Origin of the sequence: Chromobacterium haemolyticum DSM 19808, assembly GCF_000711885.1 — a bacterium.
Taxonomy (GTDB): domain Bacteria; phylum Pseudomonadota; class Gammaproteobacteria; order Burkholderiales; family Chromobacteriaceae; genus Chromobacterium; species Chromobacterium haemolyticum.
The window spans coordinates 1-54,005 of record NZ_JONK01000033.1 but is presented as its reverse complement, the minus strand read 5'-3'; the positions used below and the strand labels follow the sequence as shown (position 1 = coordinate 54,005).

Annotated in this window: 61 protein-coding genes (1 of these 61 running past the window's edge); 39 read left to right on the top strand and 22 right to left on the bottom strand. The window is 62.2% G+C overall.

What is annotated here, in order from left to right; translation table 11 throughout:
- Window positions 1-641, bottom strand: the start of a protein-coding gene (locus BR71_RS17035; RefSeq protein WP_043640258.1) for a DEAD/DEAH box helicase. Its footprint begins 787 nt before the window's first position; the window shows 641 of its 1,428 coding nt (coding positions 1-641); its start codon is at window positions 639-641; its stop codon lies beyond the left edge, outside the window.
- A 380-nt stretch (window positions 642-1,021) separates the two neighbouring features.
- Here BR71_RS17035 and BR71_RS23065 point away from each other — a divergent pair, with 380 nt between their 5' ends.
- Window positions 1,022-1,708: an MliC family protein gene (locus BR71_RS23065; RefSeq protein WP_052370738.1), complete on the top strand. Its 687-nt coding sequence runs from the start codon at window positions 1,022-1,024 to the stop codon at window positions 1,706-1,708.
- A 322-nt stretch (window positions 1,709-2,030) separates the two neighbouring features.
- Window positions 2,031-2,567 (top strand): YaeQ family protein, encoded by a 537-nt coding sequence (locus BR71_RS17020; protein ID WP_019103624.1) that lies wholly within the window; start codon window positions 2,031-2,033, stop codon window positions 2,565-2,567.
- A 5-nt stretch (window positions 2,568-2,572) separates the two neighbouring features.
- Here BR71_RS17020 and BR71_RS24290 read toward each other — a convergent pair whose 3' ends face one another.
- The 4 genes from BR71_RS24290 to BR71_RS17005 form a co-directional block, all read right to left on the bottom strand.
- A complete protein-coding gene (locus BR71_RS24290) occupies window positions 2,573-2,728 on the bottom strand; it encodes a hypothetical protein (protein ID WP_156039017.1) in 156 nt (51 codons plus the stop codon).
- A complete protein-coding gene (locus BR71_RS17015; RefSeq protein WP_043640253.1) occupies window positions 2,725-2,928 on the bottom strand; it encodes a hypothetical protein in 204 nt (67 codons plus the stop codon). The genes BR71_RS24290 and BR71_RS17015 overlap by 4 nt, the downstream gene beginning before the upstream one ends.
- A 93-nt stretch (window positions 2,929-3,021) precedes the next feature.
- Window positions 3,022-3,633 (bottom strand): FMN-binding negative transcriptional regulator, encoded by a 612-nt coding sequence (locus tag BR71_RS17010; protein WP_162179229.1) that lies wholly within the window; start codon window positions 3,631-3,633, stop codon window positions 3,022-3,024.
- Window positions 3,630-3,929 (bottom strand): antibiotic biosynthesis monooxygenase family protein, encoded by a 300-nt coding sequence (locus BR71_RS17005; RefSeq protein ID WP_043640248.1) that lies wholly within the window; start codon window positions 3,927-3,929, stop codon window positions 3,630-3,632. Before BR71_RS17005 ends, BR71_RS17010 begins: the two co-directional genes overlap by 4 nt.
- A gap of 114 nt (window positions 3,930-4,043) precedes the next feature.
- On the opposite strand from BR71_RS17005, the gene BR71_RS17000 reads away from it, so the two are divergent.
- Window positions 4,044-4,574, top strand: a complete 531-nt coding sequence (locus BR71_RS17000) for a GNAT family N-acetyltransferase (protein WP_052370734.1) — start codon at window positions 4,044-4,046, stop codon at window positions 4,572-4,574.
- Between the two features lie 51 nt (window positions 4,575-4,625).
- A complete protein-coding gene (locus BR71_RS16995) occupies window positions 4,626-5,123 on the top strand; it encodes a M48 metallopeptidase family protein (RefSeq protein ID WP_043640245.1) in 498 nt (165 codons plus the stop codon).
- Window positions 5,124-5,332: 209 nt separating this feature from the next.
- Here BR71_RS16995 and BR71_RS16990 read toward each other — a convergent pair whose 3' ends face one another.
- Window positions 5,333-6,331, bottom strand: a complete 999-nt coding sequence (locus tag BR71_RS16990) for a sulfate ABC transporter substrate-binding protein (RefSeq protein WP_043640243.1) — start codon at window positions 6,329-6,331, stop codon at window positions 5,333-5,335.
- Between the two features lie 211 nt (window positions 6,332-6,542).
- Between BR71_RS16990 and BR71_RS16985 the strand changes: the two genes are divergently transcribed.
- The 6 genes from BR71_RS16985 to BR71_RS16960 all read left to right on the top strand — a co-directional run bounded on the left by BR71_RS16985 (window position 6,543) and on the right by BR71_RS16960 (window position 11,547).
- Window positions 6,543-7,115, top strand: a complete 573-nt coding sequence (locus BR71_RS16985) for an RBBP9/YdeN family alpha/beta hydrolase (protein WP_043640241.1) — start codon at window positions 6,543-6,545, stop codon at window positions 7,113-7,115.
- Window positions 7,116-7,289: 174 nt separating this feature from the next.
- Entirely contained in the window at window positions 7,290-8,240 is a 951-nt protein-coding gene (locus BR71_RS16980; protein WP_043640238.1) for a substrate-binding domain-containing protein, read from the top strand.
- 114 nt (window positions 8,241-8,354) lie between these two features.
- Window positions 8,355-8,897 carry a DUF2059 domain-containing protein gene (locus BR71_RS16975; RefSeq protein ID WP_019103452.1) on the top strand — a complete coding sequence of 181 codons (543 nt, stop codon included), beginning with the start codon at window positions 8,355-8,357 and terminating at the stop codon, window positions 8,895-8,897.
- Window positions 8,898-9,043: 146 nt separating this feature from the next.
- On the top strand, window positions 9,044-9,847 hold the full coding sequence (locus tag BR71_RS16970) for a substrate-binding periplasmic protein (RefSeq protein WP_043640304.1): 804 nt from the start codon (window positions 9,044-9,046) through the stop codon (window positions 9,845-9,847).
- 75 nt (window positions 9,848-9,922) lie between these two features.
- Complete coding sequence (locus tag BR71_RS16965; RefSeq protein WP_043640236.1) at window positions 9,923-10,789, top strand: NYN domain-containing protein; 867 nt, start codon at window positions 9,923-9,925, stop codon at window positions 10,787-10,789.
- Between the two features lie 239 nt (window positions 10,790-11,028).
- The gene (locus BR71_RS16960) at window positions 11,029-11,547 is read left to right on the top strand and encodes a GNAT family N-acetyltransferase (protein WP_019102489.1); all 519 of its coding nucleotides are present in this window, start codon (window positions 11,029-11,031) and stop codon (window positions 11,545-11,547) included.
- A 105-nt stretch (window positions 11,548-11,652) separates the two neighbouring features.
- Here BR71_RS16960 and pyrI read toward each other — a convergent pair whose 3' ends face one another.
- The 4 genes from pyrI to BR71_RS16940 all read right to left on the bottom strand — a co-directional run bounded on the left by pyrI (window position 11,653) and on the right by BR71_RS16940 (window position 16,079).
- Entirely contained in the window at window positions 11,653-12,111 is a 459-nt protein-coding gene (pyrI, locus tag BR71_RS16955; protein ID WP_043589228.1) for an aspartate carbamoyltransferase regulatory subunit, read from the bottom strand.
- Window positions 12,112-12,131: 20 nt separating this feature from the next.
- Window positions 12,132-13,052: an aspartate carbamoyltransferase gene (gene pyrB / locus BR71_RS16950; RefSeq protein ID WP_043640231.1), complete on the bottom strand. Its 921-nt coding sequence runs from the start codon at window positions 13,050-13,052 to the stop codon at window positions 12,132-12,134.
- Between the two features lie 308 nt (window positions 13,053-13,360).
- Entirely contained in the window at window positions 13,361-13,975 is a 615-nt protein-coding gene (locus tag BR71_RS16945; RefSeq protein ID WP_043640228.1) for a LysE family transporter, read from the bottom strand.
- A 28-nt stretch (window positions 13,976-14,003) separates the two neighbouring features.
- Complete coding sequence (locus tag BR71_RS16940; RefSeq protein ID WP_043640221.1) at window positions 14,004-16,079, bottom strand: methyl-accepting chemotaxis protein; 2,076 nt, start codon at window positions 16,077-16,079, stop codon at window positions 14,004-14,006.
- Between the two features lie 493 nt (window positions 16,080-16,572).
- On the opposite strand from BR71_RS16940, the gene BR71_RS16935 reads away from it, so the two are divergent.
- Window positions 16,573-17,787, top strand: coding sequence for an HD-GYP domain-containing protein (locus BR71_RS16935; RefSeq protein WP_043640300.1), 1,215 nt, complete (start codon window positions 16,573-16,575; stop codon window positions 17,785-17,787).
- Window positions 17,788-17,813: 26 nt separating this feature from the next.
- Here BR71_RS16935 and BR71_RS16930 read toward each other — a convergent pair whose 3' ends face one another.
- Entirely contained in the window at window positions 17,814-18,539 is a 726-nt protein-coding gene (locus BR71_RS16930) for a 16S rRNA (uracil(1498)-N(3))-methyltransferase (protein ID WP_043640297.1), read from the bottom strand.
- 91 nt (window positions 18,540-18,630) lie between these two features.
- On the opposite strand from BR71_RS16930, the gene BR71_RS16925 reads away from it, so the two are divergent.
- Complete coding sequence (locus tag BR71_RS16925) at window positions 18,631-19,422, top strand: inositol monophosphatase family protein (RefSeq protein ID WP_043640219.1); 792 nt, start codon at window positions 18,631-18,633, stop codon at window positions 19,420-19,422.
- 155 nt (window positions 19,423-19,577) lie between these two features.
- On the opposite strand, the gene BR71_RS16920 is transcribed toward BR71_RS16925, so the two are convergent.
- From BR71_RS16920 to BR71_RS16900, 5 genes are all read right to left on the bottom strand, one after another.
- On the bottom strand, window positions 19,578-19,925 hold the full coding sequence (locus BR71_RS16920) for a DMT family protein (RefSeq protein ID WP_019101577.1): 348 nt from the start codon (window positions 19,923-19,925) through the stop codon (window positions 19,578-19,580).
- Between the two features lie 9 nt (window positions 19,926-19,934).
- Window positions 19,935-20,126 (bottom strand): Lar family restriction alleviation protein, encoded by a 192-nt coding sequence (locus tag BR71_RS16915; RefSeq protein ID WP_043640216.1) that lies wholly within the window; start codon window positions 20,124-20,126, stop codon window positions 19,935-19,937.
- 75 nt (window positions 20,127-20,201) lie between these two features.
- The gene (locus BR71_RS16910; protein ID WP_081862716.1) at window positions 20,202-21,536 is read right to left on the bottom strand and encodes an SGNH/GDSL hydrolase family protein; all 1,335 of its coding nucleotides are present in this window, start codon (window positions 21,534-21,536) and stop codon (window positions 20,202-20,204) included.
- Window positions 21,537-21,797: 261 nt separating this feature from the next.
- Window positions 21,798-22,811, bottom strand: a complete 1,014-nt coding sequence (locus BR71_RS16905; protein ID WP_043640291.1) for a class I SAM-dependent rRNA methyltransferase — start codon at window positions 22,809-22,811, stop codon at window positions 21,798-21,800.
- A 327-nt stretch (window positions 22,812-23,138) separates the two neighbouring features.
- Complete coding sequence (locus BR71_RS16900; RefSeq protein WP_167604378.1) at window positions 23,139-24,503, bottom strand: SGNH/GDSL hydrolase family protein; 1,365 nt, start codon at window positions 24,501-24,503, stop codon at window positions 23,139-23,141.
- A 283-nt stretch (window positions 24,504-24,786) separates the two neighbouring features.
- On the opposite strand from BR71_RS16900, the gene BR71_RS16895 reads away from it, so the two are divergent.
- Window positions 24,787-25,662 carry an HD-GYP domain-containing protein gene (locus tag BR71_RS16895; RefSeq protein WP_043640210.1) on the top strand — a complete coding sequence of 292 codons (876 nt, stop codon included), beginning with the start codon at window positions 24,787-24,789 and terminating at the stop codon, window positions 25,660-25,662.
- A 207-nt stretch (window positions 25,663-25,869) separates the two neighbouring features.
- Window positions 25,870-26,805 carry an alpha/beta hydrolase gene (locus BR71_RS16890; protein ID WP_043640207.1) on the top strand — a complete coding sequence of 312 codons (936 nt, stop codon included), beginning with the start codon at window positions 25,870-25,872 and terminating at the stop codon, window positions 26,803-26,805.
- A 179-nt stretch (window positions 26,806-26,984) separates the two neighbouring features.
- Here BR71_RS16890 and BR71_RS16885 read toward each other — a convergent pair whose 3' ends face one another.
- Window positions 26,985-27,569 carry an SIS domain-containing protein gene (locus tag BR71_RS16885; protein ID WP_043640204.1) on the bottom strand — a complete coding sequence of 195 codons (585 nt, stop codon included), beginning with the start codon at window positions 27,567-27,569 and terminating at the stop codon, window positions 26,985-26,987.
- Between the two features lie 183 nt (window positions 27,570-27,752).
- Entirely contained in the window at window positions 27,753-28,472 is a 720-nt protein-coding gene (locus tag BR71_RS16880) for a S24 family peptidase (protein WP_043589245.1), read from the bottom strand.
- Between the two features lie 329 nt (window positions 28,473-28,801).
- Between BR71_RS16880 and BR71_RS16875 the strand changes: the two genes are divergently transcribed.
- From BR71_RS16875 to BR71_RS16760, 23 genes are all read left to right on the top strand, one after another.
- On the top strand, window positions 28,802-29,215 hold the full coding sequence (locus BR71_RS16875) for a Mor transcription activator family protein (protein ID WP_019102031.1): 414 nt from the start codon (window positions 28,802-28,804) through the stop codon (window positions 29,213-29,215).
- Window positions 29,216-29,355: 140 nt separating this feature from the next.
- Window positions 29,356-29,778, top strand: a complete 423-nt coding sequence (locus tag BR71_RS16870) for a M15 family metallopeptidase (protein WP_019102032.1) — start codon at window positions 29,356-29,358, stop codon at window positions 29,776-29,778.
- Complete coding sequence (locus BR71_RS16865) at window positions 29,775-29,999, top strand: hypothetical protein (RefSeq protein WP_227105798.1); 225 nt, start codon at window positions 29,775-29,777, stop codon at window positions 29,997-29,999. Before BR71_RS16870 ends, BR71_RS16865 begins: the two co-directional genes overlap by 4 nt.
- The gene (locus BR71_RS16860) at window positions 29,999-30,571 is read left to right on the top strand and encodes a hypothetical protein (RefSeq protein ID WP_052370731.1); all 573 of its coding nucleotides are present in this window, start codon (window positions 29,999-30,001) and stop codon (window positions 30,569-30,571) included. The genes BR71_RS16865 and BR71_RS16860 overlap by 1 nt, the downstream gene beginning before the upstream one ends.
- A gap of 2 nt (window positions 30,572-30,573) precedes the next feature.
- Window positions 30,574-30,771, top strand: a complete 198-nt coding sequence (locus BR71_RS16855) for a TraR/DksA family transcriptional regulator (RefSeq protein ID WP_019102035.1) — start codon at window positions 30,574-30,576, stop codon at window positions 30,769-30,771.
- A 14-nt stretch (window positions 30,772-30,785) separates the two neighbouring features.
- Window positions 30,786-31,001, top strand: a complete 216-nt coding sequence (locus BR71_RS16850; RefSeq protein WP_043640201.1) for a hypothetical protein — start codon at window positions 30,786-30,788, stop codon at window positions 30,999-31,001.
- A gap of 157 nt (window positions 31,002-31,158) precedes the next feature.
- On the top strand, window positions 31,159-32,439 hold the full coding sequence (locus BR71_RS24850; protein WP_052370729.1) for a tail fiber protein: 1,281 nt from the start codon (window positions 31,159-31,161) through the stop codon (window positions 32,437-32,439).
- A gap of 116 nt (window positions 32,440-32,555) precedes the next feature.
- Window positions 32,556-33,254, top strand: coding sequence for a DUF1834 family protein (locus BR71_RS16840; protein WP_043640198.1), 699 nt, complete (start codon window positions 32,556-32,558; stop codon window positions 33,252-33,254).
- Between the two features lie 75 nt (window positions 33,255-33,329).
- Window positions 33,330-34,751, top strand: coding sequence for a phage tail sheath C-terminal domain-containing protein (locus BR71_RS16835; protein WP_043640195.1), 1,422 nt, complete (start codon window positions 33,330-33,332; stop codon window positions 34,749-34,751).
- Between the two features lie 186 nt (window positions 34,752-34,937).
- Entirely contained in the window at window positions 34,938-35,312 is a 375-nt protein-coding gene (locus BR71_RS16830; RefSeq protein WP_043640192.1) for a hypothetical protein, read from the top strand.
- Window positions 35,313-35,440: 128 nt separating this feature from the next.
- A complete protein-coding gene (locus BR71_RS23735) occupies window positions 35,441-37,189 on the top strand; it encodes a Tle-like phospholipase domain-containing protein (RefSeq protein WP_081862715.1) in 1,749 nt (582 codons plus the stop codon).
- Window positions 37,189-38,496: a DNA circularization protein gene (locus BR71_RS16825; protein ID WP_043640188.1), complete on the top strand. Its 1,308-nt coding sequence runs from the start codon at window positions 37,189-37,191 to the stop codon at window positions 38,494-38,496. Before BR71_RS23735 ends, BR71_RS16825 begins: the two co-directional genes overlap by 1 nt.
- Window positions 38,480-39,538 carry a phage baseplate assembly protein gene (locus tag BR71_RS16820; RefSeq protein WP_043640186.1) on the top strand — a complete coding sequence of 353 codons (1,059 nt, stop codon included), beginning with the start codon at window positions 38,480-38,482 and terminating at the stop codon, window positions 39,536-39,538. Before BR71_RS16825 ends, BR71_RS16820 begins: the two co-directional genes overlap by 17 nt.
- A 19-nt stretch (window positions 39,539-39,557) precedes the next feature.
- Window positions 39,558-40,181, top strand: a complete 624-nt coding sequence (locus BR71_RS16815) for a phage baseplate assembly protein V (protein WP_043640174.1) — start codon at window positions 39,558-39,560, stop codon at window positions 40,179-40,181.
- 177 nt (window positions 40,182-40,358) lie between these two features.
- Complete coding sequence (locus BR71_RS16810; RefSeq protein WP_043640171.1) at window positions 40,359-40,709, top strand: phage GP46 family protein; 351 nt, start codon at window positions 40,359-40,361, stop codon at window positions 40,707-40,709.
- Window positions 40,709-41,773 carry a baseplate J/gp47 family protein gene (locus BR71_RS16805; protein ID WP_043640167.1) on the top strand — a complete coding sequence of 355 codons (1,065 nt, stop codon included), beginning with the start codon at window positions 40,709-40,711 and terminating at the stop codon, window positions 41,771-41,773. Before BR71_RS16810 ends, BR71_RS16805 begins: the two co-directional genes overlap by 1 nt.
- Entirely contained in the window at window positions 41,770-42,348 is a 579-nt protein-coding gene (locus BR71_RS16800) for a YmfQ family protein (protein WP_043640164.1), read from the top strand. The genes BR71_RS16805 and BR71_RS16800 overlap by 4 nt, the downstream gene beginning before the upstream one ends.
- 106 nt (window positions 42,349-42,454) lie before the next feature.
- Window positions 42,455-44,203, top strand: coding sequence for a tail fiber protein (locus tag BR71_RS24845; protein WP_081862714.1), 1,749 nt, complete (start codon window positions 42,455-42,457; stop codon window positions 44,201-44,203).
- A gap of 10 nt (window positions 44,204-44,213) precedes the next feature.
- Window positions 44,214-44,795, top strand: coding sequence for a tail fiber assembly protein (locus tag BR71_RS23050; protein ID WP_052370728.1), 582 nt, complete (start codon window positions 44,214-44,216; stop codon window positions 44,793-44,795).
- Between the two features lie 705 nt (window positions 44,796-45,500).
- Window positions 45,501-45,827, top strand: a complete 327-nt coding sequence (locus tag BR71_RS16775; RefSeq protein ID WP_043640161.1) for a hypothetical protein — start codon at window positions 45,501-45,503, stop codon at window positions 45,825-45,827.
- 162 nt (window positions 45,828-45,989) lie between these two features.
- The gene (locus BR71_RS16770; RefSeq protein WP_043640152.1) at window positions 45,990-46,991 is read left to right on the top strand and encodes a hypothetical protein; all 1,002 of its coding nucleotides are present in this window, start codon (window positions 45,990-45,992) and stop codon (window positions 46,989-46,991) included.
- 231 nt (window positions 46,992-47,222) lie between these two features.
- The gene (locus BR71_RS23045) at window positions 47,223-48,221 is read left to right on the top strand and encodes a tail fiber protein (protein WP_081862712.1); all 999 of its coding nucleotides are present in this window, start codon (window positions 47,223-47,225) and stop codon (window positions 48,219-48,221) included.
- Window positions 48,222-48,231: 10 nt separating this feature from the next.
- Window positions 48,232-48,816 (top strand): tail fiber assembly protein, encoded by a 585-nt coding sequence (locus BR71_RS16760; protein ID WP_052370725.1) that lies wholly within the window; start codon window positions 48,232-48,234, stop codon window positions 48,814-48,816.
- 49 nt (window positions 48,817-48,865) lie between these two features.
- Here BR71_RS16760 and BR71_RS16750 read toward each other — a convergent pair whose 3' ends face one another.
- The 3 genes from BR71_RS16750 to BR71_RS16740 form a co-directional block, all read right to left on the bottom strand.
- Entirely contained in the window at window positions 48,866-49,513 is a 648-nt protein-coding gene (locus BR71_RS16750) for an alanyl-tRNA editing protein (protein WP_043640150.1), read from the bottom strand.
- Window positions 49,510-49,962 (bottom strand): GNAT family N-acetyltransferase, encoded by a 453-nt coding sequence (locus BR71_RS16745; protein WP_043640147.1) that lies wholly within the window; start codon window positions 49,960-49,962, stop codon window positions 49,510-49,512. Before BR71_RS16745 ends, BR71_RS16750 begins: the two co-directional genes overlap by 4 nt.
- A gap of 244 nt (window positions 49,963-50,206) precedes the next feature.
- Window positions 50,207-51,691, bottom strand: coding sequence for a C69 family dipeptidase (locus tag BR71_RS16740; protein ID WP_043640144.1), 1,485 nt, complete (start codon window positions 51,689-51,691; stop codon window positions 50,207-50,209).
- A 294-nt stretch (window positions 51,692-51,985) separates the two neighbouring features.
- Here BR71_RS16740 and BR71_RS24495 point away from each other — a divergent pair, with 294 nt between their 5' ends.
- Both BR71_RS24495 and BR71_RS16730 read left to right on the top strand, forming a co-directional pair.
- Window positions 51,986-52,285 carry a superinfection immunity protein gene (locus tag BR71_RS24495; RefSeq protein ID WP_157222248.1) on the top strand — a complete coding sequence of 100 codons (300 nt, stop codon included), beginning with the start codon at window positions 51,986-51,988 and terminating at the stop codon, window positions 52,283-52,285.
- 137 nt (window positions 52,286-52,422) lie between these two features.
- On the top strand, window positions 52,423-53,616 hold the full coding sequence (locus BR71_RS16730; RefSeq protein WP_043640141.1) for an amino acid aminotransferase: 1,194 nt from the start codon (window positions 52,423-52,425) through the stop codon (window positions 53,614-53,616).
- 155 nt (window positions 53,617-53,771) lie between these two features.
- Here BR71_RS16730 and BR71_RS16725 read toward each other — a convergent pair.
- Window positions 53,772-54,005: transposase (locus BR71_RS16725; RefSeq protein WP_043640126.1), on the bottom strand; the 234-nt coding region annotated here is incomplete at its 5' end.

The window sequence follows — 54,005 nt, the reverse complement described above, 5'->3', positions numbered from 1 at the left end:
CGGCGCGCCACTTCCACCAGCTTGGGGTTGTCCAGCAGGCGGTCGGCCAGGCTCTTGATCTCGTCGGAGAAGGTGGCGGAGAACAGCAGGTTCTGACGCTTGGCCGGCAGCAGGGCCAGCACTTTGCGGATGTCGTGAATGAAGCCCATGTCCAGCATGCGGTCCGCTTCGTCCAGCACCAGAATCTCAACGCCGGACAGGTCGATATTGCGTTGACCGGCATGGTCCAGCAGACGGCCCGGCGTGGCCACCAGGATGTCCAGCGGCTTGCGCAGCGCGCGGGTTTGCGGATTGATGTTGACGCCGCCGAACATCACCATGGAGGTTAGCGGCAGGTGCTTGCCGTAGGTCTGCACCGATTCTTCCACCTGGGCGGCCAGTTCGCGAGTGGGGGTCAGCACCAGCGCGCGCGGGCGGCCCGGCTGGGTGGCCGGCTTGCCCATCAGGATGTGCAGCAGCGGGAGGGTGAAGCCGGCGGTCTTGCCGGTGCCGGTTTGGGCCGCGGCCAACAGGTCGCCGCCTTGCAGCACTTGCGGGATGGCCTGGGCTTGAATCGGGGTGGGGGTGGTATAGCCGGTTTCGCTGACGGCGCGCAACAGGGGTTCGGCCAGACCGAGGTCGGCAAAGGTGAGTGTGGACATGTTTGCTCCTGCGACGGCCTATCGCAGTATGTGCGAACCAATCCAGGCTGACGGGAAAAAGTTAGGGATGCGATGGGCGCTTCGGGATGAAGCGCGCGCGGCGCGCAAAGATTGGAATTGCACGCGGGAGGCCGGAGTTTACCTTCAAATCGGCGGTTTGGGAACTTGTCGCCGCATTGTCATATCCATTTCAGCGGAATCCAAACCCGCGCAAAGCCGTTTTGACGGCTGATATTATTAATAAATGCGAATGGGTGAACTGGTATCATGTTGTCACGTCGCCGGTGCAGCGGAGCGCTGCGGCCGAGGCGGCAAGATGCCCTGTTTTGATGTGTCCGCCCGGGATGGGCGGCGAATAACGCAGTTCAGAGGAAATCGGTATGCCTGGATCCGCCCGTAGGCTGGTCGGCTTGATCATTTTGTGTCCGGCGTTGGCGCTGGCCGCCGGCAAAGGCGGCTCGGAGGGTGGTCATGGCCGTGCGGCGGCGAGCGGCAAGGCCGCCGAGGAAGCGGTGGAAGCCAACGCGCAGGTGGCAACCGATTTCAACTGCGACAAGCCGGGCAATCCGGTGGAGGCCATGGTGTGCCAGGACGAGAGCCTGACCCGGCAGGACAATCGGCTGGAGAAAGTCTACGCCCAGGCGCTGGAGCAGGCCCAGCAGGGGCGTCCGGGTGCCGAGGCCAAACTGATCGCCGAGCAGCGCCGCTGGGTAAAAAGCCTGAAGGACTGCGTCAAGACCGAGGACATGCATATGTGCCTGGGCGATGTCTACATCATGCGCATCACCCAGTTGCAGGCGGCTTGGGGATTGGCGCCGTCGCTGACGCCCTTGCGCTATGTCTGCAAGGGCAACGCCACCCGCACCGTGTTGGCTACCTTTTACCGTACTCACCCCCCCACGGTGAAGCTGGAGTACAACGGTTCCACCGCCATCTTGCACCAGGGCCTGAGCGGCAACGGCGCGCGCTACACGGCGCCGGGACTGGAGCTGTGGATCAGGGGCCGCGAGGCCAGCATTACCTGGCGCGGCGAACCTTTGGATTGTTCCAGCCAGCCTTCGCCCTAAGAACCTGTTCACGATCTGTTGCGCTGCGGCGATACGGCGTTAAAAACAAGCTCAAAATGCTCATGTGCCCCTCGACCATTCCGCTTTTTCGCTCGTTTTCGCCTTGTCTTGCTCTTGCTCGCGAGATCGTGAACAGGCTCTAATCAGCCGTTCAAAGCGCGCCGCGGCGAAAACGTCCTCCGCGTGTTGCGCGCCGTGCGAGCAAAGCCGCTTTTTCTGCCGTTTCCGCTGGTCTTTCCTTTGCCCGCGCAACTTTGAGCGGGCGCAACCGGCGCCGGCCCCGTACAATAGCGTCTTTATTCTGCAAAGCCGCGCACCGTCCATGGCCCTGTCCGCCACCATTTATAAAGCCAATCTTGCCGTGTCCGACATGGATCGCGGCTATTACGCCAGTCATCAGCTCACGCTGGCCCAGCACCCGTCCGAAACCGTCGAGCGCATGATGCTGCGCCTGGTCGCCTTTGCGCTCAACGCCAGTGAAACCCTGCAATTCAGCCGTGGCCTGAGCGCAGACGACGAGCCGGAGTTGTGGCAGAAAAGTTATGCCGACGATATCGAACTGTGGGTAGAACTGGGCGAGCCGGATGAAAAACGGCTGAAGAAAGCGTGCAGCCGCGCCGAGCAAGTGGTGCTGTACAGCTATGGCGGCCGCGCCAGCGAGGTGTGGTGGCCGCAGATCGAGAACAAGCTGTCCCGGCTGGACAAGCTCAGCGTGTTCCGCGTTGAGCCGGCCACGTTGGCGGAATTGGTCGCCATCTGCCAGCGCAGCATGCAGTTGAGCGCCACCATCCAGGATGGCCAGCTGTGGCTGGCCGACGAATCAAGCAATGTGCTGGTGGAGCCGCTGCGGCTCAAATAAGGCGCTCAGCCGCGCAGCCAGGCGCGCAGACGCGCCAGCCAGCCTGAGTGTACCGTGCGCGGCAGCCGCGCTTTGCGTTTGAGCCAGGGCATGCGTTGATGACGGGCCGCGTAGGCATTCAATAGCCGGCGGTGGCGCAGCGCCAGATCGCCGCGTTTCATCGCCGCGCGCTCACCAGCCGCCACCAGGCGAGCAAGGACGCGCGCCAGCCGAGTTTCGGCTCGGCCCGGCCGCGTGTTGCCGGAAAACGGGTTTCGAGTATGTAGCGGCGCAGCGCCAGCGGCGTCGGGTCCTCGTCCGGCAGGTAGTCCGGAATGCCGCGCGTCGGCAAGGCGCGACGGACAGGTTTGTTTGATGTCATGGCCAAAGGTTTCCAGGTGGAACACTTGGCTGAATGCTAGGCTCCGACGCGTAAAAAGAGGCTAAAGAAGCTGCGGTCTCCGATAAAAAGCGGCTAGTCGCGCCGCGCGTCGCGCACCGCGCGCGCCAAGGCGTCGTTTTCCCCTCCCATGCGCTCCAGCGCCGCGATCACGCCGTTCCGGTCCGCCGCGCTGCGGTTCTGGCTCAGCTTTTCCTTGATATCCCAACGCTTCACTCGTAGCCGGAAGCCGACGACTGCGCGCTGCATGGCCTGGATGGCCGGGTTTTCGCTGGGTAGCCGCCAGCCGGATTCGCCTTCGAAAAAGCGTACCTGCCGCTCCAGCTGGCTCAACAAGGCCGCGCCTTCCATTTCCTCCGCCACGCCGTGCGCATGCGCTGCCCGGTAGTTCCAGGTAGGCACCTGGGCGCCGCCGGCAGCGTACCAGGCCGGCGACACATAACCATGTTCCCCGTGAAACAATGCCACGCTGCTGCTGCCGCGCAGCAACGCTTGAGTGTGCGGGTTGGCGCGCGCCAGATGGCCGAGCAGGCAGTCTGGCTGTTCAGGATCGGCCAGCAAGATCAGATGGCTGATCCAGGGCTCGCCGTTGGTCTGAGGCGTGATCAGGGTGGCGAAGGGGTGGGCGGCCAGCAGTTCCGCCAGCGCGGCCGGGCGGCCCGAGAAAGCGTCTGGCGTATACATCATGGCGTCGGCTCCCATTCATAGCTGCGTTCGATGTGCGCCACTTCCACCTGATACTGGCGATACCAACGTTCGCGCCCCAGCTGCTGCGCCAGCATATGGTCGGCGTGGGCTTTCCACGCGCGGATGCTCTCGGCGTCAGGCCAGTAGGATAGAGCGATCTCTTGGCCGTCCTCAGAGGCGGAAACAAAGGCAAGACAGCCGAAGCGTTCCAGCGCCAGCTGGCGCATTTGCCGCGCCACGGCGAAGTACTCGTCATCCAGTTGCCGCGTGGCCGCGCGGAAAATCACGACATGCATGCAAGACCTTCCTGGAGTAAGGTGGGGGAATCGGCATTGTCTTGATTGCCGGCGGCCTTGGCCAGAACCAGTTTGGCCGCTGGCGTGGAACCACCGCGACTAGGAGGAGCGAAGATGACCAATAACCTATTGCTGCGCGCGGCGGATGCTGGGGATGTGGAGCGGATCACCGCGCTGCACGTCGCCAGCTGGCGGCGGCATTACCGCGGCATCCTGCCGGATGAGTATCTGGACCTGCGCGCTTGGGACGAGCGCCTGCTTGTGTGGCAGCGGCGTTTCGCCGCCGCGCGTCCGCCCTGGGTACAGCTGGCGCTGTGGCAGGGAGAGCCGGTGGGCTTCGTTTGCCTATTGCCGGACGAGGCGCCGGAGCGGGGCGTTTATCTGGACAATCTGCATGTGCAGGCCGGGCAGCAGGGGCGCGGCATCGGGCGCGCCTTGATGGCGGCGGCGGCGGCGGAAGCCTTGCGCGTTGCGCCGGGCCGGCCCTTGTTCCTGTGGGCTTACCAAGCAAATCGGGACGGCCGCGCCTTTTACCAGGCACTGGGCGGCGTGGAGTCCGCACCCTGCGAGGTGGACACCGCCGGGGGCCGGCGCGTGCTGGCGCTCAGCTATCAGTGGGATGATCCGTCCTGTTTGTTGCTGTAACGGTTTGCGTCGCGACAACACCGGGCCGCGCAGTCGTTTTACAATGTGGCGATGTCTACTCTCAACTATTTGCAACACTATCCCTCCGCTTTGCTAGGCCAGGTTCAGGCGCTGCTGGACGCCGGGCAGCTTGGCGTCTGGTTGGCGCGCAAGTACCCGGACAGCCACGATGTGCAGACGGACAAGGCGTTGTACCAGTATGTGTCCGAGATCAAGCAGCGTTATCTGAAAAACGCCGCCTTGCCGGCCAAGGTGAGCTACGACAGTCAGCAGCACCCGGTCAAGGGCACGCTGGGCACCAATACCTTCGTGTCGCGGGTGCAGGGCGGCAAGCTGAAGACCAAGAACGAGATCCGCATCGCCGCGCTGTTTCGCGACGCGCCCTTGCCGTTCCTGCGCATGATTGTGGTGCACGAGCTGGCCCATCTGAAGGAGAAGGATCACAACAAGGCTTTCTATCAGCTGTGTTGTCATATGGAGCCGGACTACCACCAGTTGGAGTTCGACATGCGGGTGTGGTTGACCTGGCGCGAAAGTCAGCAGGCCTGAGTTCTTGTCGCGGGATGAACAACAGCCCGGCTAGCCGGGCTGTTCGCATGTCAGAACCTGTTTACGATCTACTGCGCGTTGTGGGGCGTTACACGGTGAGTACGGCTTCGAAATGCCCATGTACCGAATGCACATTTCGCTTCATCAGCCGTTTTCGCCTTGTCTCGCTCTGACGCGCGAGGCCTTGAGCAGGTTCTACGGGGCGGTGTTTATTTCTTGGCTACTAGTTGATCGAACACGCCGCCGTCGGCGAAGTGCTTGCGCTGGGTGCTGCGCCAGTCGCCGAAAGTCTCTTGCAGCGTGAACAGCTTGACCTTGGGGAATTGGCCGGCGTATTGCGCCGCAATCTTGGCGTCACGCGGGCGGTAGTAGTTCTGCGCCGCGATGGTCTGGCCCTGAGGGGTATACAGGAACTTCAGATAAGCCTCGGCCAGCTTGCGGTTGCCCTTCTTGTCGGCCACCTTATCCACCACCGCCACCGGCGGTTCCGCCAGGATGGACAATGAGGGGGTGACAATGTCGAACTTATCCGGTCCCAGCTCTTTCACCGCCAGCACCGCCTCGTTCTCCCAAGCCAGCAGCACATCGCCCTGTCCGCGTTGTGCGAAGGTCAGCGTCGCGCCGCGCGCTCCAGTGTCCAGCACCGGCACGTGCTTGTATAGTTCGCCGACGTAGGCGCGGGCCTTGGCCTCGTTGCCGCCGGGCTGTTTCAGCGCGTAGCCCCAGGCCGCCAGATAGTTCCAGCGCGCGCCGCCGGAGGTTTTGGGGTTGGGAGTGATGACCTGGACGCCGGGCTTGATCAGGTCGCCCCAATCGCGGATGCCCTTGGGGTTGCCCTTGCGCACCAGGAACACGATGGTGGAGGTATAGGGCGAGCTATTGTCCGGCAAGCGGCTTTGCCAGTTCTTGGGCAGCAGGCCCTGATCCGCCAGCACATCGATGTCGTAGGCCAGCGCCAGCGTGGCCACATCGGCCTCCAGGCCATGCTGGATGGCCAGCGATTGTTTGCCCGAGCCGCCGTGCGATTGCTTGATGACGACGTCGCCGCCCTGTTTTTTCCATTGCTCGGCAAAGGCCTTGTTGACGTCTTGGTATAGCTCGCGGGTGGGGTCGTACGAGACGTTGAGCAGCTCCGAGGCCAGCAGCGGCGCGGCGCCGCTGAACAAGGCGAGGGACAGCAGGGCATGGCGGAAGGTGAGTCGTGGCATGGCGATTTCCTGAGAGTGCAAGCGATGATTGCATCTAATCAGAAATGTTTTAGAGCCAGAAGTGATTGTTTTTTATCTTTAAATTCCAAATAAATCTATGCGATGACAGTACTGCTTTAGAGGTATGGGGAATAAGTTTTTCGTTCAATATCATTTCCAAGAATATAAAAGTCATTCTACAGTGCGAGATCAACCTTTGAGGAGCTGAGCGATGGAACCTTCGCTGGCGGATTTCGACTTGATCATTCAGCCTGGCTGGCACAACTCCGGCCCGCGGCATTGGCAAAGCCACTGGCAGCGGCGTTTGAAAGCCGAGCGGGTGGAGGTAAGCGATTGGGACGCGCCGCGGCTGGACGACTGGCTGCAGGGCCTGGATCAGGCGCTTGAGAGGACGCGAAAGCCAGCCATCGTCGTTGCCCACAGCCTGGGCTGCGTAGCGGTGGCGCATTACGCGCAGCGCCATCCGCGGCGAATCGCTGGCGCTTTATTGGTGGCGCCGGCGGATGTGGAGCGGCCCTTTGTGCCGCGCGAGCTCATGGGGTTCGCGCCGACGCCGCGGCAGCCCTTGCCGTTTCCGGCCAGGATGGTGGCGAGCAGCAACGATCCGTTCTGCAAGACCCCGCGCGCGGCTCGGCTGGCGGGCTACTGGCGCACGCCCATCGCTTGGCTGCGGCAGGCCGGCCACATCAATGTGGAGTCCGGCCACTGCCAATGGGAAGACGGCTGGCTGCAACTGGAGCTGCTGGCGCAAAGGGTGCGGGCCAGCTTGAGCCAGGCGGCCTGAGTCTCCATCTGCCGCGCGTTGCGCCACGCGGCGCGGCGGGTCTTGAGCAGGCCCGCAGGCCGCTGGTGTCGCCGGGGGCATTGTGGCTCCCAAGCCATTGTTCGGCGTAGTTTCGCTTCAAGCCAGGTGGTCTAAACTGGGATGGCATGTATTTCAACCCTCTCTTGAGTGGCCATGATGCCGAGCCGATTCTTCGCCTGTTGTTGGCTGTCGCTGGCTGGAGCCGTTTACGCCGCCCCCTTGAGCCGCATCGGCGTGTCCGTGGGAGCGCTGGACAACCCCTTCTATCAGCTCGTGGCGCGCGGCGCGCTGAACGAGGCGCGCGCGGCCAATCCCAATGCGCAAGTCACCACCCTGTCCGCCAATTTCAGCCTGGAGCGGCAGGAGGAACAGGTGCGGCAACTGCTGCGTCAGCAGGTGGAGCTGATTCTGCTGGTGGCCGCGGACAGCAAGGCGGTGGCGCCGCTGGTGCGTATCGCGCACCAGGCCGGGGTGCGAGTGGTGGCGGTGGACGTGGATGCGCCCGGCGTCGACGGCACGGTCAAATCGGACAATGTTCAGGCTGGCGCGCTGGCCTGCCGTTATCTGGCGGAGCAGATGCACGGCCATGGGACGATGGTGATTCAGAACGGTCCGCCGGTGTCGTCTGTCTGGGACCGGGTGGCCGGTTGCCGCCGTAGCTTGGCCGCATTTCCCAAAATCCGCTTGCTCAGCCATCAAGAGAGCGGCATGGCGTCCAGCTGGGGCGGCAAGCGGCTGATGGAGCGGCATCTGCGGCGCTACCCTATGATCAACGGCGTGTTCTCCTGCAACGACCGCCAGGCGCTGGGGGCGGAGCAGGCCGCGCGGGAAGCCGGCCGCAAGGAGGTGATGGTGGCTGGGGTGGACGGCTCGCCGGATATCGAAAAGGCGTTGCGAGCGCAGAATCAGATTGTGGCCTCCGTCAGCCAAGCTCCGTACGCCATCGGCGCGGAGGCGGTGAAGCTGGGCCGCCAATTGCTGGATAAGCCCAACGCCAAGCCAAGCTTGGTGTTAGTGCCGGTGCAGCTGATCACTCGCGCCAATATCGGCGCTTACCAGGGCTGGCAGAGCCAGTTGCCGCCGGCCCCCGCCGCGGCACGCTAGGCGCAGGCCCCCCGTCTTTTTTGACCTGCGGCGGCGGCGGTGTCACACTGCCGGTGTTTTCGCGTCGGCCTGGCCGACGCCAGCTGTTTCCAACTCAAAGCCAAAGGATTCCACATGTTCGCATCACGCCCGCTCAAAGCCGGCCTGGCCGCCCTGGCGCTGACTTTGCCGCTGCTGGCGCACGCCGACGCCGCCCAGGACGCCGCCGTCAAAGAGTTGTCCGCCACGCTGAACCTGAACAATATGCTGCCGGAACTGGCGCAGCGCACCACCGCCAGCGCGATGCCGCTGCTGCAGGAATACTTCGTCAAGAACAAGATCAAGCTGAGCGAAGCTCAGCAGAAGAAGGCGCAGGAAGGCTTCAAGACCTACGGCGAGAACGTGCACAAGCTGGCCAGCGATTACTTTGGCTCCAGCACTGCCAAGCAGCAGTTCGAGCAGACTGTAGCCAAGGCTTACAGCGCCCAGTTCAGCGCCGACGAACTCAAGCAGATCAATGCTTTCTACAAGACCGCAGCGGGTCAGAAACTGCTGAAACAGCAGCCGCAGATCATCAACACCATCGCCGGCGACACCTTGAAGGCCGCCGAGCCGGTGCTGTTGCCCAAGATGCGCGCCGCCGCGGAAAGCTTCGGCAAGAGCATCGCCAAAAAGTAAGCGCATCCGCGCTTCGCCGTCAAAGCCGCCCGCTGGGCGGCTTTTTGTTTGCCGCGCGCGTTTACGGGTTCGTTTAGCGGCCAGCCCATCTCCTTGGCGCGCGTAGCGGCTATAACGTGTTTATCGACACGGATTATGTCATTCAAATGATCAGATCGGGCTTGTTGTGGCTGCTGTTGGCCGGGCTGGCGCAGGGCATTGCGGCAGCGCCGCCGCGCCAGGTGGTGGTTTTGGTCGACAACGGTTATCCGCCGTATTCCTATGAGAAGGACGGACGGGCAGAGGGCGTTTACAACGAAGTGTTGCGCGAGGCGTCGCAGCGCTTGTCCGGCTATCGCATCGAGCTGCGGCCTGTGCCGTGGAAGCGCGGCCTCTCCGAACTGGAGGCCGGCCGCGCGCCGGCGTTGTCTCCGCCGTACTACCGTCCGGAGCGCGACTACATGGGCTATTCGGCGCCGTTCTGGCAGGAGCAACTGGCGGTGTATTGCCGGGCGGACATCATGCGGGCGCCGCGGCCGCATTGGCCGGCGGATTTCCTGGGCCTGCGCTTTGGCAACAACGCGGGTTTCCGCCCCGGCGGCAAGGCATTCTGGCTGGCGGTGCAGCGCGGCGAGATTCATTTGGACGAGGCGCCGGACACTCAGGGCAATCTGCTGAAGCTGGTCAATGGCCGCATTGATTGCTATTTGAACGACAAGCTGTCCATTCTCTACGTGCTGGATCGGCTTCAGCGGCGAGGCGTGATCAGCGCGGAGCAACGCGGCGGATTGGCGGCGGCGGCCAGTCTGAACGGCGAGCAGGCCTATGTCGGTTTCGCCAAGCGCGGTCAACAGCATTTTCCCTATCTGGACGATTTCATCCGGCAACTGAACGCCGTCTTGGAGCAGATGAAACGCGAGGGGCGGATTGCCGCCATCGTGGAGCAGACATTGCGCGCCCCGCCGCCGTAGCGGCGCCCGGCCGCCGGTTTTGACAGCCGCGGCGGCCGGTTTTAGCATGACTCAATCGTTTTACGGAAACCAAGCATGGAAAATCGCAAACTGGCAGTATTGATCGATGCGGACAACGCGCAGTCGGCGCTGATCGCCGAGTTGCTGGCCGAGGTGGCCAAGTACGGCACCGCCGTGGTCAAGCGCGCTTACGGCGACTGGACCACCAGCCAATTGAAGGGCTGGAAGGAAGTGCTGCACCAGTACGCGATTTCGCCGATTCAGCAGTTCGCCTACACCAAGGGCAAGAATTCCACCGACTCCGCGCTGATCATCGACGCGATGGACCTGCTCTACACCGGTAATTTCGACGGTTTCTGCCTGGTGTCCTCGGACAGCGACTTTACCCGCCTGGCGACCCGGCTGCGTGAATCCGGGTTGATGGTGATCGGCCTGGGCGAGCAATCCAAGACGCCGCGGCCCTTCATCGCCGCTTGCGACAAATTCGTGTTCACCGAGATTTTGCGGCCGGAACCGGCGGTGGCCAAGATCGCGGCTGACAAGCCCAAGACGCGCAGCGCGCGCAGCCGAGCCAAGCCGCAGCCGGAGAAGGAGCGCCACCCGCTGCAGGACATGTTCACCAATGCGATCGAGGCCGTGTCCCGCGACAGCGGCTGGGCGGAGCTGTCGGTGGTGGGCACCTATCTGGCCAAGAACGATCCCTCGTTCGACCCGAGGGTCTACGGCCATTCCCGGTTGTCGCAGATGGTGAAGAAGCTGGACTTCCTGACGGTGCAGGAAAGCCGAAACGGCTCCAAACTGCATTGCGAAATCCGGCTCAAGCACGACGGCGAATCCCCCTTGGCGGCGCCCACGGCAACGCCGCCCGCGGCGGATCCGCCGCCGGAGACGCCGGCGCGCAAGAAGCGCAGCCCGCGCAAAAAGCCGACGGCTGCCGGCTGAACCGACGGCTGGTACACTGTTTGCATTTAAGAGCCTGTTCAAAATCTAGCGAGCAAGAGCGAGACAAGGCGAAAACCGCTGAGCAAGCGGAATGGTCAAGTGGTACATGAGCATTTCGAAGCGGTACTCATCGTGTCACGCCTCATGAAGCGCAGCAGATGATGAACAGACTCTAAGGATACGCGCCGGCGTCCTCGCCCGCGATCCACACAACAAGCCACATCAGCAAGGGACAGAACATGATTATCCGCGACGCCACGCTGGAAGACCTGGCGGCGATACTCGACATCTACAACGAGGTTATCGCCACCACCACCGCCATCTACAACGACGATCCCCTGTCCGCCGGCGAGTTTGCCGTCTGGTTCCAGGACCGCGCCGCGGCCGGCTATCCGGTGCTGCTGGCGGAGGAGGACGGCAAGATCCTGGGTTTCTCCAGCTTTGGCGATTTCCGCGTCAAGCCGGGCTACCGCTTCACCGTGGAGCACAGCGTGCACCTGTCCGCCGACGCGCGCGGCAAGGGTATTGGCACCGCCTTGGTGCAAGCCTTGTTTCCGCGCGCCAAGGCGCTGGGCAAGCACACCATGATAGGCGCGGTGGACGCCGCCAACGCGGGTTCTATCCGCTTCCATGAGAAATTGGGTTTCCAGCAGGTGGGCATGTTGCCGCAGGTGGGATTCAAGTTTGGCCGCTGGCTGGACCTGGTGTTTCTGCAGCGCTTTATCGACGGCGCCAGCGAGGGGCCGTCTGCGTCGTGAGCCTGAAATGAGAAGCGCCGCAGATGACTGCGGCGCTTGCTCGTGCTTTTTACCACTGTCGAACGCAGTGTTTTCTTGATATTTCTCTATTCACCCTTGTACGACTTAGCGCACCTCTGCAACGATATCCCTACTGAACACCTTTTCGCAATACTTGCATTTCATTTTTGTGTCGCGCGCCTGGGGTTTAACGTAGAAAAAGCTGGTCACCGGCTCGTTGTGCGAGATGCAGTTGGAGTTGGGGCAGGAGAAGATGCCTTCGATGGTGTCCGGCAGCGCCAGCTTGTGTTTTTTGACCACCTCGAAGTTGTCGATCACGTTAACGGTGGCCTGCGGCGCGAACAGCGCCAGTTCGTTGGCCTGTTCCTCCGACAGCGCGATGTTCTCCACCTTGATGATGTCCTTGGCGCCCATGTGACGGCTGGAAAGGTTCAGCCCCACGGTGACGCGCTCTCCGGTTTCGCTGAGTTTGAACAGACGCAGGATGACCAGCCCCTGGCCGGCCGGGATGTGGTCGATGACGGTGCCTTGCTTCAGCGCTTCTACGGTGCGGGTATATTGCATGATGGTTTCCTTTTCCTGAATCAGACGGTCTCGTTCAACACCAGCGACAGCAGCGCCTGGCGCGCATAGACCCCGTTCTTGGCTTGTTCGAAGTAATAAGCGTGCGGCGTGGCGTCCACGCTGGTTTCGATCTCGTCGACGCGCGGCAGCGGGTGCAGAATCTTCATATTGCTGCGGGCGTTGTGCAGCATGTCCGCGCGCAGCACGAACTTGCCCTGAATCTTCTTGAACTCGGCCTCGTCGAAACGCTCGCGTTGCACGCGGGTCATGTACAGCACATCCACTTGCGGAATCACGTCGTCCAAGCTGCCGACCACGGTGTACTGGATGCCTTTTTCGTCCAGCTCCTCGCAGATGTAGTCCGGCATCGCCAGTTGCTCCGGCGCCACAAAGTAGAAACGGGCGCCGAACAACGACAGCGCCTGGGTCAGCGAGTGCACGGTACGGCCGTACTTGAGGTCGCCGACGAAGGCCACGGTCAGGTTTTCCAGCGTGCCCTGGGTTTCCCGAATGGTGAACAGGTCCAGCAGGGTCTGGGTTGGGTGCTGGTTGGAGCCGTCGCCGCCGTTGATGATGGGCACGGCGGAGAACTCGCTGGCCAGGCGCGCCGCGCCTTCCTTGGGATGACGCATCACCACCGCGTCGGTGTAGGAGCCGATGATCTTGATGGAGTCCGCCAGGGTTTCGCCTTTCTTGGCGCTGGTGTTGCCCCCGTCGGCGAAGCCGATGATGCTGCCGCCCAGCCGCTGCACCGCGGTCTCGAAGGACAGACGGGTGCGGGTGGAGGGCTCGAAGAAACAGCTCCCCACCAGCTTGTCTTTCAGCAGGTCGTTGCGAGGCTGTTGTTTCAGGCGGGCTGCCGTGGCCACCACCAGCTCCAGTTCCTCGCGGCTGAAGTCCGGTATGGAAATGATGTGTTTGCGGTAGAGGGGGTTGGCCATGGTCGCGTCCTTTCAATATTGGCTTTATGAGTCGCGGGTAAAAAAAAAGCCCCTGGAATCAGGAGCTTGTTTTATTACTGCGTCGGGGTTCGGGAACGGCAACGGCTCGCGCCAACGCCAGGTCGCCGCCGTGGCGGGCGGTGCGTCGTGCGGGAAGCGTTTTTGCGTGGGTCATTGCCTGTGGTCCGAACAAAATTGCGGGATTGTAATCCCAATTCCTGCACGACGGTAAGACCCGTGTCGCATTTATCAAAATTGATGGCAGAAAAAGGACACTTCCACCTGCGCAGCAGACTATGAACAGTTCCTCAGCGCAGCGCGTATTTGATCCCCAGGCTGAGAAAGCAGACGCCCAGCAGGCGGTTGAGCAGCAGGCGGGCGCCGGGAGCGAAGGCGCGGCGGCGCAGGCGGCCGGCAAGCCATACCAGCAGCGCCAAGTAGAGCATATTGATCAGGCAGAATACCGCGGCCAGCTGCGCGAAGCCGGCCGGGCCGGCGCGGCCGGCTTCCAGGAATTGCGGGAAGAAGGCCATGAAAAACAGGATGGCCTTGGGGTTGGCCAGGGTGATCAACAGCGAGCGGCGGAAGCAGGCGCCGGCGCTGTGTTGCGCCGGCGCGGTCACGGCCGCGGCTCCGCCGTCGCGGCGGAACAGCAAGCGCGCGCCCAGCCAGGCCAGATAGAACGCGCCGGCGTAGCGCAGCAGTTCAAACCAGCCGGGGTGAGCGGCCAGCAGCGCCGCCACGCCGCCGCCGGCCAGCGCGATCAGGATCAGATCGCCGGCCAGCAAACCGGCCTGGGCCGCGTAGCCGGCGCGCAGCCCGCCGCCGCTGAGCGCGCCGAGGATGGACAGCGTGCCGGCGCCCGGCGTGACCACCAGCAGCAGCGAGGCGGCGACAAACGGCCACCAGTCGATTGCCGTCATCAGGGCTGTCCTTTCATTGTTTGGCGGTTCAGGTACGGAAATCGCCCACCAGCGCTTCCAGCCGCGCCGACAGTTCGCGCAGATGGCTGACCGAGGCGGCCACTTGGCGCACCACGTCGCTATTGCTCTGCGCCATGCTGCTGATGCGCTCCACGTTCTGAGCGATCTCCAGGCTGGCCGCGGACTGCTCGCGAGTGGAGGAGGCGATGTCGACGATGCTGCCCACCAGGCCGTGGCTGCGATCCAGCACGGTTTGCATCGCCTGGTTGGCGTCTTCGGCGATGGCGACGCTGTTGCCCACCAACTGGCTGCTCTTTTGCACGTCGCTGACGGCGTCGCGGGTTTCCTGGCCGATGGCGTTGACGATGCGGCTGATCTCCACCGTGGCCTCGGCGGTCCGGCCGGCCAGGTTGCGCACCTCGTCCGCCACCACGGCGAAACCGCGGCCCATCTCGCCGGCGCGCGCGGCTTCGATCGCCGCGTTCAGCGCCAGCAGATTGGTTTGGTCCGCGATGTCCTTGATCACGTTGACGATGGTGCTGACCTCGGTTGAGCGCGCGCCCAGGACATTCACCCGATCCGCCAGCGCGTGCATATTGTCGGTCATGCGGCGGATTTCGGCGGTGACCTGGTTGACGGTGGAAACGCTCTGCTCGGTCAGTCTGCCGGTTTCCCTCGCGGTGCTCTCCGCCAGCTGCGCGGTGTTGGCGATGTGCTGCACGCTGACGGTGACTTCCTCCACGCCGGCGGCGGTGGCGCTGGCGGCGTCCGATTGCGAAGCGGAGGCGCTTTCCACCTGGCGAGCGGACTCTTGCAAGGAGACCGCCGCCGCGGTGACCGCCTGGCTCTGTTCGCGCACCTCCACGAACATATCGCGAAGGCTGGCGATAAATCGGTTGAAGGCGTCCGCGGTGCGGCCGATTTCGTCGCGGTTGCTGATCGGGATGCGGATGGTCAGGTCGCCTTTGCCGGAGGCCAGTTGCTCCATGGTGGCGGCCAGATGGTTCAGCGGCCGGGTCAGCGCGCGCACCACGCCGGCCAGCACCAGCAGAATCAGCGCCAGCGCCACCGCGCCTATTAGCACCGCGGTCAGGCTTTGCCGCTTGGCGTCGGCGGTGATGGCCGCGGTGGGTATGCTGACGCCCAGCGTCCAGAACTGGCCGGTATTGGCGACTTTCACAGGGTGGAAGAAGTGGGTGAAGCCGCCTGCTTCGTAAACGAAGTCCTCGCCTTGCTTGATCTTGCCCAGATAGGGCGTCAGCGGGCTGTCCTTGGGCGCGGGTTTGCCCAGCAGGCTGGCCTCTGGATTGACCACGTAGAGGCCGCCTTCGGACAGCATGCTGACATAGCCGGTTTCATATAACCGGATCTGGCCGAATTTCTTTTGCAGGTCGTCCAGCGCGATGTCGGTGGCGGAGACCCCCAGCATTTTGCCCGCGGCGTCTTTGATCACCACGGCCAGCGAGCTTTCCAGGATCTTGCGGTTCTGCACCTCGTAGGGGTAGGGCTCGGTGATGGTGTCGCGGCCGCGTTGCTTGGGCACGTAGTAGAAATCGCCCCAGCCCGGTTTTTCGTAGTCGGGCTGATAGCTTTCCGGGTGATCCTTGAACTTGGGGAATTCCTTGACGCGGTCCGCCGACATCATCACGTCCATTTGCGCTTTGCCCTTGTCGTTCTTGGTGATGTAGGGCTGATAGCGGCCGGTGGGGTCGTGGCGAGGCCAGTCCATGCGGAAGCTGTTGTCGTTGCCGTCGAAGGCGTTCGGCTCCCATAGCATCCACAGGCCCACCGACTGAGGCGCGTTGTCCAGCATCTGCTGGATGGTGTTGTCGGTGTGTTTGCGGTCCGGATGCGCGACGCGTTGTATGCCCAATACCGCGTCGGCCAGGTGGCGCGGCAGAGTGAAGTTGCGGGCAAAATCGCTTTCCGCGTCCTTGGCGTAGCTGCTGGCCTGCTCAGAGGCCAGTTTGTAGCCTTGCTCCACCGCCGAGCGGTAGCTTTGCCAGGCGATCAGGCCGATCATGACGGCGAAGCCGACGGCGATGGCGGCGGCGGCCACCAGAATGATGCGGGTGCTCAGGCGGCCCCATTTCTGCTGTTCCATTCTTCTTTCCCCAGTAGCTTGCGAAGCTTGTTATATGGCGGCTTGCCGCGGCCGCGCGCGAGCGGAGGCGAGGTTCGGTGTCTTGCCCTTATTTATAGACATTAAAGCGATAAGCCCGCACCGGTCCATGCCGACGCGCTAAAAGGCGGACGTTGCTCGGCGGAACGTGGAAACCGCGCCACAACGGCCGCGGCGGCAATATTTACAGCAGCGTGACAAGCGGCGGCGCATTGCGTTATCTAGCAGGCTTTGCGCGAGTTTGACGTCGAATTCGCATGTCATTGTGCGCCGCTTATTTAGCCGCCGGGCTAATGGAATACCTTGCAAATGCCGATAGCGGAGTTGATGCTGAAAGAAGGCGCGCCCGGGCGGCACTGGGCGCGCAGGTCCATTTGCGCCGGCGATTGCGGCCGGCGGGGTCCCGGTGACAGGGTGGCGGAGACGCATGCGCGCGGCCGGCGGCACAGACGCGCGGCGGGATAAAGAGCACAGAATGATCAAGTGCATAGAAGTGGCCGATCTCAAGGTGGGCATGTACATCCACGATCTGAACTGCGATTGGATGTCGCACCCCTTTTTGCTTAAGCGTTTCCTGATCAAGGATGAGGAAGAAATCCGCAAGATTGCCGATTCCGGCATTCACGAGGTGTACATCGACACGCGCAAGGGAATGGATTTGCCCTCCGCGCCCAGCGCCACCGAAGTGAAAAAGCTGTTGGAGGAGCAGATCCGCGAATTCGGCAGCAACGAGACCATTCTGGAGCCGCAGGTGGAGGCTGGCTCCGAGTTTGGCCGCGCTCAACTGATCCACAGCGAAGCCAATCAGATCATCCAGGGCATTCTCAAAGACGTGCGTCTGGGCAAACAGGTGGAATTGGAAATGGTGGAGCCGTCGGTGACCAAGATGACTTCGTCCATTCTCCGCAACGGCGGCGCGCTGCTGTCGCTGTGCCGCATCAAGGACAAGGACAATTACACTTTCCAGCATTCGGTCAGCGTTGGCGCGTTGATGGTCAGTTTTTGCAATGCAATGGGAATGAGCAAGGAGGTGATTCATCACGCCGGCATTGGCGGCATGCTGCACGATATCGGCAAGATGAAGATTCCGGACCGCATTCTCAACAAGCCGGGCAAACTGACCGAGCAGGAGTTCGTGGTGATGAAGTGCCATGTGGTGGAGAGCAAGCAGATTCTGCTGCAAACCACCGGTATTTCCGAAACCGCGGTGCTGGTGGCGGCGCAGCACCATGAGCGTCACGACGGCAGCGGCTATCCGGCGGGCCTCAAGGGAGAGGAGATTTCACAGCTGGGACAGATGGCGGCCATCGTCGACGTATACGACGCGCTGACTTCGGACCGCTGCTACCACAAGGGCATGGCGCCCACCGACGCCCTGCGCAAGATCTACGAGTGGTCCAAGTTCCACTTCAATCCGCAGTTGGTGCAGGCGTTCATGCGCAGCATAGGCATTTATCCTATCGGCACCCTGGTGCGGCTGGAGAGCGGCCGCCTGGGCGTGGTGGTGGAGCAGAACGAAAGCAACCTGATCTCGCCCAAGGTGAAGGTGTTTTTCAGCACCAAGAGCAATGTCTACATTCCGCCGGAGATGGTGGATTTGTCTCGCGGCATGGGGTTTGGCGGCGGCGACCGCATTGTCAAACACGAGTCGCCGGACAAGTGGAAGATTGATCCGCTGCGCTTTCTATAGCGGGCCTAGCCCCCGCGCCGCTCCGGCTAGCGGTAATCCCCCCACACCGTTTGTATCGCCGCCACCGCGGCCAGCGCCGCGGTTTCGGTGCGCAGGATGCGCGGCCCCAGTTTCAGCGGTGTCCAGCCAGCGTCCAGCGCCGCGGCCTCTTCGCGGGCGGAGTAACCGCCCTCCGGGCCGGCCATCAGCCAGGCGCGTTTAGGCTCGGCGGCGATGTCGGCCAGGCGCTGACTGCCCACCGGGGACAGGATCAGCCGCGCGTCGGCGCTCGGCGCCTGTTTCAGCCATTGCTCCAGCGACAGAATGGGCAATACTTCAGGAATGGCGTTGCGACCGCTTTGCTCGCAGGCGGAAATCACGATTTCCTGCCAGCGCGCCACGCGCTTGTCGGCGCGCTCGCCGGACAGTTTGACGATGGAGCGCTCCGCGGCGATGGGCTGAAACGCGGACACGCCCATTTCCACGCCCTTTTGCAAGGTAAACTCCATTTTGTCGCCGCCGGAAATGGCTTGGGCCAGGCCCAGCCAAATCGGCGTTTCACGTGAAACGTCGTCGAAGCCTTCGATGCGGCAATGGGCGTCGCGCTTCATCACCGCGTCCAGCACGGCGGAGTACTCGCCGCCGCGGCCGTTGAACAGGGTGACGGCGTCGCCGGCGTTGAGCCGCAGCACCTGTACATGGCGCACCACCGTGTCTGGCAGGGCCAGCGTTTGGCCGACGCAGAGGTCGGCGTCAATGTAAAACCTGGGCATGACGTATTGAAAGTCGCTGTTGATACCGGTATTTTGCTTTGTTTGCTGCGATTGCAGCAAATAGGATTGCAGCGGCCTTGGGGGAAAACGAATGCAGGTGCTGGAACAGGTGATGCAGGTGCTCAGGGAAGTGGCGCGCGACGAGGTGATGCCGCGCTTTTTGCACGTGGGCAAAAGCCGCAAGGACGACGGCACGCTGTTCACCGAAGCCGATATGGCTTGCCAGCAAGCCTTGCAGGCCGCTTTGCCCCGCATTCTGCCTCACCCGGTATTGGGCGAGGAGATGGAATTGGCCGAGCAAGACCGGTTGTGGGCGGAGAATCAGGACGGCTTGTGGGTGGTGGACCCGATAGACGGCACCACCAACTTCGTCAACGGACTGCCGTATTTCGCTATTTCCGTCGGCCTGATGGTGGGCGGCAAAAGCCGGCTGGGCGTGATCTACAACCCGGTGTCCCAGGAAATGTTTTACGCCAGCCGCGGCGAGGGCGCCTTTCTGAACGGCCAGCGGCTGCCCTTGAAAACCGTGGTCAACACCATGTGCGACGCCATTGCCAGCGTGGAGGTCAAATATCTGCGCTCCGGCAAGCTGGCCGCGCGCATCGGCAGCACCTGCCCGTGCGGCAGCTTGCGCAATCTGGGCTCCAGCACGCTTGACTGGTGTTATCTGGCGGCTGGCCGCTACGATCTTTACCTGCACGGCGGCCAGCGCTTGTGGGATTACGCCGCCGGAGCGGTGATTCTGGAGGAGGCCGGCGGCCAGATCGCCAGCCTCAACAGCGACGACTACTGGAGCGATGTGATCTGGAAGCGCTCCGCCATCGCCGCGCTGAATCCGGAGCTGTTTTCCCAATGGCACCGCTGGGTGCGCGCCAACCAGTAGCCAGGTTTTAGCGCCAGCTCCAAAGTCTCGCGAGCAAGGGCGAGACAAGGCGAAAACGAGCGAAAAAGCGGAATGGTTGAGTGGTATACGGGCATTTCGAGCGTGTTCTCGCCGTACAACGCCTTACCAAGCGCAGCAGCGCCTTGAACAAGCGCTCAGCCGCGGAACATGAAGTAGACCGCGCCCACCAGACACAGCCCAGCCCATACGTAGTCCCAGCGGAAAGGCTGGTTCATGTAAAAGACCGCGAACGGTATGAATACCGACAGCGATATCACTTCCTGAATGATCTTCAGCTGCGACAGCGTCATCACGCCGTAGCCGGCGCGGTTGGCCGGCACCTGCAGCAAATACTCGAACAAGGCGATACCCCAACTTGCCAGCGCCGCCAGCCACCAGGGTTTGGACGACATGTCCTTCAAGTGGGCGTACCAGGCGAAGGTCATGAACACATTGGACAACACCAGCAGCAGCGGCGTCAGAAGATAGGGCGAGAGATTCATGATGCGTGCTCAGCGGGAGGCGTTCCAGTTGGCGACGGCTTCTTTTTTGTTGTCGGCCTGAGCGCCGATGGCGCTGCAATTGCCGTTGTCCGGGTAGCGGCTGCATTGCACCCAGAAGCGACGGGAGCCCGCCTTGACCAGCAGTGCGGGCGCGCCGCATTTGGGGCAGGGTTTGAGGACAGTTTGCGGAGCTTGGTTCATGGCGGGATGTCCGGCTAAAACCGGCATCTTACCCCAAGCCGCCGCGCGATGGCGGCAGCCTGGGAGCTCATTCGCCTAGCGGCGCGTCTTCAGCGCCGCCGTGGCGGAGACCGCTGGATCCGCCGCCTTGACGAAGTTGGCGATGTAGGCGCCCAACAGCTTATGGGTGTGAGTGGTAGGGTGCAGCACGTCCCAAAACACGAAGGCGTCCGGATTGCCGCATTCCGCGCGCGGTTTCTGTTCCCAGATATAGGGCAGGCTGGCGTTGGCGGCGATGTCCAGGCAGGACTGAGTGGCATTGCCGACCTGATACTTGGCCGGGTTGTCGAGCAGGTCGTCGAACAGGGCGTTGCTGTCGAACAGGTTCAGCTTCAGCGTGCTGCCGTATTTCTGTTGCAATTGCGCCACCAGCAGCGCCAGTTTGGCGTTGTAGTCGCGCACCTGCGGCGCCAGCGCGGCGGCCTTGCCGCTGGCCTGGGCCGCCGGGGTGCGGGCCAGGTTGGGCAGGTTCAGCACCACGATGTGGCGCGCGCCGGCGGTGATGATGCGTTCCAGCGCCTTGCCTTGGTCCGCGATCACCTGGTCCACGGTGCGGCCGTAGTTGAGCAGGTCGTTGCCGCCGATCAACATGGTGAACAGAGTGTTCTCCGGCCGGTAATTGGCGGCTTTCTGCATGTATTGCGACCACGACTCCACCTGCTGCAGCAGGCCTGGCACCACCAGATGCTGATCGCCGGCGGAGCCGCCGATCGCCCAATTGTAGATCGGCAGCTTCAACTGCTCGGCCAGATATTCCACCCACACCCGATCATTGCTGAAGCGGCCGATGAACCAGCTTTTGGCGTTGGGCAGCCGCCATTGGGACGCGCCGTACATGTTCTGAGTGTCGGACAGGCTGTCGCCGAACACGATCAGCTTGTTGACGCGCGCCGGCTGGCTGGCGCTGTCCTGGCTCCAGATAGTGTGGTTGTAGGACATCTGGTTGTTGGCGGCGGCGTAGAGCGCCACCGGACGGTTGATTCCCTTGGCCGCCAGCGTTTTCTGGCAGACGGCGGCCAGGGTGTCCTGAGCCACATCGCCATAGAACATATTCTTCAGCGCGACGATGCTGCCGGACCACCAGTAACCGTTGACGCGGTAGTAGTCGCCGCTGCTGGGGTCCAGCGCCCAGTGGTAGCTGGTTTGCGGCTTGGCGGGGCTCATGTCCAGCCGGTAATAGCAGCGCAGATAGGTATAGGTGGCGGCTCCCAGTGCCACGGCCGGTTTGGCCGCAGCGGCCTTGACCTGGGCTTCGCTGAGCGGCCCGCCTGGGGACAGATAGTCCAATTGCGGGTCCAGCTGGGCGTGAGCCTGGCAGGCGGTGAACAGGCCTGCGGCGGCCAGCAGGCCGCGTAGCAGTTGAAGTTTCATAGTGACTTTCCCGATACGTGATTTGAGTCAAGCTGTCTGTTGCATGCCGTCTAGCGCGGCTGTTTCGGCGTGGCGCCGTATCGGGATCTTTAAGTATTTACAGGTGAAAATAAACGGTAATTTTAAGATGTGAGTAAAAATGCCATATAGCTTAAATGCTGTGGCTTTTTATGCGAAAACGCCCGCGCAAGGCGGGCGTTTGGCGAGATTGGATCTGGCCGCGGCAATCCGGCCGGGACCGGCAGCCGTCAAGAGCACAGATCAGACGCTGAGCGCGACAATCTTCAAGGGATGCTTGCCGTCCGGGCTGGGAAAGTCCGCGTCCGGGATGATCCATTCCGCCGCGCGCACTTCGCGGCCGGCCTTGGCCGCGCTGCGCTTGAGCGCATCCAGCCAGGCGTCGCCGTCCACCTGCGCGACGTTGTTGCAGCAAATCAGCGTGCCGCCCGGCGCGGTGGTCAGCAGCGCCGGTTTGAACAGCGCCTGGTAATCGTTGATCAGGTCCACCACGCCGAAGGGGCTCTTGGAGTAGCGCGGCGGGTCCAGAAACACCAGATCGAACTGACGCGCTTCCAGTTTGGGGAAGGGCGGCATTTTCTTGCCGCGCACGCGCTCGGGCTGGCCGATGCCGGACAGCTGGCGGATGGCGGCGAACACATCGCTCTGCACGCAGCGCGGGCGGGTGGTCAGCAGATTGAGCTTGGCGTTGGCGCGGCCCACGCTGAGGCTGGATTCGGCGAAGTCCACGTTCATCACGAAGCTGGCGCCGGCCTTGGCCGCGGCTACGCCGACGCCGCAGGTGTAAGCGAACAGATTCAGCACGCTTTTGCCGGCCGCCAGCTCCATCACGCGGCGGCGCGCGGCGCGCAAATCCAGGAACAGCCACGGGTCCTGGCCTTTATGGCGAGCGCGGTAGTGGTAGTTGACGCTTAGTTCGCGAATGGTGTGGTCGGCTTCGGCCTCGGCTTGCTGTTCCAGCGTCAGCGCGTTGCCGATGCGGGAGTTGCCGGCGCTGCGGTCGTTGTAGACCAGCGGCAAGCCGGGGTGGCTGGCCTGGTAATGGGCGCGGACCGCCGCCAGCTCGTCTTCGCTCAGCGGCTGGTGGAAGGTCTGGGCTAGCAACTGTTCGCCGTAGCGGTCTACGGTCAGGCCGGGCATGCCTTCCACGCTGCCGTGGAATAGACGATAACAATTGGTGTCTTCGGCTTGCAGCCGGGCGATCAGTTCTGCGCGCGCGGCTTCGGCGCTTTGCAGCAATGGGGTCAGGGAGGACATCGGGGGCCTTCGCTTGCGGTTCCGGGCCGGCTCGCTGCGCGGAGGCGGGCGCGCCGGAAAATCCTTCATTGTATGCGCTGCCGTCGTCGCGCTCAAATGCGTGTCCGGAAAAGCCCTTGCAAAACAACAGGCCGCCCGCAGGCGGCCTGTCTGGTGGCGCGGCTTGGCCGCTGCTCGATTCAAGCGGTTTTAGTACCTGCTCAAAGCTTCGCGAACCACAGCGAGACAAGGCGGAAACCGCAGGGAAAGCGGAATACGCATAGGGCGCATCGCGCAGCGATGGTGGCCGTATGGTGGTTCACAAAGCGCGGCAGGCACTGAACGGTCTCAGCGTCGCGGCAGGGCGGCCAAGCCGGCGGAGCCGTTCATGAAGCCGTACACCTCGTCCGCCAGCACCTTATGCGTGCGAGTGGTGGGGTGCAGGGTATCCCAGAACACAAAGCTGTCGGGATTCACGCAGTTGGCCCGCGGGCTCTGCGAACTCAGATAGTTGGTGCTGGAGTCCACGTTGATGTTGAGGCAAGACTGGGTGGTGTTGTTGAACTGATAGGCGGAGGGGTTGCCCAGCACCTTGTTGAACAGCGCGTAGCTGTCGAACACGTTTAGCTTGAGGCCGCTGCCGTATTTGAGACGCAACTGAGCGGCCAAGGCGTTGAGACGCTGGTTGTAGTCGCGCACCTGGACGGCCACCTGGGCCGCGCCGGACTTGAACTGGAACACTGGCGCCCGTGATACGTCGGGCAGGTTGAGCACCAGAATGTTGCGCGCGCCGGCGTCTATCAGGCTGGTCAGCGCCTGGCTCTGGCCGCTGATCACTTTATCCACCGAGTTGTTGTAGTTCACGAAGTCGTTGCCGCCGATCAGCATGGTGAACAGCGTCGTGGCCGGATCGTAGTCTCGAGCCTGCTTCATGTAGTCTTTCCACGACTGCACCTGCTGTTGCACGCCGGGAATCACCAGTTTTTGCGTGTCCACGCCAGCGCCGCCTATCGCCCAGTTGTACACCGGCAACTGCAGACGGCCGGCCAGGTATTCCACCCACACCTGGCCGTTGCTGAAGTGGCCAAGGAACCAGCTGTTGCGGTTGGGCAGCGTCCACATGGAGGCGTTGTAGACGTTTTGGTTGTCCGACAGGCTATCGCCGAAGGCGACGATCTTGTTGATGCCGGAACCCTGGCCGGCCTTGTCGTTGGTCCATACCGTGTAGTTGAACGACAGTTGGTTGTCCGCGGCGAACACCATCGCCGGGTTCTGCTGAATGCCCTTTTTCTGCAAGGTGTTGCGGCAAACCGACTGCAGCGTGCTTTGCGCCACGTCGGTGTAGTACATGTTCTTCCAGTCCAGCGCGCTGCTGGACCACCAATAGCCGTTCAAGCGGTAGTAGTCGCCGCTGCTGGGGTCCAGGCCCCACACGTAGTCGGTGGTGGGTCTGGCGGCGTCGCCGGTGCGGTAATAGCAGCGCAGATAGGTATAGGTGGAGGGGCCGGGCACCGACATCAGCTCGATATTGGCGTCGCCGCGCGCGGCGCGGCTCATGGGCGCCGGCGGGGCCGTTCTCAAAAGCTGTTCGCGGCTGAGCGGGCCGGACGAAGACAGCACGTGACTGTAGCGAGGGTCGGGCTGAACCGGTTCGGCGGCGGCGGAGTGGCTCAGCGGGCTCAGGGCAAGGCCCAGCAATAGCAGCGATTTCATTGTTGTCTCCTCGTGTGGGGCGCCGTCAGGCGACGGCGCGAACGCATGGACCGCGCCGTTGGCGGCGCGCGATCCGCGTGCCGTCTAGGCTAGCCAAGAAAAATGAAAATTTCATGCAAATGGAATGATTGCTCTATTTCCGGGCGCTCGACTGTCGTATTGCTGCCAGCGCAGCAAAGCCGCATTGATATGCCATATTGAAATCATTCGGCCTGAGTCGCCGCGGGAGCGCTTGCAGATATCGCTCTAGCGGCCGGGTTCCATTGGCATGCGGGGATGAAAGATGCGACAAGCGCGGGAGCTTCTGAAAACGCTGTACACGATGGCGATGATGGTGGAGGCGCGCGATGCTTATACCGGCGGGCATTTATGGCGGGTGTCGCGCTTGTGCTATGCGCTGGCCGACAAGCTGGGCCTGCCGCAGTCCGAGGTGGAGCGCATTGCGCTGGGCGGCTTTTTGCACGACCTGGGCAAGGTGGGCGTCCCTGACGCGGTGTTGAACAAGCCGGACAAGTTGAGCGACGCCGAATACGAGGTCATCAAGACCCATCCTCGAGTGGGCGCCGACTTGCTGAGCGATCATCCTTTGGCTGAGTTGGCGCTGGACGCGGTGCTGAGCCACCACGAAATGCCGGACGGCCGCGGTTACCCGCAGGGATTGAGAGACAAGGAGATACCGCTGGCGGCGCGCATCGTCGGCATCGCCGACGCCTTCGACGCGATGACCAGCACCCGGCCGTATCGGCGGGGCATGCCCAAGGAACGCGCGCTGGCCATCATACGGGAGAATCTGGGCACCCAATTCGACCGCGAACTGGGCGAACGTTTCATCCAGTTGGGCGAGACTGGCCGGTTCGATCACGTCATAGGCCATAGCGAGCCGGGCATTCCCTTGCAATCCTGCGCGGGCTGCGGCCCCATCATCGCCGTGCCGCGAGCGGCAGCCGACGGCGAGGAGATCTTCTGCCCCAGCTGCGCCGGCGGCTACAGGCTGACGCGGCGCGGCCCGCTGCTGGAACTGGCCCCGTCAGGCCATTCCAACCCGGCGCTGGCTCGCCAGCCGCGTAGCGACCCAGGGCTGATAGACGATTTGCTGTTGGGCGCCGAGCAGTTGTTGCAAATACGCAAACCCAGCCTGCTGGAGCGTTTGTTCGGCTGAAGGGGCGCCGGCGCGGCCCGGCCGGCGCAAGTGCCATGGCAAGCCTCCTGGCGCGCTTGCACGGCAATACCAATGGTATAAGCTGCTCAAGTCCCCAGACGGACCGATCGCCTGCGCCGGGCGCGGCAACGGCCCATGCCGGGCATTCCTCTTTCTTTCGCTTGCGCCCGCGCGCCGTCCGTCACGGCTGGGCCGATAGGAGTTTGCATGCATCAGCTTGATCCCGCTCTGGCCGTCTGGCTGGAAGCATACAATCGAGAACTGGCCGAACTGGTGGCCAAAGGTTACAAGGCGACCCCGATCGGCGCGCGCGAAGCGCTGGCCAATCTGACGAGACAGATGGTGACGTCGGGACCGGACATCGCTTGGGTCAACGACGACCTGGTGCCTGGGCGCGATTTCACCGTGCCGGTGCGCATCTACCACCCGAACCCGCAGCGCGCGCTGCCGGTGCTGGCGTTTTTCCATGGCGGCGGACACATGGTGGGCAGCGTCAGCGTTTACGATCCGATTTGCCGGCGGCTCGCCGCCGCCAGCCAGCACGTGGTGGTGGCCGCCGACTACCGTTTGGCGCCGGAAAGCCCGTACCCGGCCGGTTTGCAGGACGCCGCCGTCGTGGCCAAGGGCTTGTGGCAGGCGCTGGACGCGCGCGGTCTGCCCTATGCGCGCGAGCTGTCCCTGGCCGGAGACTCCGCCGGCGGCGCGCTGACGTCCAGCCTCAGCGCTTTGGGCCAGTACGACGCATCCTTGCGGATCAAGCGCCAAGTGTTGATCTATCCCAGCGTCGACTACACCTTGAGCCAGCCGTCGGTGGACGAGAACGGCGAAGGCTATTTGCTGACCAAGGCGCGGGTGGCCTGGTATTTCGATAACTACTTCCAGCACGCGGAGAACCGCTTGCAGGCCTCGCCGCTGCATGGCGGGTTCAGCCGCAAGCTGCCGTCAACCTTGCTGGTGTCGGCCAGCTTCGACCCGCTGCGCGACGAGGCGTTTTTCTACGCGGACAAGCTGCGCGCGGCGGAAGTGGAGGTGGAGCACCTGCACCTGGAAGGCATGGTGCACGCCTTTCTCAATCTGGAGGCCATCGTGCCGGAGGTTTGCCGCGAGGTGTATCAGCGCATCGGCGCCTTCCTCAACCGTTGAGCTATTCAATGTTTGCCGCGCTTTGCGGAGCGCGGTGGGCAGTTGTAACGCGGAACCGCCGCCGGAGAGTCCGGGCGGCGGTTTTTTTGCGGCCGGCGCATGCCTTTGTACTGACAGGCGTCGCTTAGGGTGCGGGGCGTGCCGTCAGCATAATGGCAAGCGTGACGGAGCGGGGAAACTCAATAGTTTTCCGGGCAGAAGTGGCGTTCCACCAGTTCGATCAGAATATGCAGCACCTTGATGTGCAACTCCTGCACCCGGTCAGCAAACTGGCCGCCTGGCGTGTTGACGTAAACATCGGCCAGCGGCTCCAGCCGCGTGCCGGCGCGGCCGGTGAGGATAATCACCTTGACGCCCATTTCGCGCGCCACCTGCGCGGCGTTGACGATGGTCTGGCTGTTGCCGCTGGTGCTGATGCCGATCAGCACGTCGCCGGCGCGAGCGTGGCTTTCCAGATAGCGCGAAAACACGAACTCGTAGCCGTAGTCGTTAGCCACGCAAGTCATGTGGCTGGGGTCGGAAATCGCGACGGCGGCCATGCCGCGGCGGTTCTTGCGGTAGCGGCCGGTCAACTCTTCGGCGAAATGCATGGCGTCGCACATCGACCCGCCGTTGCCGCAGGAAAAAATGCGTCCGCCGGCGGCAAGGCTGGTGATGAGGGTTTGCGCCGCCGCGTCGATGCTGGCCAGCGCTTCCGGGTTGGCCAGCAGATTGGCCAAGGCGGTTTGAGCTTCGACCAGGCTGGCTTCGATGTGTTGAATCATGGTGGTGTCCGTTTCATGCGGTGCGGCAAAACCGCAGTTTACACCCGCAACGTCGGGCTCAGAACCTGTTTGCGCTCTCGCGAACAAGAGCGGGACCAGGCGAAAACGATTGAGACAGCGGAACCCACGCGTATTTCGGAGCGGCGCTCACCGTGTGACGCTAAGCGAAGCGCAAACCGGCTCTTAGCCAATCTGCCGCCCAAACCAGACCACGCGGCCGATGACTTCGAACTCGCCGGTATTGCGCTGCAAGTCCACGGTAAAGGTCTCGTACAAGGGGTTGGCGCTGCGAACCTGCACCGCGCCGCCTGGCAAACGTTGCAACTGCTTGACGAAGATGTCGTCGCCCATGCGGATCACGTAAAGCCCTTCGCCGGGAGAGTGTTCGGCGGTGTTGACCAAGATGGTATCGCGGTCCTCCAGCACGCCGCTCATGCTGTCGCCCTTGACGCTGATTACCGCCAGATCCCGGGCGGAGGCGTTCAGGTGGTTCTTGATCCAGTATTTTCGGAACGCCATATAGAACATCGGCGCTTCTTCGCTGGCATTGGAACCGAAGCCGGCCGAGGCTTTCAGGTTATAGCGCGGGATAAAACAGAACTCTTCATGAACGTTGTCCGGTACAAAACAATCCGGATCTCGTTCTAGTCGGATGGACGCGCCGGGCGGAGGGGCTGCGTCGTACTGCGGGCCGCTACCGTGCAAAAGCCACTCTAGCCTGCACCCGCTAGCCTCCGCGATCTTGCTGGCGGTGGCTGCGCGCGGCACGCCGCCGTGATACCACATATTGGTGAACGAACCTTTGTTGATTCCAATGCGGGTAGCCCAGGCGTAGGGCTTCTCCGCCCCAATCAGCAGTTCCAGCCGCTGTTTGAAGTCACTCTGTTCCAAGTTTTTTTCCATGTAGAACTCCATTTGGCGTGCTAGGCCGGCGCCACGGCCCGGTCAAATGCCCTGTACAAAAGGACAGGGAGTGACATCGTACTAATTGATCAGTTTTATGTTTTGAACTAAAATAGCACTTATGAATTCGAGAAAAGTTCAAAAGTAACCGGGGTTCAGCCAGTCATGTGTCTCAGGGGCTGCCAACACATCCGATTTCAATATAATTCATGGGCTTGCCCGTGTTTAGAACAGCAGTTCTAAATGCAAATGGCGTGCTTGGCCTTGATTAATTATAACTCATTTAGAACTTATCGTCTTTGTCCCGTGATTCCTAGGAGATCTCCGCGATGACCGTAGCCAATATCGCCCCGGCCCTGCCCGAAACCATGCGCCTGGTGGCTGAGCTGATCGGCTTGCCGCGCACCTTGCAACTGGTGCAGGCCTTGGGCGGCACTACCTTGCCCATTTCCAAAAACCAAAGCAAGGCGGGTCAGTTGCGTTTTGCCGCTTTAGTGGAAGTGATAGGCGAAGACGCCGCCGCCAGCCTGACTCATCACTTTGGCGGCGACATCCTGTACGTGCCGCGTTGCAGCCAGGCCTTGCGTCTGGCGCGCAATCAGCAGTTGTTGAATGACTTCGACCAACTGCTGGAGCAAGGCCTGGGCGCCAACGAGGCGGTCAGCGTGCTGGCCATCCGCTTCCAACTGAGCGACCGCATGGTGTGGCGCGTGCTGAAAACGCCCAGCCAAGATCTGCATTAAGGCTATACGCCGCCTCCCCCTCTCTTCCGATTTCTCCTGTTTGTTTCTAGCCGGTTCCGTCCATGCCTGGCAGGGCTGCGCGCGCGCCGCGCATGACGGCCGGCCAATGTGCCACGTTTCGTCAACAACAAGGAGTCTTCATGGCCAGCAGAGCTATTTCCGACCTGCATCCGCAGTTGCAACCCTTGGCCGAGGCGTTTGTACGGCGCTGCCGCGACGCCGGCGTTGAGGCCTTGATCACCTGCACCTGGCGTTCCGGCGCGGAACAGGACGCCTTGTTCGCTCAGGGCCGTTCCCGGCCTGGGCCGAAGGTGACCAACGCCCGCGCGGGCCAGTCCGCGCACAACGCCATGTTGCACGGCAGTCCGGCGGCGCGAGCTTTCGACGTAGTCCCGCTGATCGGCGGCAAGCCGGTCTGGGACGCCCACCATCCGCACTGGCAGGTGATGGGCGAGATCGGCGCCGCGCTGGGCCTGAACTGGTACGGCAGGGCCGACGCGCCGTTCCGCGAGTTTCCCCACTTTGAGTTGAATTCGACCAGCCTCGACAAGGAGAAGAAATGATGCGTCTGTCCGATTTGCTGACCCGGCCCGGCGGCCGCCGGCTGAGCCATTCTCGGCTGTGGGCGAACATCGCCTGCGCGGCCGCCACGCTGTTGTTCGTGGTGGAAGGGCTGCGCGGCACCTTGGGCGCGGATATCTGGCTGATTTATCTCGGCATTGTCGGCGGCTACTCCGCGGGTTTGCGTCTGATCGCCGCCTGGCGGGATCGAGGCGGCCGCTGATGGGCCCGGTGCCCGCATGGTTGAAGCTGGGAAGCTGGCTGCTGCCGCCGTTGTTGGCGGCGTGCCTGGCCTATCCGCTGGGGCTGCGCCACGGCGCGGAGGGCTGGCGCGCGCGCTTGGCCGAACAGCGGGCGGCGGATCAAGGCCGTCAGGCCGCCGAGGCCGAGCGCGCCCAACGGCAATTGCAGGCCGCTTTGCAACAGCAGCAACGCTTGCGCGAACTGCTGGGCCGGCAAGAAGCGCGCTTGCTGAGTCAACAACAGGATCTGCAGCAGCGGCTGCAAGACCAGAAACAAAGGATCGAATATGTCGTGCAACAGGATGGCGGCCGCTATGGCGGCCTTGGCCCTGACAGCCTGCGCCTCTACCGGCAAGTCCTCGGTTATTCCGCCCCCTCAATGTCCGCAACCGACTCCGTTTCTATTGCAAATCCCAATCAAGCCGCCGCCGCCGGCGCCGGGCTACCGGCAGCAGACCTCCTGGCTCATGCCGCCGACTACGGCGCCTGGTGCCAACAGCTGGAACAAAGGCTGACGGCGCTCGGCGGGCTGTTTACTTCCGAAGGACCATAACCATGAGCGATTTTTTCGATCGGGCCAGCGAGCTGGAGACCGAGTTCCGCGAGCAAGCCATTGCCCGTCATTACCAACAGTTTGATCAGGCCGGCTACAGCCACTGCGAGGATTGCGGCGACCCCATCTCGTCCGCGCGCAGGGCAATCATGCCCAGTTGCACCCGCTGCGTGATTTGCCAACAACTGGCCGAAGGCTGAAAGGTGGGTTTCACGTGGAACATGACAATCTGATGGCCCTGGGCCGCATAGAAGGCAAGCTCGACATGATCGTGGCGCACCTCGCCAAACAAGACAAAAAACTGGAAGAACTGGATGGCCGCCTGCGAGACGTCGAAGTCCAGGCCGCGCGCAGCGGCGCCATGTCCGGCGCTTTGTCCGCGTTGGCGGTGACGCTGCTGGGGGAATTTCTCAAGCGCTTGATCCACTGAGCTTGCAAACAGCTTTGGCGCAAATGCGGCACGAGCATTTCGACGCCGATTCCAAGCCATTTTCCTATCCTCATCCACGCGCTTCAAGTCGGTAACAACGCCAAGGCGCGATGCCGATTCTTCAACGTATTCAATTAACCCAGAGAAGGAGAATCAGATGTCGAACACGACTGTCTGTATCAAACCGCAATTCCAGGTCAATGTCCTGGGGCAAGCTGAAACCAACCCCGTGCGTATCGAAATGAATCAGGGCTGCTGCAACGACGGCGCAAACTCGGGCGCTTCGGTTCCGAGCGGCGCCATCCAGTATTTCGCCCGAAAGGAAGCGCCGGCAGGCTGGCTCAAGGCGGATGGCACGCTGGTGTCCAAACAGCAGTACGCGTCCTTGTACCAAGCCATTGGCGACATGTTCGCTAATAAGGAAATGGACGCGGATATCCAAGCGCTGCTCAAGTTTGACGATCGCAACAAACTGATCGATCTGGTCAGCGGTAAAGAGGCAGTGCTGGTAGGCTCCGCGAGCCAGAGCTCCGAACAAAGCAAATTCGGTAAAACCAGTCTGCAAACCAAGGCCAAGGGCAATTACGCCCGTTTCACTGTACAAAGCAAGTTCAACCCGGATGCTTTCACCATTGAAGGCTGGCATTACCCGATGTTCACCGGTCATCCCAATTGGGTCTTCGGCATGAACGCTTCGGCGCCTTGGGGCGAGATCGGCCTAGGTATCCACTCGCAGACCAAGGCACCAATGGTTTGGCTGGCCGGCCCAGGCTCCGGTTTCATCTGTGAAGGCGTGCAGGGCCTGGCCAATACTTTTCCCGAGACCCGCTGGTACCACATCGCGCTGTGTTACGACGGCGCGACCTATCGACTCTTTGTCGACGGCAAGCTGGTGTGGAGCTTGAAGACTGAGCTGAAGGTCAATATTCCGGACAACACCATTGTGTTTTCAGTAGATGGTCACGACCCGGTTTACGCCGACTCTGCCGGCGGCTACTTTCAGGATTGGATGATCTCCAAGAAATGCCGCTATCTGGTCGAGTTCACTCCGCCTAGCGAGCAGACCGGCTCCTCTCGCCCTGAACACACGGAGCTGTTTCAACTGCCCGACCTGCGTGGCGAGTTCATCCGCGGCTGGGATGATGGGCGCGGCGTGGATCTGGCTCGCAAGCTCGGCAGTGCGCAGAAAGGCACTCTGGTCGCCGTCAACGAGTACTTCAGCGACAACGAGCTCTACAACATCAGCACCAATGTGGGCACAGGGCAGGCCGCCGCCGGCACCGCCGCCTTCGGCGCGGATGTTCCAGACCTGGCGGGCTACCCAGGCCTGGAAATGCACTACGTAACCGGCGTCAAGGGCGCGCTGAGCAACTACGTCAGCTCGGTCGGCGCAGCTCGCCCGCGCAACATAGCCCTCTTGGCCTGCATCAAGGCCTGATCCTCCCCGGCCGCGCCCGCGGCTAGCCCATTCCACTGACATCGCTCAGCTAAGCCCACAACCGCGGGCGCGAGACAATAGCCTTATCGATAAACCGATGAATCATTGAGGAAATCATGTCCCAGCTGATCCAACTGCAAGACGCCATCGCCGACCGCCTGCGCCAGGGTCTGGGCCGCATGGTGCGCGAAGTGGCGGCCGACTTGGACGAAACCGGGCTCTGCGGGCTGGATCTGGCGCAAGGCCGTCACCAAAGCCGGCTGACGCCGGCGGCGGGCAGTCCGGGCCTGAATCCGCAGGCGCTGGCGCGCTTGCCGGCCTTGTGGACCGTAGCCGGCGGCGTCACCGCCTGCCAGCCCTCGGCCAGCCAACGCCAGCGCTACAAGACGCAGGCCCGTTTCACCGTCATTGTCGGAGATCGGCTGCAGGCGGATCGCGGCTACGCCGGCGCCGGCGTCTGGCAGCTGGTTTACGCGGTGCGCCGCTTGCTGGCGGCTCAGGATTTCGGCCTGGCGGTGTCGCCCTTGATGCCCGAGCAAGTGCGCCCTCTGGGCCAGGCGCAGCGCGACGGCGAACCGTGGAGCCTAGTGGCCTGCGATTTCGCCACTCACTGGCTGGACGAAGCGCTGGACAACGGCCATTGGCCGTCGCCTCAGGGCGAGGCCGATCCGGACCAGTTGTTCGCCCGCTTTGGCGGTCGGCTGGAAGGCACCGCCGCCGAATGGCGCAGCACCCGGCTGGATTATCGCTTGGACGGCAAGCCGGGCGTCAAAGCCCAGGATGTCGTGCTGCAGCCCAAGCCGCCCGTTAGTTGATTTTTCGCAGCATCCCGTCGCGCCGTCCGGCGCGGCGACTTTTCCCCAACCGCATCAATCAGGAGCCCATACTTTATGGCCAGCCCCAACATCAGCTTCGACCAGATTCCGGCGTCCATCCGCAAGCCGGGCAAATACTTTGAGTTCAACACCAAGCTGGCGGTGCGCACCCTGCCGGGCAACCCGCAACGCGTACTGGTGATCGGCCAGCGTTTCGCCGACGCCGCTCAGCCGGCTCTGGCCGCGCTGGACGTGTTCAGCGACGAGCAGGCCGCCCAGGCTTTCGGCCGCGGCTCCTACGCCCACCTGCTGGCCCGCGCCGCCATCAACGCCAACCCCTATCTGCAACTGAGCGTGATCTCGGTTGACGACGCGGACAGCGCCGCCGCCGCCGTCGGCTCCTTCACCTTTACCGGCCCGGCCACCGGCGCCGGCGTGGCCAGCCTGTTTATCGGCGGCCGCCGTATCGACGTGGCCGTGGCCGCCGGCGACGACGCCGCCAAAATCGCCGCCGCCGCCAAGGCCGCTGTAGATAAGTTGGCGGATTTGCCGGTGACCGCCGCGGTCGCCAAGGAAGTGCTGACCCTCACCGCCCGTCACAAGGGCGCCGCAGGCAACGCCATCACGCTGAAAGCGCAGGAACAGATTGCCGGTCTTGGCATCACCGTGGGCGCGATGAAGGGCGGCGCAGCCGATCCGGACATTGCTCCGGCGCTGGCTGCCGTGGTGAGCGGCGGCCACCACATTGTGGTCAACCCGTTCAATAACGACGCCGCTTTCACCGCGCTGCGCACCCATCTGGACTTCGTGTCCGGCCCTATGGAGCAACGCGGCGCCATCGGCGTGGTCGGCGCCGTCGGCGCGCTGTCGGAAGTCAGCGCCGTCGCGTCCAAACTGGCCTGCGGCCGCGTGAGCGCCGCCTGGTATCGCGGTTCCTCCAAGCTGCCGGGCGAATTGGCCGCCGCTTACGCCGCGGTGATCGCCAGCGAGGAAGATCCGGCCCGTCCGCTGAATACCCTGGAACTCAAAGGCCTGGACGTAGTGGAACTGGCCGCCCGCACCAGCCGCACCGAGCAGGAAAACGCGCTCTACAACGGCGTGACTCCGCTGGAAGTAGGCCCGGGCGAACGCGTGCAGATCGTGCGCTCCATCAGCACTTACACCAAGGACGCCCAGGGCGTGGACGATGTGTCGCTGCTGGATCTGACCACGATCCGCACCCTGGACTACGTGCGCCGCGCCTGCCGCGAACGCGTGGCCTTGCGTTTCCCGCGCGAGAAGCTGTCCGACCGCACCCCGTCCAAGGTCCGCTCTGAGCTGCTGGACGTGCTCTACAAGCTGGAAGAGCTGGAAATCATCGAGGCGGTGGAAGCGAACAAGGACGGCCTGATCGTCGAGCGCGACGCGCAAGACGTGAACCGTCTGGACGCCAAGATCCCGGTGGACGTGGTCAACGGCCTGCATGTGTTCGCCGGCCGCATCGATCTGCTGCTGTAAGCGGCGCGGGGTAAACGCGCCGGGTGCTCTGCGTCGCCTTGCCGTAGCAAACCCACGGTCCGCGGCGGCGCGGCTGACCCCTGCGCTTTTACCCGAGCGGACCAAGTTTTCCCCGTTAACGCTTGATCCGGCTGCCCGCCGCCAAACCGGCCGGGCCGCCCACATGAAACCGAAAAGGACATTCACATGGCTTTGAAAGAATACGCAGGTTCGATCGTACTGGAAGTCAACGGCCAGGAAATCGACGTCATTGATCTGAACGTCAGCAGCAAGACCGGCCGCAAGCTGGTGAAAACCATGAACAGCAGCGGCCGCGCCCGCGGCTTCGCGCGCGGCATCTCGGAATACGAGCTGTCCGTCACCGTCTCCATCCCGCTGTCCGGCGAGCTGGACTGGGAAGCGATCGAAGGCGCCAAGCTGACCGAGTTCCCCGCAGCGCCAGGCGGCAAGCGCACCAGTTACCTGGACTGCTTCACGCTGGAAGTGGGCGAAAAATACGGCGTGGAAAGCGAAGCGCGTCGCGATATCAAGCTGTTGTCGCTGCGTAAAATCATTGAGTAATTAAATGAAGTAACTGTTTAGCTTGGCCGGTGGAATTTTTTCCACCGAGCCGGCTTATTCTACGCGCTTCAATACTTCTAAATATCAAGTCCAAACATGGGCTTGCCATGGCTATGCTTGGGGGTTAAATGACTTCATCTGTTAGAAACGATGCATTGCTCGGAGAGTTTTCTAAACTAGCCTACAAGGATGAAGAAACCATTGTTAAAGCGCTAGCAAGCGATCCGAAGTTTAAAGATTGGGAGCTAAATCTATGGCCTAAAGTAGAGGGTTCCTTCGCCGCTGTCTCGTTTCGTAATAAAAATGATGGTCAAATAGTGATTGCATACCGTGGAACAGATGATTTAGGAGATGTGTCAGGAGCTGATTTAAACATTGCACGTGGACGTTATGATGAACAGTTTCGCCAGGGGATGGATTTTGCACGGCAGATAAAAAAAGAAGCTGGGGAAAATGCAAATATTCTAGTAACAGGACACTCTTTAGGTGGCGCAATTGCACAAGCAGTATCCCAATCTTTTGGCTTTGATGGAGCAACGATAGATCCTGCTGCTGCAGGTGCTGTGGTTAAAACTCCGCAGTATAAAGAAAAGAATAAGAGTTTGGGCTTGCCTGCAGTAGGGAAAGGCATGCCGAAGACGTTTAAAAACTATGTGGTTGATGGTAGTGCCGTTTCTGGTTTGACTGGGCCGCATCTAGGGTCAAAAACTACGTTGCCGAAAGCAGAGATGACGTGGAAGCAAAAAATACCAGGCGCTATTGTAGGGGGGGTGACAGGTCAACTGCTAAGTGCAGCTATTGACCAAGTTGAGAACAGACACTCTTCTGATCATGTGTCAGAACAGCTTAATATTTTGGCTGGGAAAGAAAAAAAACCTATTGCTGCAATAAAAAAAGAAGCTGATACCTCACCTAAAGCTGGCGTGACAAGGTCAGGAAATAGTCGTGAGTCTCAAACTATTGTCGGCTTGCTTTCCAGCGTTGGTAAGACTCGAACTTATCAAATGAAAGATGGCTCAGTGCAAACCAGAAGTGATGGCACTGTCTCATGGCGTAATAATAACCCCGGTAACCTGAAATTCGGTTATGCCGGAAGTGCTGATAAAACAGATAAGAGTAAGCGCAGTAAAAAACAAGCCCTCTCTGATGCAAGTAAACGCTATCAGGGTGTAATAGACCTTGATCAGTGGGGGAATGCCATCTTTGAAACAGAGGCTGCTGGACGTGCAGCGAAGTCTCAATTGTTGACTAGACAACATGGCAATAAAACCATTGAGCAAATGTTGCCAAAATATGCAATTTCCGATTACTCAGGAACGGCAGATGTGGCTGCTTATGCAAAAAATATTCATAAGTTGGCTGCAAGTCGGAACTTGGATTTACATGGGAAAAAGATTAAGGATCTGAAGCCCAACGAGTTTGAAGCTTTGCTAGATGGCATGAAAAAGGTGGAAGGCTTTAAACAAGGAAGAATCGAAGTTTCTTCTAACGGCCATAAATCGATAGAGCAAAAGCCATCGAAACAGCCTGCTGAAATCGTTAAGCCACCGGCTTCAGTTGGCAAGCCAGCTAAGGCTGTGACACCCAAGCCTGCGGGGAACAAACCTGCAGCCGGCAAAGCCATTGCAGCAAATAAAAGGGCGACCCCAAGCTCAGAGGCTGTAAATGCTGTTAAGGGAGGCAATCCCACGGCAATGGCGGCAAAGGTAGATCAAGAGGTCCCTGCATTACAAGCGCTTCTTAGCCAGCTCCAATCTACCCTGGCTCAGCTCAGCAGTGTGCTGTCCCAACCCATCCAAGTCACCGTCGACGTCCAAAACGGCAATATCGTCGCCGCCGTCAACGCCGCCAATAGCCAACAACAAAGGAGAAGCTGATGTTCAATCTCGGTCTGTTTACCGGCTCCGCCGCCGGCGCGCTGGTGGACGCCAGTTTTCGTGGTGTGCGCTTTGAATGCCTGCGCAGCGTGGACAGCGCCCAGCGAGACCAGGCGATGCACGAATACCCTTATCTGGACGGCGCCGACGTAGAAGACCTGGGCCGCAAGGCGCGCAAGGTATCGCTTAGCGTCTTCTTCTGGGGCCGCGATTATCAGCAGCGGCTACGTGACTTTGTCGCCGCGCTGGACCAGGCCGGGCCGGGCGAATTGATTCACCCGGTATTTGGCAGCATGCCCAAGGCTCAGGTGCTGGATTACCAGATCAGTCACGAGGCCGACGCGCCGGACTCCTGCACGGTGGAAGTGAACTGGGTGGAGGCCACGCCGGGCAATCCCTTTTTCGCCAGCCAGCATCCCCTGCAGCAGGTCGAGGCCATCAGCGCCTTGGCGGCCAAGGCGCGCAGTTTGGGCGGCGAGGCCTTCGCCAAGGCTCAGGGCCTGTTGCAAAACGCCAATACGGCGCTGACTCGCCTGGGCGCGCTGCGCGTGCGCTTGAGCGACACCGTGCGGCAGCTTGCCGGCATGGCGCAGCAAGGCATTGCCCAGGTGGTGGACTTGTTGGCCTACCCGCAAGCCTTCATCGGCCAGGTGACGTCCTTGGTGGACGAGGTCGCCAATTGGCGTTTTGGCGTCAAACTGGATATCTGGCCGGGCCTGAAGTGGGAGGCGGAAGCCAAGCTGCCGCAGGCCACTCTGGCTGATTGGAACGCGATGAAGGACAGGCTCAACGGCGTGTCCAAGAAAATCGGCCGCGCGTCCGATACCTTGAACCAAGCCGGTAAGGCGCTGGAAGTATGGACCGAGGACGAGATTCGCATCGACGCCTTGCTCAAACTGACGGTATCCACCTCAATGGCGAACGCCGCCGCCGACCTGTTCCGTTCGGAAGCCGCACAACCCACGTTGACGCCGCCGGCGCTGGAGCAAGTGGCGGGCGACGTGCGCGCCACGCTGCAACAAACCATAGAGCAATGGCGCAAGGCGCTGCCGGGCGAGGACGCGCGCCAGGTGATTGAAAGCCTGCGGGATTTGGGCCTGCAGGTGCAACGCAGCGCCGCCGGCCTGGTGGCCGCCAAACCGCCCATCGTTACCCGTAAAGTGGAGTCCGCCGCCAATCTGCGTCAGCTGGCCCACCTGTGGTACGGCGACAGCGGCCGCGCCGCCGAACTGCTGCGCTTGAATCCGCAGCTGGCGCATCCCAACCATCTGCAAGCAGGAGAGCTGATCCATGGCTACGCCCGCTAAGCCCGCGTCGGACAAAAACGAGGTCAGTCTGCAGATCGCCGGCAAGACCCATCGTTACTGGACCCAGTACAGCATCGATTCCGATCTGACCGTGGCCGCCGACGCCTGGCAGGTGTCGCTGGGCCTGCCCGGCGGCGAGGTGCCGCCGGCGGTGGAGCCTGGTGCCGAGGTCAAAGTGCTGGTGGGCGCGGACGTCGTGCTGCTGGGGCGCGTGGACGACATCAGCCACAGCATAAGCGCCGGCAGCCATCAGCTGACGCTGTCGGGCCGGGACCTGGCCGGCATGTTGCTGGACTGCAGCGCGCCGTTGCTTACCGGCAAGGGCATGACGTTGAGCGATGTGCTGGAGAACGTGATCAAGCCGCTGGGCGTCAGCCGCCTGCGCGTGGACGCCAAGGGCAATGGCCAGATCGAGAAAATCAGCGTGGATCCGGGCAACAGCGCCTGGGACGTGCTCACCCGCGCCGCGGCGGCCAACGGCCTCGTCGCCTGGTTCGATCCGGACGGCACTCTGGTGGTGGGCGGCCCGGATTACAGCGCGCCGGCCAAGGCCAAGCTGATCTTGCGCCGCGACGGCAAGGGCAACAATGTGCTCAGCCTGATGGAAACCCGCTCCCACGCGCCGCGCTACTCGCAGCTAACCCTGCTGGGCCAGGGCCACCGTCAGGCCTTGACCCCGGGCAGACACGATCTCAAGCACCAGTCCGCGGACCCGGATGTCCGCTATCACAAACCGCGCATCGTGGTGGAGCCGGACGCCGCCAACCCGGCGGAACTGGCGGCGCGCGCGGACAAAATGCTGGCCGACGCGCGGCTGGCCGGCTACACCCTCAGCGCCACCGTGGCCGGCCACCGCAACAGCGCCGGCGAGTTGTGGACCCCCGGGCAGCGCATCCAGGTGGAAAGCGAGCCGCACGGCATCAAGGGCTGCACTTATTTCCTGATGGCGCGCACCTTCAGCGGCGGGCGCGGGCAGGGCTGCACCACCCGGCTGACGCTGAAAGAGGACGGCCGCTGGCTGCCGGCGATGCACAAACGCTGACGATAGAAAGGTTGAAACGATGTGGAATGACGTAGACCAAAGAATCCGCCGCGCCTTCAGCAATGTGAGGCAAGGCTTTCGCGCGGTGCTGACCCGCGTGGACAGCGCCGGCGATGTGCAAACCGTGCAGGCCGACGCCTTGGCCGGCGAGCAGTTGCAGGACGCAGAACTGTTTCAACACTACGGCTACAGCGCCAATCCGCCGCCGGGCAGCATGGCGGTAGTGCTGCCCTTGGGCGGGCGCAGCAGTCACGGCGTGGTGATCGCCACCGAGCACGGCAGCTACCGGCTGAAACAGCTCAAACCCGGCGAAGTGGCGCTGTACAGCGACGAAGGCAGCAAGATCGTGCTCAAGCGTGGCCGCTTGATTGAGGTGGAGTGCGACACCTTCAGCCTGCGTTGCAAGAACTGGCAGGTCAACGCCAGTGAACAAGCCAGCTTCACCACCCCCACGCTCAGCACCAGCGCGCAGCTGGTGGCCCAAGGCCAGATCAACGGCAACGGCGGGATGGCCATTCAGGGCGGCAACGGCGCCAGCGTCAAGGGCAGCGTCACCGTGAGCGGCGACGTGGTGGCCGGAGGCAAGAGTCTGGTGGGCCACCAGCATAACGGCGTGCATGGTACGACCAGTCCGCCGTTGTAAGAACCTGTTTACGATCTGCTGCGCGTCAGCGATACAGCGTTGAAAACTTACCCTACATGCATTCAGTTTCTTCTGCCGTTTTCGCCAAGAGCGCCGTTGATATCGCTTGGTGGAACGCCTGCCGGCACTGACCCGCGTCCCTTATCCCCAATCCTTTCAAACCCGGAAAATAACGCCATGGACCCTCTATTGGACCCCATTACCGGCGATTACGCCGGCGGCGCCACCGACACCCTGGCCAACGCCGTCTACCTGAGGTTGATGACCCCGCTGGGTGGTTGGTGGGCCGATCCCGAACTCGGTTCCCGCCTGCACCTGTTGTCCCGCAGCAAGGACAGCAGCCAGATCGACCTGCTGGCCTGCCAATACGCCGAGCAAGCCTTGCAGCCGCTATTGCGCGACGGCCGCGCTCGCCGTGTCGGCGTTGAGGCGCAGCGTCCCGGCAGCGGCCGTTTGCTGCTGTTGGTCGAAGTGGAAGAGGCCGGCGGCCAGACCCGACATTTCCAACACCACGTGAGGATAGCCTGATGCCCCTGTCCACCCCGGATTTTGAAACCATACGCGGCGCGCTGCTGCGCGATCTGCAAAACCTGCGCGCCGACGCCGACGTCGGCCCCGACAGCGATTTCTACGTGCGCGCCAGTTCGGTCGCCAGCGCGGTGGAAGGCTTGTACCAGCATCAAAGCTGGATCGCCCGCCAGATCTTTCCGGACAGCGCCGACCGCGACTATCTGGAACAGCACGCCCGTGTGCGGGGCCTCAGCCGCAAGCCTCCGGTGGCGGCCAAGGGCCTGTTGCAACTGAGCGGCAATCCCGGCGCGGGTTTCGCCGCCGGCCTGAAAGTACGGCTGGGCGAGCAGCTCTACACCACTCAGGCCGGCGGCCAGCTGGATGTGGATGGCCAGGCCCGCGTGGCGGTGGCTGCCGATCTGCCCGGCCTGGCCGGCAACGTGCCGGCCGGCACGGTTGCCGAACTGATGGCCGCGCCCAGCGGCCTGGCTAGCCGCGTCAGCTTCGTCAACATGGACGGCGGCGTGGACGAAGAGGACGACGCCGCCCTGCTGGCGCGGCTGTTGGAACTGATCCGTCGTCCGCCGGCGGGCGGCAACCGCCACGATTACCGCCGCTGGGCGCTGGAAGTGCCGGGCGTGTCCGCCGCCTACGTCTACCCGCTGCGCCGAGGCCTAGGCACCGTGGACGTGGTGATCACAGCCCAGAACAGCCTGCCTTCGGCCGACACCCTGGCCGCGGTGCAAGCCCATATTGAAGACCTGCGCCCCGTCACCGCCAAAAACTGCCTGGTGCTGGCGCCCACACCGCGGCCGGTGGACATTGAAGTGGGGCTGGCGGTGGACGGCACCACGCTCCAGGCGCTTACCGAACCGCTGCGCCAGGTGTTGGCCGCCCACTTCTCCAGCCTGGCCCCCGGCAGCAAGCTGTACAAGAGCAGGCTGGAGGCTTTGATCTCCGACCTGCCCGGCGTGGTGGACCGCCAACTGCTGTCGCCTGGCGTCAATATCGAGCCGACGGTAAACGAAACAACGGTGGAATGGCTGCGCCTGGGCAAACTCACGGTGAAGGGGATGCAATGAGCCCGCAAACCCCGCATAGCGAACTACTGACGCGCTTGCTGCCGCCGGTCAGCTACAGTCCTGACGGGCCGCGGCTGCAAGCCGAACTGGGCAGCGAAGGCGCGGCGCTGGACCGGGCGCAGAACAGCGCCCGGCAGTTGGTGGGCGCCACCACGCCGCTGCTGGCCGAAGGCCTGCTGCCGGACTGGGAGCGGGTTTGCGGGCTGACCCCGCCGACGGACGCGCCCTACCAGCAGCGCCAGCAGGCGGTGTTGGCCAAGCTGGCGGAAACCGGCGGCCTGTCCATCCCGTACTTCACCCGGCTGGCGGCTGGCATGGGCTACCGCATCGCCATCAGCGAGCCGCAGCCCTTCCGCGCCGGCATCAACCGCGCCGGTCAGCAGCTGTGGACGGCTGACATCCCCTGGGTGTGGCAAGTCACCGTGTTCGGCGCCAAGACCCGGCCGTACTTCTTCCGCGCCGGCCAGTCGCTGGCGGGGGAGCGTCTCACCACCTTCGGCGATCCGCGGCTGGAAGACCTGTTCAAGGACCTCAAGCCGGCCCACACCCACGTTTACTTCGCCTACCAGCCTTAAACCGCGCTCCCGCGCGGCCCCTCCCGCCGTATCCCCCTTCCCCTCACAGCCCCGTCCTCAGCGGGCGGGAGCCTGTGCTCTTTATCCTTTTCCTCAGGAGCGCCTCATGCAAGAAACCATCAAGCCCATTCCCACGCCTGACAAGTTGTTTCACGACGGCAACCCGGTCAGTGGCGAACTTGGCACCATCGTCAGCGCTGAATGGCTGAATGGCATGCAGTCCGCCGCGCAGGCCACTCAGGACGAAGTGCTGGCCGTGATCAAGGACAGCGGCCAGAGCGCCGATCCCAAGCGCAAGGACCAACTGCTGCAGGCGGTCAAGCAGATTGCCTGGGGCGGCAACAACAAACCAACTACGTTGGCAGGCTATGGCATCACTGACGCTTTGCCGTTGAAACCGGCGTTGGGTGTGGTGGATCTGAACGATATGATCGCTCCCGGCATCTATAATCAGCGTGAAAACGCCAAAGCTACCAGCGGCAAGAACTATCCAATGCCCTATGCGGGCAAGTTGCAAGTCTATGCCGATGAGGAGATGGTGTATCAGAGCTATCAGGCTTATAACAATGCTGGCATCTGGTACCGCTGTTGTTACTTGGGTAATTGGGCGCAGTGGCAGAAACAGGCCGACGCCGCTTCCACGTTGGCCGGTTACGGCATTACCGATGGCGCGACCAAGGCCGAGTTGAAGGCCGCGGTGGATGGCGTGGTCAACGGCGCGCCGGGCGCGCTGGATACCTTGCAGGAGTTGGCTGCGGCGCTGGGCAATGACAAGGACTTCGCCGCCACCATCACCAACAAGCTGGCCGGCAAGGCGGATAAGGCCGATTCGCTGGCGGGTTACGGTATCAATACTTTGGCGTTGTCTACCCCGCAGACCGTGCATGTTCAAAAGACCACACCGAATAACTACGACGCAAATATATTCAGCAGCGGCACGATGGAACTGCGCTCCGCCGGCGTGGATTTCCCATCTTTAGGCCTGCATCGGCCGGGATATAGCGCGGTGGCCTTGGTACACATGAACTATGGCGATGACACACTGGTGTTGAAGGAAGCTACGGGGAATGAGTTCCGGGTATGGCATGCCGGGAACGATGGACAGTTTCTCAAAAAGCGCCGTTTCCGTATTGATCCGCAGGATGGGACCTCTCTGGATACCTCTATCACCGGCGGGGAAATGGGATTCAACTATGGCACCTCCAGCGGCGTTACCGGCCCGTTCATTGCCTTTGGTGGGCTGGGAGGCCAGATTGACTACTCCTGCCAACTGACTGCCGACTATCAGCGGGGAAGCACCATGCGTTTTCGTACCCGCAACGACGACGCCAAGCGCTGGAACCCCTGGCATACCTTGATACATGACGGCCATCTGACCGGGCAAGTCGCCTACTTTGCCACGGGCGATGCGCCGGAGGGCTGGCTGAAGGCCAACGGCACCGCGGTAAGCCGAACCGAATACGCCGCTTTATTCGCGGCGATAGGCACCAGGTTCGGCGTTGGGGATGGGGCGACTACGTTTAATCTGCCTGACTTGCGAGGGGAATTCATCCGTGGTTGGGATGATGGGAGAGGGGTCGATGCGGGACGTAATCTGGGGGCATCTCAGAATCCTACCTACATTCGCAATTTGATCGACAAGTTGAGTGGAAGTTATCCGGTAGGTACTTCCGCCATCGGGGCTTGGAATACGGAGGGGTGGTCCACCAATGTCGAGGGCAACAAAACACCCACGGATCTGAGCAATACCACTTTCTACGTTGCAGCTGCCTCTGCTGTCCCTGGCGGTGGAGATAATGGGGCTTTTTCCACACGTCCCCGCAACGTCGCTCTGCTTGCCTGCATCAAGTTCTAAGGAGACCCTCATGCAAGAAATCAAAAACAAAACCGTCTACGCTTACCACCCGCAAACCGGGGAATATTTGGGGGGCACACAGGCGGACCTGTCTCCGTTGGAAAAGGATGTCTGGCTGCTGCCGGCTCATAGCACCGAACAACAGCCGCCGGTTGTTGCGGAACGTCAGACCGCAGTATTCCGCGATGGCGGCTGGGAGGTCATGCCGGATTGGCGTAGTACCAAACTGTGGAGCCAGCAGACCGCGCAACCGGTCCAGGCCAAGCTGGGCGAGACCCCGGACAGCTTGCGTGCCACCTTGCTGGAGCCCTGCGAGTTTGCGGCTTGGGATGGCAAAGGCTGGATCATCAACAAGGCGGCCCAGGCAGCGGCTCTGGCGGCGCAAACTCAAGCACAGTTGAAGCAGCGTATGGCCGAGGCCTATGCCAGCCGCCGTCCCTTGGAGGATGCGGCGGAAATCGGCATGGCGACGGAAGCGGAGTTGGCGCGGCTGCTGGGGTGGAAGCGTTACTGCGTTGAGCTGTCACGTTTGCCGGAGTTGGCGATGTGGCCACGGCTGGTGGAGGCGGACTGGCCGAAGCAGCCAGCCTGACCCAGAGTTAAAGAATCAAAACGGTAGCCGCGCGCTGCCGTTTTTTGTTTAGAGCCGCTAACAAAACCTCGCAGCGTACCTGAGCCAAGGCGCGCCGACGCAGGCAGTACAAGTGGTACGACAAGGAGGCGCAACGCAGGATCAGGGGTTTTGTTAGCGGGTCTTAAGCCACTGTGGAGTGTTGTCTGATCCATTGGGGCAGGAGGGATAGAACCTTGCTACGTTTCAGAAACAGGAGGGACCAAGTACGAGCTCCGCTTATAGCTCACGCACCATATATGTCTTGCTAAAGGCGATTCGCCAGATTTTGCACAGGGTATAGCGGTTTTTACGGTACTCTCCGCCCCCGGCCCGTCGCCGCCTTGACGCTCCCGCCATCCCCCCTTACTCTCGCCCTTGCGCTGTGACAATCCACAGCCGCGGGACTGGGAGGTCCTATTTTCAACAGGGTAGTCGGTCGCTGGGTAAGCGGCTGGCTACGTCCATGCGTCTGCCGCAAGCAGGGCAGGCCATGGCACTGAGTCCCCGCAAGGGGGCTGCCGTTCCTGTTGCGGTCCTCCCACTTTGTCATGAGCCTGCCCACGCCTTCCGCGCGTGCCGCGCAGGCATCCTTATGCAGATGTTTGTGGAGGCCACAATGAATATATTTATTTTCTGCCGACAACACCCTCGTCATCCCCGGTCCGTAGCAACAGAGGCCCAGCCATGAGGGCCCCCATCGCCAAGCTGGAACTGTCGCGCTTGCAGCAGCTGCATGAGCAGATCAAGCAACTGCGCATCATCACCGCTGGTCAGGACGAAGTCTATGACCTGGTCAAGCTTTTGGAGCAGCGCTACTTGCAGGCCGATGAAGGCCTGATCCATGGCATCCTCCACGTTCACGCCGCCAACCAGGGCCTGCACGCACTGATGACGCTGCTGCAGGACAGCCAGGAGAATAAGCAAGTCAATTGCGATCAAATGGCGGCGCTGCTGGAGCCTATCCGCCAAGAGTTGCAAGCCGGCTTTGTACAGATTTCCGATGTGATATAAGGCAGAGCGCCGTGGTTACAGCCGCGGCGTTTTGTCATCACGCACTGACATTCGTCGGCTGCCGGCCCATGCACGCTTCCCGCAAAATCCCCTCCAATCCTTTCAGTAACGACACCTGTCATCGGCCATGGCCGATTCTTCATTTCCGCGGGAGGCGATTCCATGCAAGAAGCACTCAAGCCCATCAACACGCCGGACGCTTTGTTTCATGACGGCAACCCCACCACTGGCGAGCTGGGCACCATTGTCAGCGCCGACTGGTTGAACAACCTGCAACTAGCGACGCGCTCAGCCCAAGAAGAGCTGATCTCGCTGATCAAGGACAGCGGCCAGACACTGGACGCCAGCCGCAGGGATCAGCTGCTACAGGCGGTGAAGCAATTGGCTTGGGGTGGCAATAGCAAGCCCACCACGCTGGCGGGCTACGGCATTAGCGACGGCGCCACCAAGGCCGAGGTGTCGGTCAAGGCCGACAAGGCCAGCACCCTGGCGGGTTACGGCATTCGGGATGGCATTACCGTGGCCATGCTGCCACGTCGCAACCTGCTGGCGGATGGCGGCCGTTTCTTTGATCCGTTCACGCCCGAGGGCATCGTGCAGGCACGAACCAACCAGATTACCGCACCGTTTGCCACGACCATGCATGCTGTTTCCTATAGCCAGAGTGTTGGTTCGGTGGGGCGTTTCATTCACGATAATGGCTCGTATGAGGGCGCGGGTCCGAAGTTGGCGCAGCCAGTTTTGGACTTGCTGAATGGCATGGGACGTGATCAAAAGCGCTATGGTTACGAGTTTCATATTGCCGAGTTGCGGTGCGCCGCATTGACTTATTCGCCAGTGCTGATTGATGGCAAGAATATGGCGGTGGCGATGGCGTATGGGGTTGGCACTGAAGGGCCGGTCACTTTTATGAACTGGCTGCGTTGCATCAGTGGGTCTATCTACTATGATTACGGCCAATATCGTAATGGCAAGCCCATGGAGAACAGGCGCATCACGCCAAGTGATGGCTGGGTGCACATGGCCGGGGTGGCGGAGTGGGGCGGCGGCTACAGCATCAGCCATGTTTATGCCGAGAATAACTCGATCTTCCAACTGGCCTTGCCGTCGGCCGTATCCGGCAACCATCTTGGCTATGTGCACAAAGCGCCGATCGCGCCGTAAACCACTTTCGCTTTCAGTGATGGCAATCCCACGGGATTGCCATTTTTTTTGCCCGCGCACCACTGACATCCGTCCACTGCTGACGCGCGTCGCTTCCCGGCAAAATCACTGTATTGATTCACTAGCGAAGCAGGTCAGCGGGTAGTTTGCTAATCACCCGCCCGGCCCGGAGTCCGCCCCAAGCCGCCAGCCCGGCCAGCGGGCCAACCCTGTAAATGGAGCGAGAGCGCGATGCAAAATACGATGAAGCCGATCAACAGCCCGGACGGGCTGTTTCATGACGGCAACCCCTACACCGGCGAACTGGGCACGGTGGTGACCTCGGAATGGCTGAACAATGTCCAGTCCGCCGCCCAGTCCAGCCAGGACGAGTTGTTGACGGTGATCCGCGACAGCGGCCAGAGCGCGGACCCGGCGCGCAAGGACCAGTTGCTGCAAGCGCTGAAGAAGCTGGCTTGGGGAGGCAACAGCAAGCCCAATACGTTGGCCGGTTACGGCATCACCGACGCCTTGCCGTTGAGTGGCGGCAAGATGGATGGCCGGGTGGATTTTCAGCCTAACTCTCGCTTCCTGGCCGAGGGCGGCAAGGAGGGTGGCCAACTGCAACTGCAAGCGCCACAAAGCGACACCAAGCTCAACGACGTGAATATCGACGTCTGGGGCAACCAGTTCCGTGTATTTAACAACGATGGCGTCAAGGCCCGCGGTTTTTACGTGGACCTGACCCAATGCGAGGACGGTCCGACCACCAATTTGCTGACCATGTCCGGTGCGCCGGGCCTGGTAGCTCATTTTGCGATGCCTTACGCGCCGCCTGGCTGGTTGAAGTGCGATGGCTCACCGGTCAGTCGTAGTACTTATCCGGCCTTGTTCGCCGCGATTGGGACAACGTATGGGGCAGGGGATGGCTCGACGACGTTCAGTCTTCCGGATTTACGTGGAGAGTTTATACGAGGTTTTGATGATGGGCGGCGGGTGGATAATGCGCGAGCGCTCGGTTCATTTCAATCCCAAAGCATAGAGGCCCATGGGCATGGAATCACCACGATAGAGGTGTTCAACATGGCTGCATTTACCATCAATGACAACTCTGGAGACGGCATTGTTTCGGCAGACAATTCCGGGCCTGGGATAAGCAATTTGCGAATAGGGCGTTATTTCTCTGAGCGTACCGGTGCATTAGAAACCCGCCCCCGCAACATCGCCCTGCTCGCCTGCATCAAATACTAAGGAAACCGCCATGCAAGAACGCAAACAGAAAACCGTCTACGCCTACCATCCGGAAACCGGCGAGTATCTGGGCACCACCACGGCGGACTTGTCGCCGCTGGATGTTGAGGAAACCTGGTTGATTCCGGCCAACGCCACCGAGCAGGAGCCGCCACAGGCGGGGGAGCGGCAGGTAGCGGTCTACCGTGATGGCGGCTGGCAGCTGGCGGTGGATTTCCGCGCCCTCAAGCTGTGGAGCAAGGCCAGCGCGCAGCCGGTGACGGTGCAAATCGGCGATACGCCGGATAGTCTGCAAGCTACCGAGCTAGAGCCGCCGGCCTTCGCGGTATGGAACAAGAAAGCCTGGGAAGTGGATGCCGACGCAGAGCGCGCGGCGCTGACGGCGCAGGCGCAGCAGGAGCTGCAGCAGCGCTTGGCTACTGCTTACGCGCAGCGCCGGCCCTTGGAGGACGCGCAGGAGCTGGGGCTGGCGACGGCGCAGGAGCAAGGCTTGCTGAGCGCATGGAAGCGTTACTGCGTTGAGCTGTCGCGCCTGCCGCAGCGGGCCGCTTGGCCGCGGTTGAGCGAGGCAGACTGGCCGAGGCTGCCGGCCTGAGGATTTGAAGTAAAGCGCCGTTCCACGTGAAACCACCCGCGCCGATTTTTCATGGCCGTGCCAGCGTGATTTCCACTCTTTCCTTGCCCTGGCCCACGTTTTTGCGTTTGAGCTTTAGTTCTCCCACTTCGCCGCTGCGCCGCAAATGGGTGCCGCCGCAGGGCACGCGGTAAAGGCCGGGCAGTTCCCAGTAGCGGCGCTGCTCGGCTTCGTTGGAATAGGCGCTGACGATGGCGAGATCGGCGTCTATCAACGCCTGCACCTTGGCGGCGATGGCGGGCAATAGAGGGGTGATGGGCTGCGCCAGCGCAAAATCGATGCGTGCCTTGTTCTCGGCGATGTGGGCGCCAATCTTCTCGGCGTCGGGCAGCTCGCGGCAAATGGTTTCCAGTACCAGTTCGGCGGCGAAGTGCAGCCGCATCAGCCGGTAGCGGCGCGGCCAGTCTATCGCCACCGTCACCGCGTCGCCGGCGCTCAGGTCATGGCCGTCCGGCAGGGTGTAGGCGATGTCCAGGCCCTGTTTCTCCGCGCGCAGCACCGGCAGCCCGGCGATGCTGCCGGCGTCGCTTTCCTGGCCGCCGGAGAAGGCGTAGAAGACGGTGGCGTCCAGCCAGACCTGAGGGCCGTCCACCCGCGCCACCGTGGTGTGCAGCTCGGTCTGGTAGGGATCGGCCCAGAACTGTTTGCGCACGCTCATGCCGCGCTTCCGGCGTCCGCCGCCAGCCGTTGGTAAACCTCGGCGTCCAGCCGCTCCATTAGCCGCTCCGGCCGCGACAGCGCGCCAAAACCGAACTGAGCGTACAGGCCGTGGGCATCGGCGGTGGCCAGCAGCATACGGCGCAGGTTCTGCAGGCCGGGGTGGGCATTGACCGCCGCCATCAATTGCTTGGACACGCCCTGGCCGCGCCAGGCTTCGACCACGAACACGTCGGCCAGATAGCCGAAGGTAGCGTAGTCGGTGATCACGCGGGCGAAGCCTATCTGTTCGCCGTCGGCGGCGTAGGCGCCGAAGCATAGCGAATGGGCGAGCGAGCGCTCGAAGATGTCGCGGGGCAGTTGGCGCGCCCAGTAGGACTGTTCAGACAGGTAGCGGTAGATACGCTCGCAGTCCAGCCGCGCGGGGTCGGTGTCGATGTGGAGGATCATGGCGCAGCCAGCCGGGCGAGGGGAATGCCATAAAGATAACACGCTCGGGCTGGCGGGAGCGGACCGGCTTGCCGGCGCCGCTCCCTGCTGTTAGTCGCTTAGAGTCTGTTCATAATCTGCTGCGCTTCGTGAGGCGTGACACGGTGAGTACCGCTTCGAAATGCTCATGTACCACTTGACCATTCCGCTTTCTCAGCCGTTTTCGCCTTGTCTCGCTCTTGCTCGCTAGATTTTGAACAGGCTCTTATAGATTTTTGATTTTTTCCAGCTCCTCCGGGCTGTACTTCTTCTCGCTGGCCTTGGTCAGGTCGGTGAGCAGGCCGGCCTGGACGTCGCGCGCCGATTGCACCGCGCTCAGCATATTGCCGCCGCTCCATTGGCCGGCGAAGCCGATGGCGGTTTGCGGCTGGCTGGCGTAGAGGCTGGTCAGCATCGCGTCCACCGCCGGCTGCTGGCCCTGGAACTGCTGTTCCAGCCGCGTCTGCCATTGCGCCAGCACCGGCAGATACTTGTCCGGCTTGGCCTGGGCCAGCGTGGCGTTGGCGCGGAAGGCCCAGTAGGCGGAGCTGCTTTCGTAAGTGGCCACGCCGGCGCGCAGCGGCGCGGGGATGTCCTTCATCGCGTTTTCGTACATCGGCACCAGCACCGCGCCGGCCGGGCTGCCGAAGGATTGCCAGGTCAGCGCCGCCAGCTCCTTGGGCAGGCCGGCGCGCAGCTGGATGACGTGGGTTTCTATGGTGCGGTCCACGCCCATCGGCCGGTCCGCGTCCTTCAGTTTGGCCAGCGCGGTGCCGTGGAAGGTGGCGCGCAGCACCTTGGCCACGTCGGCCACCGCTATTTTGCGCTCAGGCTTCAGCGTCAGCGGGTATTGAGTCTGCCGCGTGGCTTGGCGCAGCCCCGGGTTCAGCAGGTGCTGGCCCAGCCATTCGCGGTCCACATTGTATTTGTCGCCGACGACGCCGAAGGCCTGGGCGAAGTTGAAGCGCTTGGCGTCTACTTTGGCCAGCAGCTGGTGTTTGGCGGTGAACTCGGCCAGGCCGGGGCTGGCGATCACATTGGCGCGGTCGGCGAGGTCGATGTCGTGCAGGCGCAGGCCGTTGGCCACCATCAAGTAACTATCCTGAGGCACGCGGTAGGCCAGCCAGTGGTGGCTGGAGCCGATCTCCATGTACCAGGCTTCGTTCGGATCGGCGATCAGCACGCCGTTGCCTTCGCCGGCGCCATATTGGTTGAGATAGCGGCCCAGCAGCTCCACGCCTTCGCGCGCGGTCTTGGCCTGCGGCAGGATCAGCGAGGGAATCACCGCTTCCACCACGCCGTTGTCCAGCAAGGGGTCCGCTTTTTTGGCGCGGGCGTTGATTTCCGCGCTATTGGTGGCGGATACCGCCACATTGAATTCATTGACGCCGCGTTCCTCGTACAGCCCGTCGCCGCCTGCGGTGTCGCCGTTCCAGTCCATCAGTCCGCTGTAGCGGTAGAACTGTGCCGGAGCCGGCACTTTCAGGCCGTTTTTGAAGCTCAGCGTTTCCTCCTTGGCCGCCGCGCGCGCCGGGTGAAGCACCAGGCGCTTGTTCCAGTTATTGATGTAATAATCCTCGTTGCGGGCGATGATGATGGAGCCATCGGCGGAGGCCTGTTTGCCGACGATCAGCGATGAGCAGGCGTCGGCGAGCGGAGCGGCCAGCGCAAGGGCGGTGGCCAGGGCAAGCAGGGTAGGGCGCGGCGTCATGATGCATTCCTCTTATGGAGCGGTCAGTCGCGGGGGGTGACGGCTCGTGGCGGCCGCGCGCTTTGCGTGCGGCGGTTTGGCGGTGAGGGCAAGCAGATTGTAGGCAGATGGTTCGCGTTAGTTGAAATGAGAATCCCATGCTTGCCTGATGCATATCAATCTTGCGCTGTTTCATTAAAATGTGGCGCAAAGTGTCTGATTTATGCAATTGATTTTGCCATCCGGACGGAAGTCTTATTAAGCTTGGCATTTCATTGTGGCGGCGTGTTCCGCCGCGGCGGGAACGGAAGGAATATGAAAATACTGACGATGGCGCGCAAGCTGTTCTTCACGGTGCTGGCCGCGGCCTTGGCGCTGTGGGCTTACGGCGCTTACAGCGGCGAGCCGCAATGGCAGCAATGGGCGATGTATCTGGGCAATGCGCTGGCCCTGGGCGGCGCCTACCTGGTGCCTACCCTGACCGCGGCGCTGGTGGGCAGCCCAAGGCTTAAGCTGGTGGCGGCGCTTAACGTGCTGGGCGGTTGGCTGATCCTGCCCTGGATCGCGGCGATGATGCTGGCGCTCAAGCGTGACGATCTGGCGGCCGGATCCTGAATCCGTCTGGCACAATAGCGTGTTATTACCGCCCCGTTCAGAGGGCGGCGTAAGAACCTGTTCACGAAGCGCAGCAGACTATGAACCGGTTCTGAATGATTGCACGAGGCGATACCACACTACTCAAGGAGAAACGCATGTTCCAGCACGTCGACGCCTACGCCGGCGATCCCATCCTGTCGCTGGTCGACGCTTTCGGCAAGGACCCGCGCGGCGACAAGGTCAACCTCAGCATCGGCCTGTATTACGATGAGCAGGGCCGCATTCCGCGTCTGAACGCGGTGCAGCAGGCCGAGGCCAAACTGGCGGCTCAGCCGACGCCGCCCTGCACTTATCTGCCGATGGATGGTCTGCCGGCCTACCGCAAGGCGGTGCAGGAATTGTTGTTCGGCGAGGGACACCCGGCGCTGGCCGCCGGCCGCGTCGCCACCATCCAGACCCTGGGCGGCTCCGGCGCGCTGAAAGTGGGCGCGGACTTCCTCAAACGGTATTTTCCCGACGCCCAAGTGTGGGTTAGCGATCCCACCTGGGATAACCACGTGGCCATCTTCGAAGGCGCCGGCATCGCGGTGAACCGCTATCCCTATTTCGACGCGCAAACCCGCGGCGTGAACTTCGCGGCGATGCTGGACACGCTGGAAACCCTGCCGGCCGGGAGCATCCTGCTGCTGCATCCGTGTTGCCATAACCCCACCGGCTCGGACCTGGACAATGCGCAGTGGGACCAGGTGGTGGCGCTGGCCAAGCGCAAGCAGCTGATTCCCTTCATGGACATTGCCTACCAGGGCTTTGGCGCCGGCTTGGATGAGGACGCTTACGCCATCCGCGCGATGGCCGACGCCGGCGTGTCCTTCCTGGTCAGCAACTCCTTCTCCAAGATCTTCTCGCTGTACGGCGAGCGCTGCGGCGGCTTGTCGGTGGTGTGTCCGAACCAAGCCGAGGCGGAGCTGGTGTTGGGCCAGCTAAAGGCCACGGTGCGCCGCAACTACTCCAACCCACCCACCACTGGCGCGCGCTTGATCGCCACGGTATTGGGCGATGCCGAGCTGAAAGCGCTGTGGGTATCCGAGGTGAACGAGATGCGCGGTCGCATTCTGGAAATGCGCGGCATTCTGGTGGAAGTGCTGAAGCAGGCGCTGCCGGAGCAGGACTTCGCCTATCTGGTCCATCAGCGCGGCATGTTCAGTTACACCGGATTCAGCCAGGCGCAGGTGGATGCACTGCGCGAGCGTTTCGGCGTTTACCTGGTGGGTACCGGCCGGATGTGCGTGGCCGGCTTGACCCGCGCCAACGCGCCTTATGTGGCCAAGGCTTTCGCCGCGGTGCAGTAAGAGCCTGTTCAAAGTCTGCTGCGCTTCGTGGAGCGTTGCACGGTGAGTACAAGCATCAAAATGCTCATGTACCCCTCGTACACTCTGCTTTTTCGCTCGTTTTCGCCTTGTCTCGCTCTGGCTCGCGAGACTTTGAACTGGCTCTAAGAACCTGTTTACGATCTCCGGAGCAATAGAGCCAGGAAAGCCAAGTGGATGAACTGCAAGCTGGTATTGAGTTTCCGCTCACAGTTCTTCCACAGCCTTCTGCTCTTTTCCAACCAAGCGAAGCTGCGCTCCACAATCCATCGTTTTGGCATCACCTTGAACGTATGCAGCTCGCTTCTCTTCGCGATCTGTACCGTCACATACCCGCCCAGAATCTCCCGCACTCCCTGCGCGAAGGGCTG

Bases quoted from the DNA above. Each gene is read 5' to 3' on its own strand.
- BR71_RS23065 (WP_052370738.1), top strand. From the start codon at position 1,022: ATGCCTGGATCCGCCCGTAGGCTGGTCGGCTTGATCATTTTGTGTCCG.
- BR71_RS17020 (WP_019103624.1), top strand. From the start codon at position 2,031: ATGGCCCTGTCCGCCACCATTTATAAAGCCAATCTTGCCGTGTCCGAC.
- BR71_RS24290 (WP_156039017.1), bottom strand. From the start codon at position 2,728: ATGAAACGCGGCGATCTGGCGCTGCGCCACCGCCGGCTATTGAATGCC.
- BR71_RS17015 (WP_043640253.1), bottom strand. From the start codon at position 2,928: ATGACATCAAACAAACCTGTCCGTCGCGCCTTGCCGACGCGCGGCATT.
- BR71_RS17010 (WP_162179229.1), bottom strand. From the start codon at position 3,633: ATGATGTATACGCCAGACGCTTTCTCGGGCCGCCCGGCCGCGCTGGCG.
- BR71_RS17005 (WP_043640248.1), bottom strand. From the start codon at position 3,929: ATGCATGTCGTGATTTTCCGCGCGGCCACGCGGCAACTGGATGACGAG.
- BR71_RS17000 (WP_052370734.1), top strand. From the start codon at position 4,044: ATGACCAATAACCTATTGCTGCGCGCGGCGGATGCTGGGGATGTGGAG.
- BR71_RS16995 (WP_043640245.1), top strand. From the start codon at position 4,626: ATGTCTACTCTCAACTATTTGCAACACTATCCCTCCGCTTTGCTAGGC.
- BR71_RS16990 (WP_043640243.1), bottom strand. From the start codon at position 6,331: ATGCCACGACTCACCTTCCGCCATGCCCTGCTGTCCCTCGCCTTGTTC.
- BR71_RS16985 (WP_043640241.1), top strand. From the start codon at position 6,543: ATGGAACCTTCGCTGGCGGATTTCGACTTGATCATTCAGCCTGGCTGG.
- BR71_RS16980 (WP_043640238.1), top strand. From the start codon at position 7,290: ATGATGCCGAGCCGATTCTTCGCCTGTTGTTGGCTGTCGCTGGCTGGA.
- BR71_RS16975 (WP_019103452.1), top strand. From the start codon at position 8,355: ATGTTCGCATCACGCCCGCTCAAAGCCGGCCTGGCCGCCCTGGCGCTG.
- BR71_RS16970 (WP_043640304.1), top strand. From the start codon at position 9,044: ATGATCAGATCGGGCTTGTTGTGGCTGCTGTTGGCCGGGCTGGCGCAG.
- BR71_RS16965 (WP_043640236.1), top strand. From the start codon at position 9,923: ATGGAAAATCGCAAACTGGCAGTATTGATCGATGCGGACAACGCGCAG.
- BR71_RS16960 (WP_019102489.1), top strand. From the start codon at position 11,029: ATGATTATCCGCGACGCCACGCTGGAAGACCTGGCGGCGATACTCGAC.
- pyrI (WP_043589228.1), bottom strand. From the start codon at position 12,111: ATGCAATATACCCGCACCGTAGAAGCGCTGAAGCAAGGCACCGTCATC.
- pyrB (WP_043640231.1), bottom strand. From the start codon at position 13,052: ATGGCCAACCCCCTCTACCGCAAACACATCATTTCCATACCGGACTTC.
- BR71_RS16945 (WP_043640228.1), bottom strand. From the start codon at position 13,975: ATGACGGCAATCGACTGGTGGCCGTTTGTCGCCGCCTCGCTGCTGCTG.
- BR71_RS16940 (WP_043640221.1), bottom strand. From the start codon at position 16,079: ATGGAACAGCAGAAATGGGGCCGCCTGAGCACCCGCATCATTCTGGTG.
- BR71_RS16935 (WP_043640300.1), top strand. From the start codon at position 16,573: ATGATCAAGTGCATAGAAGTGGCCGATCTCAAGGTGGGCATGTACATC.
- BR71_RS16930 (WP_043640297.1), bottom strand. From the start codon at position 18,539: ATGCCCAGGTTTTACATTGACGCCGACCTCTGCGTCGGCCAAACGCTG.
- BR71_RS16925 (WP_043640219.1), top strand. From the start codon at position 18,631: ATGCAGGTGCTGGAACAGGTGATGCAGGTGCTCAGGGAAGTGGCGCGC.
- BR71_RS16920 (WP_019101577.1), bottom strand. From the start codon at position 19,925: ATGAATCTCTCGCCCTATCTTCTGACGCCGCTGCTGCTGGTGTTGTCC.
- BR71_RS16915 (WP_043640216.1), bottom strand. From the start codon at position 20,126: ATGAACCAAGCTCCGCAAACTGTCCTCAAACCCTGCCCCAAATGCGGC.
- BR71_RS16910 (WP_081862716.1), bottom strand. From the start codon at position 21,536: ATGAAACTTCAACTGCTACGCGGCCTGCTGGCCGCCGCAGGCCTGTTC.
- BR71_RS16905 (WP_043640291.1), bottom strand. From the start codon at position 22,811: ATGTCCTCCCTGACCCCATTGCTGCAAAGCGCCGAAGCCGCGCGCGCA.
- BR71_RS16900 (WP_167604378.1), bottom strand. From the start codon at position 24,503: ATGAAATCGCTGCTATTGCTGGGCCTTGCCCTGAGCCCGCTGAGCCAC.
- BR71_RS16895 (WP_043640210.1), top strand. From the start codon at position 24,787: ATGCGACAAGCGCGGGAGCTTCTGAAAACGCTGTACACGATGGCGATG.
- BR71_RS16890 (WP_043640207.1), top strand. From the start codon at position 25,870: ATGCATCAGCTTGATCCCGCTCTGGCCGTCTGGCTGGAAGCATACAAT.
- BR71_RS16885 (WP_043640204.1), bottom strand. From the start codon at position 27,569: ATGATTCAACACATCGAAGCCAGCCTGGTCGAAGCTCAAACCGCCTTG.
- BR71_RS16880 (WP_043589245.1), bottom strand. From the start codon at position 28,472: ATGGAAAAAAACTTGGAACAGAGTGACTTCAAACAGCGGCTGGAACTG.
- BR71_RS16875 (WP_019102031.1), top strand. From the start codon at position 28,802: ATGACCGTAGCCAATATCGCCCCGGCCCTGCCCGAAACCATGCGCCTG.
- BR71_RS16870 (WP_019102032.1), top strand. From the start codon at position 29,356: ATGGCCAGCAGAGCTATTTCCGACCTGCATCCGCAGTTGCAACCCTTG.
- BR71_RS16865 (WP_227105798.1), top strand. From the start codon at position 29,775: ATGATGCGTCTGTCCGATTTGCTGACCCGGCCCGGCGGCCGCCGGCTG.
- BR71_RS16860 (WP_052370731.1), top strand. From the start codon at position 29,999: ATGGGCCCGGTGCCCGCATGGTTGAAGCTGGGAAGCTGGCTGCTGCCG.
- BR71_RS16855 (WP_019102035.1), top strand. From the start codon at position 30,574: ATGAGCGATTTTTTCGATCGGGCCAGCGAGCTGGAGACCGAGTTCCGC.
- BR71_RS24850 (WP_052370729.1), top strand. From the start codon at position 31,159: ATGTCGAACACGACTGTCTGTATCAAACCGCAATTCCAGGTCAATGTC.
- BR71_RS16840 (WP_043640198.1), top strand. From the start codon at position 32,556: ATGTCCCAGCTGATCCAACTGCAAGACGCCATCGCCGACCGCCTGCGC.
- BR71_RS16835 (WP_043640195.1), top strand. From the start codon at position 33,330: ATGGCCAGCCCCAACATCAGCTTCGACCAGATTCCGGCGTCCATCCGC.
- BR71_RS16830 (WP_043640192.1), top strand. From the start codon at position 34,938: ATGGCTTTGAAAGAATACGCAGGTTCGATCGTACTGGAAGTCAACGGC.
- BR71_RS23735 (WP_081862715.1), top strand. From the start codon at position 35,441: ATGACTTCATCTGTTAGAAACGATGCATTGCTCGGAGAGTTTTCTAAA.
- BR71_RS16825 (WP_043640188.1), top strand. From the start codon at position 37,189: ATGTTCAATCTCGGTCTGTTTACCGGCTCCGCCGCCGGCGCGCTGGTG.
- BR71_RS16820 (WP_043640186.1), top strand. From the start codon at position 38,480: ATGGCTACGCCCGCTAAGCCCGCGTCGGACAAAAACGAGGTCAGTCTG.
- BR71_RS16815 (WP_043640174.1), top strand. From the start codon at position 39,558: ATGTGGAATGACGTAGACCAAAGAATCCGCCGCGCCTTCAGCAATGTG.
- BR71_RS16810 (WP_043640171.1), top strand. From the start codon at position 40,359: ATGGACCCTCTATTGGACCCCATTACCGGCGATTACGCCGGCGGCGCC.
- BR71_RS16805 (WP_043640167.1), top strand. From the start codon at position 40,709: ATGCCCCTGTCCACCCCGGATTTTGAAACCATACGCGGCGCGCTGCTG.
- BR71_RS16800 (WP_043640164.1), top strand. From the start codon at position 41,770: ATGAGCCCGCAAACCCCGCATAGCGAACTACTGACGCGCTTGCTGCCG.
- BR71_RS24845 (WP_081862714.1), top strand. From the start codon at position 42,455: ATGCAAGAAACCATCAAGCCCATTCCCACGCCTGACAAGTTGTTTCAC.
- BR71_RS23050 (WP_052370728.1), top strand. From the start codon at position 44,214: ATGCAAGAAATCAAAAACAAAACCGTCTACGCTTACCACCCGCAAACC.
- BR71_RS16775 (WP_043640161.1), top strand. From the start codon at position 45,501: ATGAGGGCCCCCATCGCCAAGCTGGAACTGTCGCGCTTGCAGCAGCTG.
- BR71_RS16770 (WP_043640152.1), top strand. From the start codon at position 45,990: ATGCAAGAAGCACTCAAGCCCATCAACACGCCGGACGCTTTGTTTCAT.
- BR71_RS23045 (WP_081862712.1), top strand. From the start codon at position 47,223: ATGCAAAATACGATGAAGCCGATCAACAGCCCGGACGGGCTGTTTCAT.
- BR71_RS16760 (WP_052370725.1), top strand. From the start codon at position 48,232: ATGCAAGAACGCAAACAGAAAACCGTCTACGCCTACCATCCGGAAACC.
- BR71_RS16750 (WP_043640150.1), bottom strand. From the start codon at position 49,513: ATGAGCGTGCGCAAACAGTTCTGGGCCGATCCCTACCAGACCGAGCTG.
- BR71_RS16745 (WP_043640147.1), bottom strand. From the start codon at position 49,962: ATGATCCTCCACATCGACACCGACCCCGCGCGGCTGGACTGCGAGCGT.
- BR71_RS16740 (WP_043640144.1), bottom strand. From the start codon at position 51,691: ATGACGCCGCGCCCTACCCTGCTTGCCCTGGCCACCGCCCTTGCGCTG.
- BR71_RS24495 (WP_157222248.1), top strand. From the start codon at position 51,986: ATGAAAATACTGACGATGGCGCGCAAGCTGTTCTTCACGGTGCTGGCC.
- BR71_RS16730 (WP_043640141.1), top strand. From the start codon at position 52,423: ATGTTCCAGCACGTCGACGCCTACGCCGGCGATCCCATCCTGTCGCTG.